Raw genomic sequence first — 55,387 nt, 5'->3', positions numbered from 1 at the left:
CGGCAGGAGTCGGCACGGCGAACAGAGCGAGGGCAAGCGGCACGGCGGCAAGGGCCCCGACGGCAAGCGCGACGGGGACGGCAAGCGCGACGGGGACAGGAAGTACGACGGCAAGAAGCGCGACGGTGAGCGGCGCAACGGCCACGACAGGGCGCGCCACCACGAGAAGCGCTACGAGGGGCGGCATCAGGCGCGGTACGAGAAGCCGGAGCGCCCCGCCGGGCAGGAGAAGGCGCAGCAGGCGCGCGAAGCCCGGGAGAAGTGAGGGGAAGGGGACGGCCGGGGCCGCCACCCCCCACAGGAGAGGCCCCGGCCGTCGTTCATGGGAGGGCCGCACCGGGCCCTCATCCTCTACAGCGCCGGCAGGGCCGAAAGCGTCACAGTGGCGTCACACGCCGTACGGACGACCGCTTCCCGATGACTCTGGACGCAGGGCAGCCGATGCCCGTAACGTGCAGGTCCGCGCCGGTCGGTGCGCTCGTCACGCGTCATGCGGCGGCCCGCCGGGGCCGGCGGACGGGCCGGACGTACTTACTTCGGCGTAGGTGGCACCACGGGATACCGTCGGCGCCATAAGCAGTTCGTTTACCTGCGGTAGCCGGATGACGGCAGCAGACGTAGGCAGCAACGACCGGGCAGCGGATGCTCCGCGTGCGACAGGATGGACCCGTGCAAGGGGACGACACTCAGCCGGACGACAGCCGGTTGACGGTCGCCGTACAGGCGGCACAGGACGGCGACGAGGCGGCCTTCCGTACCGTCTACCGGGCCGTACATCCGCGACTTCTGGGATATGTACGGACCCTGGTGGGCGAAGCGGACGCGGAGGATGTCGCCTCCGAGGCCTGGCTGCAGATCACCCGGGACCTCGCCCGTTTCAGCGGCGACGCCGACCGCTTCCGCGGCTGGGCCGCCCGCATCGCCCGCAACCGCGCCCTGGACCACATCCGCATGCGCGGCCGCCGCCCGGCCATCGGCGGCGACGAGAGCGAACTGACCGACAAGCCCGGCCCGTCCGACACGGTCGACGAGGCCCTGGAGTCGCTCGGCACGGGCCGCGCGTTCCGGCTGATCTCCCAGCTGCCGCAGGACCAGGCCGAGGCGGTCGTGCTGCGCGTGGTCGTCGGGCTCGACGCCAAGAGCGCGGCCGGAGTGCTCGGCAAGCGCCCGGGCGCCGTGCGGACCGCGGCCCACCGCGGACTGCGCCGGCTCGCGGAGCTGATCACCGGGCGGGGGGAGGACGCGGCGCCCGGTGAAGGAGGTGTTCCGCCGGAGCAACCGGAAGGGCTTCCCGACCGTCCTGTAGCAGGGGAGCAGCCGGCCGACGGGCCTGTGGGCGGGGTGCCTCCCCAGGGCCGTGCACGCCGCAGCGGCGGAACGGAACCGTGCGTACCTGGTGTGACGGAAACGGCCGCACGTACGCAGAAGGACATGTGATGGCCGACGACCGGTACAACTGGCTCGACGAGGACGCCGCGGAGCGTTTGCTGCGTGGCGAACGGGTCGATGCCGGACTCGGCCGCGGCGCGGAAGAACTCGACGACCTGCTCGACGCGGCCGCCCGGACGGCCGCCGCCCCCTCTCCCGACGCCGCGCTCCCCGGCGAGGAGGCCGCCGTCGCCGCTTTCCGGCAGGCTTCGGCGGGCAGGTCTACGCGCGACACGGCCACGGCGGCCGGCGCGGCGGAGAGCGCCCCGGAGGACGGGATACCCGTGGTGCGGTCCGTGCCCGGCGGCGGCGCGTCCCGCACCTCCGAACGCACCCGCCTCGGCCGCCCCTTCCGGCGCGGCCTCGCCGTCGCCCTCGCCGGCTGCGCCCTCGGCGGCGTCGCCGTGGCCACCGGCACCGGCGTCCTCCCCACCCCCTTCCGCGGCGGCGAGCCCGGCCCGTCCCCCAGCGTGTCCGCCGCCGTCACCCCCAGCCCGCTGGAAAGCCGGGCCCCCGCACCCGACGCCTCGGACGGCGGCACCCGCGCACCGGACACCGACGCCGACCCCGCGCACCCCGCGACCCCCACTACGCCCGAGCGCCCCGACGGGCGGCCGACACCCGGCCGCGACGGCGGCGACGAGGCCGTGGACATCCCCGTACCGGACCTCACCCCCGGCGGGAAGAACGCGGACGGCAGCGAGCAGGCCAAGCGGCGGGCGGCCGTACTCGCCCTCTGCCGCGACTACGAAGCGGGCCGCGTCGACTCCGGCGACCGCGACCGCGTACGCCGCCTGGAGCGCGCGGCCGGCGGCACCGACCGGCTGCACGCCTTCTGCCGGCGGTACCTCCAGCAGAACGGCCTGACCGGCGGGCTCGGCGGCTCCGGGGACACCACCGGCGGCTCCACCGGCCTCACGGGCGGCACCGGTTCCTCCGACGACGGCACATCGGGCGACGGCGGATCCGGCGGCGGCAGCGGCTCCGGAGGCAGCACCTCGGGCGGCGGCCAGGGCGACGACGACGAAAGCCACCCAGGCTACGCACCGAGCGTCCCCCCGACCCCGGCGCCCGCCTCGGCGACCCCGTCGCCCGAGTCCACGGACGCCACGCGGACGCCCTCCGCCACCCCGTCCCCGACCGGCTGACACCCCTCCTGACCATCGGGTGTGACGTTTTTTGAACCCGTGACGCTGTACGTACTGAAGCCGACTGGTCATCGGCTGCGCGGGCGCCGGGGTTCCCCCCGTACCTACGGCACCGCGCGTCGGCGCGAGCGGGGCACGTTCCCCCGGCCCCGCTCGCGCCCCTTTTTTGCGGCTGAACCTCCCCCAGCTACCGCTGGGAGGTGCCCCCAGCCGCTCTCGCGGAGCCCACTGCTCGCCGTTGGGGTTGCTCAATTGGTGGTTGCGGTGGGGGCGGCTCGGTTGGTTGTAGCGGCTCGGGTGGGTGTCGCTACTTGTATATGACTACCTTCGTTCCCGGGGCAGCCTGTTGGAACAGGGCGGCGATCCTCTTCTTGTCGCGGACGTTCACGCAGCCGTGGGAGGCGCCGGAGTAGCCGTGGGCCGCGAAGTCGGCGGAGTAGTGGATCGCCTGGCCGCCGCTGAAGAACATCGCGTACGGCATCGGCGTGTCGTAGATCGTCGAGACGTGGTGGCGGCTCTTGAAGGTGATGGCGAAGGTGCCCTCGCGGGTGGGCGTGTACTGCGAGCCGAAGCGCACGTCCATCGCCGAGACGGCCCGGCCGTCAACCATCCATGTCAGCGTGTCACTCGTCTTGCTGATGCAGATCACGCGGCCCGTCATGCAGCGCTTGTCCGGTGCCGCGGCCGGCTTGGTGGTCGGTGGATACAGCTCGCTCCGTGTCGGCGTGTGCGTCCGTACGCGCAGGGCGCTCAGCGTCGCCGTGTCCACGGTGCCCGTGCGGGGCAGGCCCTGGGCGCGCTGGAAGTCCGAGACCGCGGCGGCGGTGACCGGGCCGTAATACCCCGTGGGATTCCGGTCGAAGTGCTTCAGCTGGCGCAGGCGCGCCTGCAGCTCGCGCACCTGCTCGCTCCGGGCGCCCTGGGACAGTACCGGCTTCGGTGCGGCGTGCGTCGGGTCCGCCGCACGGGACGAGGGCGGCGTGGTCGGTGCGGCCGGTGCGGTCGGCAGGGCCGTGGCGGTCCGTCCGGCGCCCTTGCCGTCGTCGACCCGTATCCGCATCTCCTTGCAGCCCGTCGTCGACGTCAGGACGGCGGCCAGCACCAGCGTGCCGGTCAGCGTGCGGAACGCTTGTCTGCGATGCATGTCCCACCCCTGTGGTCTCACCCGCCCCTCCTCATGCTTCCCGGCGCTGCGGCCCGCGGAACCTGCGGTCATGCTGTGAGCAAGGTCCCAGGCCGCGCCCCTCCACGGGGCGCACGGGCGCCGCTACAGTCCGTCGCAAACGCTCTTCATTACTGAGTAGTAGTCCAGCATTTTTGAGCAGCAGCACAGCGGGAGGCAGGCACCATGGCGCGCGAGACCGGCAGTGCTCGGCACACCGAGAGCGGTTTGCCCATCGAACCCGTCTACGGGCCGGACGCGCTCGGCGACTGGGACGCCGCGGACAAGCTGGGCGAGCCCGGCGCGTACCCCTACACCCGTGGCGTGTACCCCACGATGTACACCGGACGCCCGTGGACGATGCGCCAGTACGCCGGCTTCGGTACGGCCAAGGAATCCAACGCGCGCTACAAGCAGCTGATCGAGAACGGCACGATGGGCCTCTCGGTCGCCTTCGACCTGCCGACCCAGATGGGCCACGACTCCGACGCGCCGATCGCCTCCGGCGAGGTCGGCAAGGTCGGCGTGGCGATCGACTCCATCGAGGACATGCGGGTGCTGTTCGACGGCATCCCGCTGGACAAGGTCTCCACCTCGATGACCATCAACGCGCCGGGCGCCCTGCTGCTGCTCCTTTACCAACTGGTCGGCGAGGAGCAGGGCGTGGACCCCGCCAAGCTCACCGGCACCATCCAGAACGACGTGCTCAAGGAGTACATCGCCCGCGGCACGTACATCTTCCCGCCCAAGCCGTCGCTGCGCCTGATCGCCGACATCTTCAAGTACTGCAAGGCCGAGATCCCGAAGTGGAACACCATCTCGATCTCCGGCTACCACATGGCCGAGGCCGGCGCCTCGCCCGCGCAGGAGATCGCGTTCACCCTCGCGGACGGCATCGAGTACGTACGCACCGCAGTCGCCGCCGGCATGGACGTCGACGACTTCGCCCCGCGCCTCTCCTTCTTCTTCGTGTCCCGCACGACGATCCTCGAAGAGGTGGCCAAGTTCCGTGCCGCCCGCCGCATCTGGGCCCGCGTCATGAAGGAGGAGTTCGGCGCCAAGAACCCCAAGTCGCTGATGCTGCGCTTCCACACGCAGACCGCCGGCGTGCAGCTGACGGCCCAGCAGCCCGAGGTGAACCTCGTACGCGTGGCCGTGCAGGGCCTGGCCGCCGTCCTCGGCGGCACCCAGTCGCTGCACACCAACTCCTTCGACGAGGCCATCGCGCTGCCGACCGACAAGTCGGCCCGGCTGGCGCTGCGTACGCAGCAGGTCCTCGCGTACGAGACGGACGTCACCGCCACCGTCGACCCGTTCGCCGGGTCCTACGTCGTGGAGAAGATGACCGACGACGTCGAGGCCGCCGCCGTCGAACTGATGGGCAGGGTCGAGGACCTGGGCGGTGCCGTCGCCGCTATCGAGAACGGCTTCCAGAAGAACGAGATCGAGCGCAGCGCGTACCGCATCGCCCAGGAGACCGACTCCGGCGAGCGCGTGGTCGTCGGCGTCAACCGCTACCAGCTCGACGAGGAGGAGCTGTACGAGCCGCACCGCGTCGACCCGGCCATCGAGGCCCAGCAGGCCGAACGCCTGAAGAAGCTGCGCGCCGACCGCGATCGGGCCGCGGTGGACGCCGCGCTGGCCGACCTGAAGAAGGCCGCCGAGGGCACGGACAACGTCCTGTACCCGATGAAGGACGCACTGAAGGCCAGGGCGACGGTCGGCGAGGTCTGCAACACCCTGCGCGAGGTCTGGGGCGCTTACGTCCCGACGGACGCGTTCTGAGCGTCGCGAGCGGCCGGTACGGCTGCGGGGCGCGGGCCCGGTCCGCGCCCTGCGTCACACTGGTGTCATGTCCTCACCCCGCCGTAAGTGTCCCGTCTGCACCAGAGACATCGCCGTGGTCAACGGGCGGTTCGCTCGACACGACCCGCCGGGGCGGCGTACCGGCCTGGAGCTGATCTCGTGTCCGGGGTCGCGGCGGATGGCGCCCATGATGGCGCCGGCGGAGAAGCTGTTCGATCCGGAGGAGCCGCCGTTTCCGGGGCAGCAGCCGTTGTTCTGAGGGCGCTTGCCCGGCTCGTCAGGGCGCCAGGATGTCCAGTTCGGCCATCGCGCCGACGGTGATCTCGCGGGTCAGTTCCTCGGCGCGGGCCGCGTCGCCGGTGCGGATCGCCTCGGCGACCTGGACGTGCAGGGTGACCGCCGCCGGGTCGGGGTCGGTGAACATCACGTGGTGGTGGGTGCGGCCGGTCAGGATCGCCGCCACCACTTCGTGCAGGCGGGCGAACATCTCGTTGCCCGAGGCCGTCAGCAGCGTCTTGTGGAAGTCGGTGTCGTGGACGAGGTACGCCTCCAGCTGCTGGCCGCGTGAGGTGGCCACCATGCCCATCGCGTGCTCGGTGAGCGCCGCGCACTGCTCCGGCGTGGCGTTCCGGGCCGCCAGTCCCGCCGCGACCGGCTCGACGGCGCAGCGCAGGACGGTGAGGGAGCGGAGCTGGCGGGCGCGGTCGGCGCCGGCCAGCCGCCAGCGGATGACCCGCGGGTCGTAGACGTTCCACTCCTCGGTGGGGCGGACGGTCACGCCCACCCGGCGCCGGGATTCGACCAGGTGCATGGACTCCAGGACGCGTACCGCCTCCCGGATGACCGTGCGGGAGACGTCGTAGCGCTGGGCCAGCTCGTCGGTGCGCAGGATCGAGCCCGGCCGGTGCTCGCCGGCTGTGATCTCCGGCCCGAGGGACTCCAGCACCCTCGCATGCAGTCCCTGTCCCGCGTTTTCCATGCGATAAGCCTACGTTCCCGAGTCTCGGGAAGATTAAGTATGACGTTTGCATCACAGACTCTTGAATACGTCGTACCTAATGGGTTTCAGTGGAGCGATGCATTCGAGCCACCCAGGTGGTTCGTCACGCCAAGTCAATGAGGACGAGCGAGCGAGGTAGACCGCGATGAGCACCCCCCATGTCATCGTCGTGATGGGAGTCGCCGGCACCGGCAAGACGACGATCGGACCGCTCGTCGCCGACGCGCTGGACGTGCCGTACGCCGAGGGCGACGACTTCCATCCCCCGGCCAACATCGCCAAGATGTCCGCCGGGCACCCGCTCGACGACGCCGACCGCGAGCCGTGGCTGGACGCCATCGGCGCCTGGGCGCACGACCGGGCCGGCAAGGGCGGCGTGGTCAGCAGCTCCGCGCTCAAGCGGATCTACCGCGACCGTCTCCGGGCCGCCGCGCCCGGCATCGTCTTCCTGCACCTCACCGGCTCGCGCGAGCTGATCGAGGGCCGTATGTCCGAGCGCAAGGGCCACTTCATGCCCACCGCGCTCCTGGACTCCCAGTTCGCCACCCTGCAGCCGCTCGCCGACGACGAGCGGGGTGTGGCGGTGGACGTCTCCGGCACCCCGGAAGAGATCACCGAGCGGGCCGTCGCAGCGCTGCGGCAGCTCGACGAGGACGCCTCCCCGGCCGCCACCGAGCTCTGATCAGGAGCCGCACCCCCGAGCTCTGAACCGGCGCCCTTCCCCGGGGCCCCGGTCCCGAGCCGTACCCCCGAGCTCCGATCACGAGACCGGGCTCCAACCGAAGGACACGCCGTGACCCATCTCAGCGTCGAGATGATGGCAGCGGACGCGGCCGAGCCGATCACTTCGGCAGGCAACGCTCAGCTGGGCATCTCCGTACTCGTCGGCATCGCCGTCATCGTTCTGCTCATCACCCGGTTCAAGCTGCACGCCTTCCTGGCCCTGACCATCGGTTCGCTGGCGCTCGGCGCCGTCGCGGGCGCGCCGCTGGACAAGGCCATCACCAGCTTCACCAGCGGCCTGGGCGACACCGTCGCCGGCGTGGGCGTCCTGATCGCGCTCGGCGCGATCCTGGGCAAGCTGCTCGCCGACTCCGGCGGTGCCGACCAGATCGTCGACACCATCCTCGCCAAGTCCAGCAGACGCATGATGCCGTGGGCGATGGTCCTGATCGCCGCGATCGTCGGCCTGCCGCTCTTCTTCGAGGTCGGCATCGTGCTGCTGATCCCGGTCGTGCTGCTGGTCGCCAAGCGCGGCAACTTCTCCCTCATGCGGATCGGCATCCCGGCGCTGGCCGGTCTCTCCGTCATGCACGGTCTGATCCCGCCGCACCCCGGTCCGCTCGTCGCCATCGACGCGATCAAGGCCAACCTCGGTGTCACCCTCGCCCTCGGCGTGGTCGTCGCGATCCCGACCGCGATCGTGGCGGGCCCGGTCTTCTCCCGCTTCGCCGCCCGCTGGGTGGACATCGCGCCCCCGGAGAAGATGATCCCCCAGCGGCCTTCCGAGGAGCTGGAGAAGCGCCCCAGCTTCGGCGCGACGCTGTCCACCGTGCTGCTGCCGGTCGTCCTGATGCTCGCCAAGGCCCTGGTCGACATCGTCGTCGACGACCCCAAGGACCATGTGCAGCGCGTCTTCGACGTGATCGGCTCCCCGATGATCGCGCTGCTGGTCGCGGTGCTGGTCGGCATGTTCACCCTCGGCAGGGCAGCCGGGTTCAGCGCCGGGCGGCTCTCCTCGACCGTGGAGAAGTCCCTCGCCCCGATCGCCGGCATCCTGCTGATCGTCGGCGCGGGCGGCGGCTTCAAGCAGACCCTGGTCGACGTCGGCGTCGGTGACATGATCCTGGACCTGTCCAAGGACTGGGGCCTGCCCGCGCTGCTGCTCGGCTGGCTGATCGCGGTCGCCATCCGGCTCGCGACCGGCTCCGCGACGGTCGCCACGGTCTCCGCCGCCGGCCTCGTCGCCCCGCTGGCCGCCGACATGAGCACCACCCACGCGGCGCTCATGGTCCTCGCCGTCGGTGCCGGCTCGCTCTTCTTCAGTCACGTCAACGACGCGGGATTCTGGCTGGTGAAGGAGTACTTCGGCATGAACGTCGGCCAGACGGTCAAGACCTGGTCCCTGATGGAGACGATCATCTCCGTCGTGTCGATCATCTGCGTGCTGCTGCTGTCGCTGGTCTTGTAGCGCGGCACGGGGAAATCTCTTCGCGGCAGGGCCGTACGGACGGATAGCGTCCGTACGGCCCTTTTCCGTACGAGAGGCGAGACCATGAGCAGCGACGACGGCGTACCGGTCGACCACGCGCTGGTGCGCGCCGCGGAGGAGGCCGTCGCGGCGTACGCGCAGGGCGACGACCACACCGTGGCGGCGGCAGCCCGGACCGCCGACGGCCGCATCGTCACCGGCCTGAACGTGTACCACTTCACCGGCGGCCCCTGCGCCGAGCTGGTCGTCATGGGGGCCGCGGCCGCGCAGGGCGCGTACGACCTGCGGCAGATCGTGGCGGTCGCCGACGAGGGCCGCGGCGTCATCCCGCCCTGCGGCCGCTGCCGCCAGGTGCTGCTGGACTACTACCCCGACCTCACCGTCGTGGTCGGCTCGGGCGGCGCTGTCCGGGCCCTGCCGGTCCGTGCGCTGCTGCCCGAGGCGTACGTGACGGCCGAGCACGAGGACGTGCCGCCCGCGGCGGGGCCGGGCGGCACGGCGGATCAGTCCTCCGGCAGCCACGCGTAACGTACGTCCGGCTCCCGCTTCTCGTTGTCCCGCACGTCGGTGCGGAACCGCTCGCGGAAACCGTGGCGCCGGTAGAGGCGCTGCGCGGGCCGGTTGACCTGGAAGGTCCACAGCGCCAGGCCGCCGGGGCGGCGCTCCTTCGCCAGCGCGACGGAGCGGTCGCCGAGACCCTGGCCGCGCCGTTCCGGGGCGAGACAGAGCTGGTCCAGCTCGCGCGCGCCGTGCAGCACCATCATCCCGGCGATCTCGCCCCCGGCGTCCGCCACCCAGGTCTCCCGTTCCGGTACGACCACCGTGCGGAACCACGCCCGTACCGCGTCGTCGGTGTGCGGCCGTACGACACCGGGCAGCGCGGCGTCGTACGACCGCAGCCACACCTCGGCCACGCCCGCCGGCCCGGCCCGCCGCAGGACGGCGCGTTCCGTTCCCGTCTCCTCCATGGCGCAGCACTCTCGTGCACGGGCGGGTGCCCGCGCATCCGCATTGACGGAATGCGTCGCCCGTGGCGGCCGCTCAGGCGGCCCGGGCGGTGGCGGCGGCCGGGAAGTGCCGGGTCAGGGCCGCGGCGACCGGGCCCGCTTCGGCGGCGGCCACGGCCACGTAGCCGTCCGGGCGGACCAGGAAGAGGCCGCCGTCGCCGTACGCCTGCCGGACGTGGCCCGAGGCGTCGAGCAGGTCGGGCGCGGGGCCGCCGATCCGGTACGTGCGGACGTGCGCGGCCCACTCGGCGGCCGGCCGCGGCGGCTCGGCGCCGTTCAGGGCGAGCAGGGTGAAGTGCGGGCCCCGGAAGGCGTCGAAGAGGCGGAACGGCGTGCCGTCGGAAGTGGTGCAGGGCGCGTCGGGTGCGCGGTCGCCGGCCCGCAGCGCGTCCGGCGCGAGGCCGGTGCGGTGCTCGCCGGTCAGCGGGGACTCGCGGTAGCCGAGCGTGAGCTGGTGGAGGTCGCGGCCGCGCCGCAGCGAGCGGGAGCGGTGCAGCCGGGTGCTGGTCTCCAGGATCCCGGCCGCGACCGGCAGCCGCTCGGCCTCGTACGTGTCCAGCAGCGCGTCGGGCGCGCCGTGTCGCAGCACCTGGCCGAGCTTCCAGCCGAGGTTGTAGGCGTCCTGGACGCTGGTGTTCAGGCCCTGGCCGCCGGCGGGGGAGTGGATGTGCGCGGCGTCCCCGGCGAGGAAGACCCGGCCCTCGCGGAACCGCTCGACCATGCCGGCGCGGGGCCGGAACACCGAGGTCCACAGCACCTCGCGGATCTGCTCGGGGGCCAGGTGGGTGTGGGCGGCGAGGGTCGCGCGGACGGTCTCGGAGCTGGTGTCCGGCGTGTCGGTGAAGACCGCCGCCATGCTCTGGAAGTGGTCCGTCCCGGCGAGCGGCAGCAGTCCGACGAAGCCGCCGCCCGGCTGCGGGAAGAGGTGCCAGTGGTCCCGGTCCAGGCCGTCGACGCGTACGTCGGCGAGGAGCATGGCGCCGGGCTCCAGGTCGGGCCCGCTCATCGGGGTGCCGAGCTGCCGGCGTACGGCGCTGCGGCCGCCGTCGGCGCCGACCAGGTACGCGGCGCGGACGGTGTGCACCGTGCCGTCGGCGAGCGAGGTCAGCTCCGCGGTGACACCGTCCGCGTCCTGCCGGAACGCCGTCAGCTCCGTACCGAACCGGACGCTCCCGCCCAGCTCCGTCAGGCGGGCGTGGAGCAGCTCGGCGTTGCGCCACTGCGGGACCATCAGCGCGTTGGAGTACGGGGTGCCCGGCGTCGGCGCCACCCGCTCCACCATCTCGGACGTCTCCTTGATCCGGCCGTCCTGCCAGGTGGCCATGGGCGGGTACAGGCCGCCCGCGGCCCGAACGGCCGCCAGCACCCCGAGGTCGTCGAAGACCTCCTGCGTGCGCGGCTGCAGCCCGGTGCCGCGGGCGCCGGGCGAGAGCCCGTCCTGCCGCTCGACGAGCAGCGCGCGCACGCCGCGCCGGGCGAGGTCGACGGCGAGTGCCAGGCCGGTCGGGCCGGCGCCCGCGATCAGTACGTCCACGGTCGTGTCCATGATCCACCCCTGTCCTTAACGCTGTTAAGTGGCTACTTTCGAGCATGGGCTTAACGGTGTTAAGTTGTCAACATGGCAACGCGACTGGACCGGGCACAGGTGGTGGACACCGCGCTGCGGCTGCTGAACGAGGTGGGTCTGGACGGGCTCACCCTGCGCCGCATCGCGAAGGAGCTGAACGTCCAGGCCCCGGCCCTGTACTGGCACTTCAAGAACAAGCAGGAACTGCTCGACGAGCTGGCGACCGAGATCTTCCGGCGGATGGCGGCCGAATTCGCCGGCGGCCCGCCGGGCGGCCACGACGCGGCCTGGCAGGAGATGCTGGAGGTCAGCTGCCGCACGCTGCGCCGGACGCTGCTGGGCTACCGCGACGGCGGCAAGGTCTTCTCCGGCACGCGAATGACCGACGACAGCTACGCCGCGCCGATGGACGCCCTGCTGCGGGAGCTGACGGGCGCGGGGTTCACGCTGCGGGACGCGGCGTACGCCTGGTGGGCCGCGTACAACTTCACGATCGGCCTGGTCATCGAGGAGCAGTCGGTCTTCCCCGAGCCCGGCCCGCCCGAGGAGCGCGGGCCCGAGTCCCGGGACCCCGCATACGACCTCGGCGACCGCGAGCGCCGGCTGGGGGACCGGTATCCGCTCGCGGCCGCCGTGGGCCGGGAATTCTTCGGCAATTTCGACCGGGCCTTCGAGGCCGGTCTGCGCATCGTGATCGCGGGGATCGAGGCGACGGTACGACCCGACGCCCCGTGAGGCTCAGCCCATGACGCTCAGCCCATGAGGGATCGTTTCAGCCGTGGGGTGAGGGGGCGTTCGACGAATCGGTACAGGCACCAGGCCAGGGTGAGCATCAGCCCCACGGTCAGCGGGAACGTCGCCGCGGCCGGCAGCCCGAGGTCCCGGTGCAGCCAGTGCACCACGACCCAGCCCAGGTGCTCGTGTATCAGGTAGAAGGGGTAGGTCAGGGCGCCGGCGACGGTCAGCCAGCGCCAGTTCGCCCACCGCAGCTTGCCCAGCGCCACGGCCGCTATCAGCAGGTAGCCGAGGGTGACGACGGCGATGATGCCCAGCGAGGGCCGGTAGGAGAACGCGTCCGGCATGTCCGCCGGGTGCCAGAGCCGGGAGACCGCGTAGTGCTGGCCGAGCAGCCAGCTGACGGCCACGATCGCCCAGCCGGTGGTGTCGCGGGGGCCGTAGCGGTGGATCAGGTAGAAGCCGATGCCGCCGATGAAGAACGGCGCGTACTCGGGCATGAGGGCGATGTCGAGGAACGAATTGTTCGCCGCCTCGGCGACCACGGAGGCCAGCGTCCAGCCGGCGCAGAACATCACGACCCGGCCGCGGTTGGCGCCCGGCAGGACGACACAGAGCGCGAACAGCGCGTAGAAGCGCAGCTCGGCCCAGAGCGTCCAGCACACGCCGAGCACCCGGTCCACGCCCAGCGGCATCTGCAGCATGGTGAGGTTGGTCAGCGCGTCGGTGGGGGAGACCGCCTCGTACGCCACCCAGGGGAGGGCGAAGACGGCGGTCACCAATATGACCGCCGCCCAGTACGCCGGGAAGAGGCGGGAGACGCGGCTCGCGAAGAACGCGCGGAGCGGCCGCCCCCAGCCGCTCATGCAGATCACGAAGCCGCTGATGACGAAGAAGATCTGCACGCCCAGGCAGCCGTACGCGAAGAAGCCCGAGGCGGTCGGGAACTGAGTGGCGGGCGAACTGCCCCAGGCGTCGCCGATCTCGCCGTCCCGGCCGCCGTAGTGGTAGGCGGCCACCATCAGGGCGGCGAGCAGGCGCAGTCCGTCCAGGGCGCGCAGCCGGGGTGGGCCGACGGCGCGCAGGGGCACGGGCGCTCCCGGCCGCCGGTGGGCGGGGAGCGTGGGGGGAGCCGGTGCGGTCGTCATCCGAACGCGGCCCGCTTCTTGAGCCGGCGCTGCACCGAACGGGCCCGCCGGGCGACCCGCCGCACGGTGGCGTTGCGCGGGATGAACGCCAGCTGGACCGGTACCCCGCCGGGCAGCGCCAGCGCGGTGAGGCGGCGGCGCTTGAAGTAGCGCCAGGTGCCGGTGTCCAGCCGGGTGGCGAGGTAGCGCTCGGCCGCCGGGCGCAGGTCCGGGTAGATCTGGTGCTGCATCGCGTACCCGACCGCCTTCACCAGACCGGTGAGTTCGCGTGCCACCTCGCCCTCTGTGGGCGGCGTCCAGCGGGCCACCGCGGACGCGTCGGTCAACGGCGGCAGCAGCGCGTCGACGATGGTGACCGGGACGCGGTTGCTGTTCTGGTACGGGGACAGCCGCTCCAGCAGCAGGTCGGTGCCGATCCGCGCTGCGGGCAGGCCGTAGAACGCGGTCGCCGTCAGCAGCGCGGTGGAGAAGCAGCCGACGACGAGCGCGGGCTTCATGCGCTGGTACAGCACCTCGGCCAGCTGCGGCGTGTCCTCCACGGTCAGCTCGGCGCCGAGCCGCTCCGCCTCCTCCTCCAGCACCCGGGACCAGCGCGCGGGCGCGGTCGGGTGCGGCTTGAAGACGACCCGGCGGTGGCCCAGGTCCACGGCCCCGCGCAACATCTCGACGTGCAGCTCCTCCTCTTCCTCGGCGGTGAGGATGGAGAGCGCGGAGAGGTACTGGCCCAGCAGCAGCGCGCCGCCCTCGGCCGGTTCGGACACCGCCTCCGTACGCCGCTCCGCCTCCTCGGCCAGCTCCGCCAGCACCGCGAGGAACGGCTCGGTCGGCACGGTCTCGGCCGGCACCCCGAACTCGGTGAGCAGCAGCGGCTTCAGACCGGACACCAGATCCAGGTGGAGCAGGCGCCGGATGCGGGTGCCGACCAGCGGGTCGAGCTTGGAGCGGGTCGGCCCGTAGCTCATCAGGCCGTCTGCATAGACCTCGACCGGCGCGCCCTGGAAGATCTGGCACAGCGCGAGCGCCGGATTGACCTGGATGGACTCGACGATCAGCTCGACGGGGGCGTCGCCCAGCTCCCACAGCAGCCGCAGATGGCGCTCCCACAGGGGCGCGTCGTCGGCGCGCGGGGCCCAGCCGCCGGGGTGGAACGGGGAGATCGTCTCGTTCCAGGACCGCACCTCGTCGAACCGCCCCCGCAGCCGTTCGAAGCCCGGCATCGCGTCCAGCGCCGGAGTGGTCTCGGGAATGGCGGCATTGTTGCTGACCAGCAGAATCCGGCGGCCGGCCGGTTCAAAACGGTCGGCGTCCAGGGCCGCGGCCAGGGTGGCGGCGCCGTACAGGGTGGACGCGAAGAAGATCTGCGTACGCGGCCCGGCGGACCGCGCGGAGAATCCGGCGGCGGACATCAGGCGGCCACCTCCACCGGGACCGGCTTGCGGCGCAGCCGACGGAGCCGGGAAGCGCGCTGTACATCCATGGAATCCAGAGCTTCCTTCAATACGTCCTGCGGCATTCGCTTCAATGCCGCGGCACTCATCGAACGCAATTTACGGGCGACCTGCGGTTCGAAACGCTCGATCGAACCGAGGTGGTGGGAAATGATGGCGCAATACGTCCGGACCGCCTTCGGCAGCAGTACCGCCGCGTCCCGGTCCTTCGCCGTCTCCTCGACGACCTGGTCGAAAGCGCGGATGAAGTCCAGCTGGCGGACGTCGCCGATCTGGGTCAGCGACGAGGCCACGCCGCGCCGGTAGAAGACGCCCAGCATCCCGAGCACCGCCATCGACTGCGCCTCGCGGTGCAGCCGCCAGATCCAGGGGCGGTCCTCCGCGGTGCGCAGCCCGTGCCGGAAATGCAGCACGCCGTCGTCCAGCAGCCGCCGGTGGTACATCCCGGCCCAGGCGAACGCGTAGTCGACCGAGGTGGAGCGGTCGGCGGGCAGGATCAGGTCGCGCGGGTCCATGACGACGTCGCGCCGGCCGTGCGGCACCCGGTGCACGGAGCGTGCCCGCGCGGTGCACTGCACGTGATCGGTGCGGACGAAATCGCAGCCCAGCGCCTCGATCGCGCCGAGCAGTTCCTGGTAGTAGCCGGGGGCGAGCCAGTCGTCCCCGTCCAGGAAGGCGATGTATTCGCCGCGGGCCGCGTCCAGGCCGGTATTGCGGGCGGTGGCCAGGCCGCCGTTCTGCTCGTGCCGCAGCAGCCGGGCGCCCGGCAGTTCACGCTCGGCGCGCTCCAGAATCTGCGGCGTCCCGTCGCGCGAGCAGTCGTCGACGAGGAGGAATTCGAAGTCGTCCCGCGCGTTGGCCGCGAGACTTCTCAGGGTGTCGGGCGCGTATGTCTGCACGTTGTAGAACGGCACGATGACGGAGAGCTTAACCACTCACGTGACGTTAGGTGCGGCTCCGGCATTCGTCTTTACCGCTTGCGTACGTCAGGGTGAACGAAGAATGGCGGAATGGTTAACCACCCTTTCCGGCCTGCCGGTTCGCCGTTCGTCGATGTGCTGTTAACCCTTTGTTGCGGCTCAGTTGGCCCGCGAATCGAAATGCCTTCCTAGCGTCTTCGACGTGCCATCACGTACACCTTCCACGCCACGGGTCGCGGTCCTCGCCGACTCGGACACCCGGTGGAAGTGGGGCGCCCTCACGGCGCACCGCCTCCAGCCCGGCTGCCGGCTCGACGGCTTCCTGCTCCGCGGCCGTGCCACGCCCACCGTCCGGCAGCTCGACGAGGTCGGGGCCCGGGCGGACGCGCTGCGCGAGATCCGCGGGGTCGACTTCGTGCGGTCCGTCGACCGTACCGCCTATGACGTCGTGCTGCTGTCCTGCGTGGGCGGCGCGGTGCAGGCGATGCTGCACGGCCTGGCCCGCGCCTGGGAGGGCAGCGCCCGCCGCCCCGCCGTCGTGACCGGCTACGTCGGCGTGGTCTACGAGAAGCTCGCCGACGGGCTGCTGCTGCGGCACGGCGCCGACGTGGTGCTCGCCAACTCCCGGCACGACGCGGACCGCTTCCGCGCGGTCTACCGGGGCGTGAACGCCGACGACCGCGGCGTCGTGGAGTGCGCGCTGCCCTTCCTCGGCGGCGCCGCGCACGACCGCACGGACGAGGTGCGCACCGTCGTCTTCGCGGTCCAGCCCTCCGTGCCGGACAACCGGAACGACCGCGCGTACCTGCTGCGCCGCGCCGTGGAGCACGCCCGCCGGCATCCGGCGCGCGAGGTGCTCATCAAGCTCCGCAGCAAGCCGGGCGAGCACACCACGCACATCGAGGAGCTGCCGTACCAGAAGCTCGCGGCGAAGGTCCCCGGCGGACTGCCCGCCAACTGCCGCCTGGTCTACGGGAACATGGGCGAGGTCCTGGACCGTACCGACCTGATGGTCACGGTCTCCTCGACCGCCGCGCTGGAGTCCCTGCACCGCGGCGTCCCCACGGCGGTCCTCACCGACCTCGGCATCCGCGAGGCCCTCGGCAACCACCACTTCCTCGGCTCCGGCTGCCTGGCCTCCTGGGACGAGCTGGACGCCGGGTACCTGCCCGAGCCGGACCCGGAGTGGGTCGCGGCGCAGGGCGTGTGCGCCGAAGGAGCGTACGAGAAGGCGTTCGACGCGGCCCGTGCCCGCGTCACCGAGCTGTGCGACGCCGACGGGCTGCCGCCGCTCGCCCCGTACTACACACCCCGCACGGCCCCCGGCTACCTGCCCGGCCTCCTCGCCCGGCACGGCCTGGACCCCAAGGGCGACCCGCTGCCCGGCTACGAGCCCGGCGCGGCCGAGCCGACCGGACTGCGCCGCGTGGCCCGCGACACCGTCCGCGAGGCGGCCCGCGGCGCCTACCGGCACGGCGTCCAGCGCGTCGCCCCCGCCATCCGCCGCTGGGGGCAGCTGTGACCCTCCCCTCGACCGGCCTCCGGAAGGAGCCCGACATGCCGCCGACCGACCGGCCCACCGTCATCGCCGTCATCCCCGCCAGAGGCGGATCCAAGGGCGTCCCCGCCAAGAACCTCGCCGCCGTCGGCGGCGTGCCGCTGGTGGCCCGCGCGGTGCGCGAGTGCCTGGCTGCCCGCCTGATCACCGACGTCGTGGTCTCCACCGACGACGACGCGATCGCCGCCGCCGCGGGCGGCGCGGGCGCGGTGATCGTCCGCCGCCCCGGCGCCATCGCCGGCGACACCGCCACCAGCGAGGCCGCCGTCCTGCACGCCATGGACGCGTACGAGACCGAGCACGGCGCCGCCGTCGACGCGGTCCTCCTCGTCCAGTGCACCAGCCCCTTCATCGTCCGCGAGGACATCGACGGGGTGGCCGCCGCCGTCGTCGAGCAGGGCGCCGACTCCGCGCTGACCGTCGCCCCGTTCCACGGCTTCGTGTGGCGCGACGCGGCCGACGACGCCTCCTCCGGGATCGGCGCCGGCCGGGACGCGCGCACGGCGGACGGGCCGGACGCCACCGTGGCCACCGTCGCCACGACCGAGGGCGGCTACGGCGTCAACCACGACAAGTCCTTCCGGCCGCGCCGCCAGGACCGCCCCCAGGACCTCCTGGAGACCGGCGCCGCCTACGCCATGGACGCGGCCGGCTTCCGCACCGCGAACCACCGGTTCTTCGGCCGTACCGAGCTGGTGCGCACCGACCCGGCCCGCGTGCTGGAGGTCGACGACCCGCACGACCTGGCCCGCGCCCGCGCCCTCGCCCCGCTCCTGGACGCCCCTCCCGCAAGCACTTGCAGGGAGTACCCCCATGCCTCGGCGCTCCCGACGCTGGACGACGTGGACGCGGTCGTACTCGACTTCGACGGCACCCAGACCGACGACCGGGTGCTGATCGACTCCGAAGGACGGGAATTCGTCTCCGTGCACCGCGGCGACGGTCTCGGCATCGGCGCCCTGCGCAAGTCGGAGCAGCTGAAGCTGCTCATCCTGTCCACGGAACAGAACCCGGTCGTCGCCGCGCGGGCCCGGAAACTCCAGATCCCGGTCCTGCACGGCATCGACCGCAAGGACCTCGCGCTCAAGCAGTGGTGCGAGGACCAGGGCATCGCGCCCGAGCGCGTGCTCTACGTCGGCAACGACGCCAACGACCTCCCGTGCTTCGGCCTCGTCGGCTGGCCCGTGGCGGTCGCGAGCGCCCACGACGTCGTACGCGGCGCGGCCCGCGCCGTCACCTCGACTCCCGGGGGCAGCGGGGCGATCCGTGAGATCGCCTCCTGGCTCCTCGGCCCGTCTCTCTGAGGCGTCCCGTCCCGGAACCGACCCGGACACACCCGCCGGACCCGCTCCGGAACAACCGTCCCCGTCTCTCCGAGAGACACCCGACAACGAAGGAACTCTCCACCATGACCAGCAACAACCGCCTCCGCACCCTCGGCAACCGGATCGCCGGCCCCGGCCACCCCGTCTACGTCACCGGTGAGATCGGCATCAACCACAACGGAGACCTGGAGAACGCCTTCGCGCTCATCGACGCCGCCGCCGACGCCGGCTGCGACGCGGTGAAGTTCCAGAAGCGCACCCCCGAGATCTGCACCCCCCGCGACCAGTGGGACATCGAGCGCGACACCCCCTGGGGCCGGATGACCTACATCGACTACCGCCACCGCGTGGAGTTCGACGAGGACGGCTACCGCGCCATCGACGACTACTGCAAGAAGCGCAACATCCAGTGGTTCGCCTCCCCCTGGGACGTGGAGTCCGTCGCCTTCCTGGAGAAGTTCGACGTGCCCTGCTACAAGGTCGCCTCCGCCTCGCTGACCGACGACGAGCTGCTGAAGGCCATGCGCGCCACCGGCCGTACGGTCATCCTCTCCACCGGCATGTCCACCCCGAAGCAGATCCGCCACGCGGTCGAGGTCCTGGGCAGCGACAACATCCTGCTCTGCCACGCCACCAGCACCTACCCGGCCAAGGCCGAGGAGCTGAACCTGCGGATGATCAACACCCTGCAGGACGAGTACCCGAACGTCCCGATCGGCTACTCCGGCCACGAGACCGGCCTGCAGACCACCCTCGCCGCCGTCGCCCTCGGCGCGACCTTCGTCGAGCGCCACATCACCCTCGACCGCGCCATGTGGGGCTCGGACCAGGCCGCCTCCGTCGAGCCCCAGGGCCTGACCCGGCTGGTCCGCGACATCCGCACCATCGAGGAGTCCCTCGGTGACGGCGTCAAGAAGGTCTACGAGAGCGAGCTCGGCCCGATGAAGAAGCTCCGCCGCGTCGCGGGCGTCGTCGCCGAGGCCGAGGCCGCCGACCGCGAGCCCGTCTCGGTCTGAACAGAAAGCGCGACGACACCGTGAGCGCAGCAGACGGGGCCCGGGGCCCTGTCCCCGAGGCCGGGCGTGGGGGCCCGGCCCAGGAGGCGGCGGAAGGCCCTGACTCCCGCAGGGCCGCCCGCCGCACGCGGAGGGGGGAGCCCCGGCAGCACTCGGACGCCACCGGGGCCACCCTCGCCTTCGTCGAGAGCCCCGTGCAGCTGCTCAACGTCCTGGAATGGGCGTACCTGCACCAGGCGACGCAGGCCGGCGAGCTCACCGTCGTCGTGCTCTCCCCGCACGACCCGATGACCCGCGGCCAGCTGCGCCGGATGGCGGAGCTGGCGCGGGACGAGGGCTGCGCGGTCCGCTGGGAGGAGGCGCGCGGCGGCGCTGCCGCCCCCCTGCGGACCATCGGGGGCCTCACCCCGCTGCTGCGCCGGGCCCGCCGCATCGTCATCGGCGACCCGTTCTCGCGCTACGTCCAGCTGCTGCTGACGCTCACCCGGGCGCGGGACCTGGTCGTCGTCGACGACGGCACCGCCACCATGGAGTTCATCTCCCAGCTCGCGCGGGGCGAGCAGCTGGTGCGCTGGCACCGCAGCGGCGGCGGCCGCAGCCCGCGCGACCTGGTCTTCGCGCCGTTCTCCGCGGCGGCGCGCCGCCGGCTCACGCCCGTGCCCGACAGCGACCGCCGCACCGTCGGCGTCTTCTCCTCGATGCCCGTCGAGCCTCCGCCGGGCGTCACCGTCACCGCCAACGAGTTCGCCTGGACCCGGGCCCGCTTCGGCCCGCCCCGGCTCACCCGCGGCACCGACATCGTGGGCACCTCCCTGGTCGAGACCGGTGTCGTCGACCCGGACCACTACCTCGCGGCCGTCCGCGCCCTGGCCCGTACGCACGGCGCCACCCGCTACTTCGCGCACCGCAGGGAGAGCGCCGAGAAGCTGCACGCGCTGGCGGCCGCCACCGGCCTGGAGATCGTCCGGCCCGACCTGCCGCTCGAACTGATCGCCCGGCGCGGGCCCATAGGACGGACGATCCTCAGCTTCCCGTCCACCGTGGTGCACACCCTGCCGCTCGCGCTGGTCGGCACCGGAGTCAAGGTCGCGGTCTGCGACGTGGACCCCGCCTGGCTCACCACCAAGGCCTCGCCGCGCGCGCAGGGCTTCCTCTCCGGCGTCACCGGAACCGCCCGTGACGTGCAGCGACTCACCTTCGCCGGGTCCTGCTGACGGGGCCGGCGACAGGGCCGGTCCGCAAGATCGGGGTTTGGGATTCGACAGTACGTGAAACCCTACGTCATACCCCCTTGATGACCTGTCCATGCGCCGGGCGGCCTAGATTGTCTTCCCCTAACGGGCTGAACTTTTGTTGATCGACGGACAGTTGCCCCGCCCGGCACCGTAACCTTCAGCGGGTGAACCAACTGATGTCCCGCGGACCCGAAGCCGATGCCAGCCCCGCACGGGGAACCCTGCCCGGAGCGCTCACCGAGGAGTTGCGCGCCGAACTCATCGCCTTCCGGCGGGACTTGCACATGCACCCGGAGCTCGGAAACCAGGAGTTCCGCACCACCGCCGCGCTCAAGGCGCGGCTGGAGAAGGCCGGCCTGGCCCCCCGCGTCCTGGACACCGGTACCGGTCTGATCTGCGACATCGGCCGGGAACCGGGTACGACACCGGACGCCGCCCGCCCCATGCTCGCGCTGCGGGCCGACATCGACGCGCTGCCCATCCCGGACACCAAGACCGTCGACTACCGCTCGACGGTGCCCGACCGCGCCCACGCCTGCGGCCACGACGTGCACACCACCGTCGTGCTCGGCGCCGGCCTCGTCCTCGCAGGCCTCGCGGCCCGCGGCCTGCTGCCCGGCCCGGTGCGGCTGCTGTTCCAGCCCGCCGAGGAGGTGCTGCCCGGCGGCGCCACCGACGCCATCGACTCCGGAGTGCTGGAGGGCGTCGGCCGCATCCTCGCCGTGCACTGCGACCCCAAGGTCGACGTGGGCCGGATCGGGCTGCGCACCGGCCCGATCACCTCCGCCTGCGACCGGCTGGAGGTCGCGCTGGAGGGTCCCGGCGGCCACACCGCGCGGCCGCACCTGACCACCGACCTGGTCACCGCGGCGGCCCGGGTCGCCGTCGACGTGCCCGCGCTGCTCGCCCGCCGGGTCGACGCCCGGGCCGGTCTCGCCGTGACCTGGGGCCGCCTGGAGACCGGGCACGCGTGCAACGTCATCCCGCAGCGCGCCGAGCTGTCCGGCACCGTCCGCTGCCTGGACCTGGAGGCCTGGCGGCAGGCCCCGGACCTGGTGTACTCCGCGATCGACGAGGTCGCCACGCTGCACCGCGCCAAGTCCCAGATCACGTACGTGCGCGGGGTGCCGCCGGTGGTCAACGAGCCGCTCACCACGCAGCTGCTGCAGAACGCCATGACGGCCCGGCGCGGCCCGGATTCGGTCGAGGACACCGAGCAGTCCCTCGGCGGCGAGGACTTCTCCTGGTACCTGGAGAAGGTGCCCGGCGCGATGGCCCGGCTGGGCGTGAAGCCGGTCGGCGATCCGGTCGGACGGGACCTGCACCAGGGCGACTTCGACGTCGACGAGGAGGCGGTCCGGGTGGGCGTGGAGCTGTTCACAGCCGCCGCGTTGCTCGACCGTAACGCGCTGTAGACCCAGCCGTAGGACCCGCTTCGCGACGATCCGATAACGGCTTCCAGACACCCCTTTCTCTGGCATCTACGCGCGTTACGATGCGGCGGAATCAGCGCCGTAGGAGGCGCTACGAGTCGAAGGGGACCCCTCGTGCGCCGGGTAACCAAGATCGCTGCCGCGGGCATAGCCTCCGCGGCTCTCGCTCTCTCGCTCACCGCCTGTGGCGAATCCTCCACCGAGGCCGCCGGCAAGGACAAGGGTGTCGGCCTCGCGTTCGACGTCGGCGGCCGGGACGACCACTCGTTCAACGAGGCGGCGGCCCGCGGCACCGACAAGGCCGAGAAGGAGCTGGGCGTGAAGTCCAAGCTCATGACCGCCAAGAACGGCGAGACGGAGGCCGACCGCGAGCAGCGGCTCACCTCCCTCGCCGAGGCCGGCTTCAACCCCGTCATCGGAGTCGGCTTCAACTACGGCAACTCCATCAACAAGGTCGCGGAGAAGTTCCCGAAGACCACCTTCGCGGTCGTGGACGCGCCGTCCACCACCAAGAACGTCTACGGCATCAACTTCACCGAGAACGAGGGCTCCTACCTCGCCGGCGTGGCCGCGGCGCTGAAGACCAAGACCAAGAAGGTCGGCTTCATCGGCGGTGTGAACAACGCGCTGATCCAGAAGTTCCAGGCCGGCTTCGAGCAGGGCGTTAAGGACACCGACCCCAAGGTCAAGGTCACGGCGCAGTACCTCTACGCCAACGACGACAAGGGCTTCAACGACCCGGCCGCCGCCAAGGGCAAGGCCAAGGGCATGCTCGACAGCAACAACGACGTCATCTACACCGCGGCGGGCCAGTCCGGCGCCGGTTCGATCGAGATGGTCGCCGGCACGAAGGGCGCCTGGGCCATCGGCGTGGACTCCGACCAGTACGCGCAGCCGGGCCTGGCCAAGTACAAGGACCACATCCTCACCTCCGTGGTGAAGAACGTCGACGTGGCGGTCTACGACGTGATCAAGAGCGTCGAGGACGGCAAGCCGCTGACCGGCACCGCCCACCTCACGCTCAAGCAGCAGGGCGTCAAGCTGGCCACCTCCGGCGGCTTCATCGACGACATCAAGGGCAAGCTCGACGAGGCGCAGCAGAAGATCGTCAAGGGAGACGTGAAGGTCTCCGAGACGCCCGCCAAGTAAGAGCCAGCCAAGGGCTCCACGAGCCCGGTACGGGGGCGGGGCCGTCCCGGCCGCCCCGCCCCCGCTCCTTCTCTCCGAGGAGAGTGCGCCATCACAGCGTCCAGCAGCCCTCCGGCGGAGCGGGCCCCCGCAGCGGCCCCCGCCGTCGAACTCCGCGGCATCACCAAGCGGTTCCCCGGCGTCGTCGCCAACCACGACATCGACATCACCGTCCGGCGCGGCACCGTGCACGCCCTGGTCGGCGAGAACGGTGCGGGCAAGTCCACCCTGATGAAGATCCTCTACGGCATGCAGAAGCCGGACGAGGGCACCATCACGACCGACGGCGAGCAGGTCTCCTTCGCGAGCCCCGCCGACGCCATCGCCCGCGGCATCGGCATGGTGCACCAGCACTTCATGCTCGCCGACAACCTCACCGTCCTGGAGAACATCGTCCTGGGCGCCGAGAAGCTGCACGGCATCGGCGCGGCGGCCCGCGCGGCCGTCCTGGCGGTCTCTGACCGGTACGGGCTGAACGTACGGCCCGACGTACTGGTCGAGGACCTGGGCGTCGCCGACCGGCAGCGCGTGGAGATCCTCAAGGTCCTCTACCGCGGCGCCCGTACGCTCATCCTCGACGAGCCGACGGCGGTGCTGGTCCCGCAGGAGGTCGATGCGCTCTTCGACAACCTGCGCGAACTGAAGGCCGAGGGCCTGACGGTCATCTTCATCTCGCACAAGCTGGGTGAGGTCCTCTCCGTCGCCGACGACATCACCGTCATCCGGCGCGGCACGACCGTCGCCTCCGTGGCGCCGGCCGGGACCACCCCCAAGCAGCTCGCCGAGCTGATGGTCGGCAGCGAACTGCCCTCGCCGGAGACCCGCGAGTCCACCGTCACCGACACCCCGATGCTGACGGTCGACGGGCTGCACCTGAGCGCCACCGACCCCGACGGCGTCGTACGCGCCGTACTGGACGGCATCGGCTTCACCATCCACAAGGGCGAGGTCCTGGGCGTCGCCGGCGTGGAGGGCAACGGCCAGGCCGAGCTGGTCGAGGCCATCATGGGCATGCGCGACCCGGACGGCGGCACCATCACGCTGGACGGCGCTGACATCAGCCACGCGCCCACCCGCAAGCGGCGCGAGGACGGCATCGGCTACGTCCCCGAGGACCGGCACCGGCACGGCCTGCTGCTGGAGGCCCCGCTCTGGGAGAACCGTATCCTCGGCCACGTCACCGAGAAGCCCAACTCCAAGGGCCGGCTGCTGGACCTGAAGGCGGCCCGCACCGACACCGAGCGGATCGTCGCCGAGTACGACGTGCGCACCCCCGGCATCGAGGTCACCGCGGCCTCGCTCTCCGGCGGAAACCAGCAGAAGCTGATCGTCGGCCGCGAGATGAGCCACCACCCCAAGCTGCTGATCGCGGCGCACCCCACGCGCGGCGTGGACGTCGGCGCGCAGGCGCAGATCTGGGACCAGATCCGCGAGGCCCGGCGCGAGGGCCTGGCCGTGCTGCTGATCTCCGCGGACCTGGACGAGCTGATCGGCCTGTCCGACACCCTGCGGGTGATGTACCGGGGCCGGCTGGTCGCGGACGCCGACCCCGCCACCGTCACCCCCGAGGAGTTGGGCTCGGCCATGACCGGCGCCGCCAGCGGCCACCTGGAGCACGTCGAGGACGCGGAAGGGGGCGAGGGGGAGTGAAGAAGATCGACCGTACGAAGCTGACCCTGGGCATCGCCGCGCCGGCGCTCGCCATCGTCGCTGCCCTGCTCATCACCTCGGTGATCATCCTGGCCACCGGCAAGGACCCGCTCCACGCCTACACCGTGATGGTGGACTTCGGCTCCAAGAGCGACAGCCAGGTCTGGATCATCAACAAGGCGGTGCCGTACTACCTCTCCGCGCTGGCCGTGGCCATCGGCTTCCGGATGAACCTCTTCAACATCGGCGTGGACGGCCAGTACCGCATCGCGGCCTTCTTCGCCGCGGTCGTCGGCGGCGCGCTCACCCTCCCCGGCTTCCTCCAGATCCCGCTGATCATCATCGTGGCGATGCTGGTCGGCTCGGCCTGGGCGGGCATCGCGGGCGTACTGAAGACCACCCGCGGGGTCAGCGAGGTCATCACGACCATCATGCTGAACTCCATCGCGGCCGCCGTGATCGGCTACTTCCTCCAGGACGGCCGGCTCGCGGTGAAGGACGGCAACCTCTTCCACACCCCGGACCTGCCGGCCTCCAGCCACTTCTTCACCATCCCGACCCGGCCCGACCCGCTCGACGGCTTCCTCGTCGTCGCGGCGATCGCCGGCGTCGCGTACTGGTTCGTCCTCGGCCGCACCCGCTTCGGGTTCGACCTGCGGACCGTCGGGCAGTCGGAATCGGCCGCGCAGGCCGGCGGCGTCAGCGTGAAGCGCATGGTCGTCACGTCCATGCTGCTCTCCGGCGCAGCGGCCGGCCTGATCGGCATGCCGACGCTGCTCGGCGTCTCGTACAACTACGGCACCGACTTCCCCGTCGGCATCGGCTTCACCGGCATCGCCATCGCGCTGCTCGGCCGCAACCACCCCCTCGGCATGGCCGCCGGCGCGCTGCTGTGGGGCTTCCTGGAACGCACCGGCACCCAGCTGGAGTTCGAGGACTACGAGCAGGAGATCGTCGGCGTGATGCAGGGCGTCATCGTCCTGTGCGTGGTCATCGCCTACGAGGTCGTACGCCGCTACGGCCTGCGGATCCAGCAGCGCAAGGTCGGCGAGGAACTCGCCGCGCAGGCCCGCAAGACCGACAAGGCGGAGGTGTCCGCGTGAGCCAGAACCTCACGGCCCCGGTCGCGAAGGACCCCGGCGGCAAGGGCGGCAAGCTCACCGCAGCCCGCGCGAAGCTGACCTACCCCAAGGTCCTGCTGATCCTCGCGGGCGCCCTCGTCCTGCTCTCCCTGCTCCGCGTCGTCACCGGCGCCACCGACCTCACCGGTTCAGGGCAGTACACGGCAGCGCTGAATGCCGCCGTGCCGATCGGCCTCGCGGGCCTCGGCGGCCTGTGGGCCGAGCGCTCCGGCGTCATCAACATCGGCCTCGAAGGCATGATGATGCTCGGCGCGTTCTCGGCCGGCTGGGTCGGCTGGGAGTACGGGCCCTGGGCGGCGGCACTGGCCGGCGTCATCGGCGGCGCGCTCGGCGGCCTGATCCACGCGATCGCCACCGTCACCTTCGGCGTCGACCACATCATCTCCGGCGTGGCCGTCAACATCATGGCGCTGGGCCTCACCCAGTTCCTGGCCAAGCTGTGGTTCGGCGCGGAGGGCAGCGCGGCGGCGCAGGCGGGCGGCAACGACAAGCAGTCCCCGCCGATGGACGACATGCCGACCTTCACGGTGCCGGGACTCTCGGACTGGCTGCTCTCCATCGAGAAGCACCACTGGTTCCTCGTCTCCGACCTGGCCGGCATCCTCGGCTCGCTGGTCACCCACGTCTCCTGGCTCACCGTGCTCGCGGCGGTCGTCTTCGCCGCCAGCTTCTTCGTCCTGTGGCGCTCGTCCTTCGGACTGCGGCTGCGGTCCTGCGGCGAGAGCCCGGTCGCGGCCGAGTCGCTGGGCGTCAACGTCTACACGTACAAGTACGCGGCGGTGCTGGTCTCCGGCGCGCTGGCGGGCCTGGGTGGCGCGTTCCTCGCCATCTACGTGCACATCTACCAGGACGGCCAGACCGGCGGCCGCGGCTACATCGGCCTCGCCACCATGATCTTCGGTAACTGGCGGCCCGGCGGCGTCGCCATGGGCGCGGGTCTCTTCGGCTTCATGGACGCCTTCCAGCTGCGCGGCGGCGGCGAGACCGTGCACGCGCTGCTGCTCCTGCTCGCGGTGCTGCTGGTCGGCCTGGCGATCTGGAAGCTGCGCGGCGGCCACCGCGTCCAGGGCGTCGTCAGCATCGTCGTCGCCGTCCTGCTCGCCCTCTGGTACGCCACGACCGACACGGTCCCGCTGGAAATCGTCTCCGTGGCGCCGTACATCGCTACGCTGCTGGTCCTGTCGCTGGCCGCCCAGCGACTGCGGGCACCGAAAGCCATCGGCAAGGCGTACCGAAGGGGTCAGGGCAAGTGACCGACGCACCGCGCAGGACCGGGGCACCGCGCGCGACCGGCGCGCGCCGAGGGGGCCGGGACACGTGACCGACGCTCCCGACTGGGAGAAGCTGCGCGAGCGGGCCCGGGACGCGATGTCCCGGGCCTACGCGCCCTACTCCGGCTACCCCGTCGGTGCGGCGGCCCTCGTGGACGACGGCCGCACCGTCACCGGCTGCAACGTGGAGAACGCCTCCTACGGCCTCGGCCTGTGCGCCGAATGCGGCCTGGTCTCCGAGCTGTTCGCGACCGGCGGCGGCCGGCTCACCGCGTTCGCGTGCGTGGACCGGTACGGCAAGGTCCTGATCCCCTGCGGCCGCTGCCGCCAGCTGCTGTTCGAGCACGGGGGCCCGGACCTGCTGGTCGACACAGAGGCCGGGATCCGGCCGTTGAACGACCTCCTTCCGGACGCGTTCGGGCCGGAACACCTGACCCGCTGAACCGTTCCCCGCACCCTTTCTATGCGTGTAGACATAGGGGAGCACCCGTGGAAAGGAACGCTCGATGGACGCCATCTCCGTCATCCGCGCCAAGCGCGACCGCGCCGAACTGACCGACGACCAGATCGACTGGATCATCGACGCGTACACCCGCGGCGAGGTCGCCCACGAGCAGATGTCGTCCCTCGCCATGGCGATCCTCCTCAACGGCATGAACCGCAAGGAGATCGCCCGCTGGACCGCCGCGATGATCAACAGCGGTGAGCGGATGGACTTCTCCTCCCTCGCCCGCCCCACCGCCGACAAGCACTCCACCGGCGGCGTCGGCGACAAGATCACCCTCCCGCTGGCCCCGCTGGTCGCCGCCTGCGGCGCCGCCGTGCCCCAGCTCTCCGGCCGCGGCCTCGGCCACACCGGCGGCACCCTGGACAAGCTGGAGGCCATCCCCGGCTGGCGCGCCGACCTCACCAACGACGAACTGCTCGCCATCCTCGGCGACGTCGGCTCCGTCATCTGCGCGGCGGGCGCAGGGCTCGCCCCCGCCGACAAGAAGCTCTACGCGCTCCGCGACGTCACCGGCACCGTCGAGGCGATCCCCCTGATCGCCTCCTCCATCATGTCCAAGAAGATCGCCGAGGGCACCGGCTCCCTCGTCCTGGACGTCAAGGTCGGCTCCGGCGCCTTCATGAAGAACCTCGACGACGCCCGCGAACTCGCCTCGACGATGGTCGAACTCGGCACCGACCACGGCGTACGCACCTCAGCGCTCCTCACCAACATGGCCACCCCCCTCGGCCTGACCGCGGGCAACGCCCTGGAGGTACGCGAGTCCGTCGAGGTCCTGGCCGGCGGCGGCCCCGCCGACGTCGTCGAACTGACCCTCGCGCTCGCCCGCGAGATGCTCACCGCGGCCGGCCTCCCCGACGCCGACCCGGCCAAGGCGCTCGCCGACGGCTCCGCGATGGACCACTGGCGCCGCATGATCCAGGCGCAGGGCGGCGACCCCGACGCGGCCCTCCCGGTCGCCCGCGAGCAGCACGTCGTGAACGCCGCCACCTCCGGCGTCCTCACCACCCTCGACGCCTACGCCGTGGGCCTGGCCGCCTGGCGCCTCGGCGCGGGGCGCGCCCGCAAGGAGGACCCGGTACAGGCCGGCGCCGGCGTCGAACTCCACGCCAAGCCCGGCGACGAGGTGCGCGCCGGCGAGCCCCTGCTCACCCTGCACACCGACACCCCGGAGAAGTTCGCCGCCGCCATCGAGGCCCTCGACGGCGGCGTACTGATCGCCTCACCCGGCACGGACTTCGTTCCGGACCCGATCGTCCTGGACCGCATCGCGTAACGCTCCGCGCGCCGCAGCAAGGCGGGCGTGCCCCACGAGGGGGCGCCCGCCGCGCGCTTCCCGCCCTCCGGTGTTCTCCTGGCCGCATGGCCCAAAAGAACCAGCACAGCGGGAAGAGCGGACGGAAGAGCCAGGACGGCCTCGGCAGGGGCGACAAGGTCACCTGGAAATCCCACGGCGGCGAGGCCGTCGGCGAGGTGGAAAAGAAGATCACCCACCGCACCGAGGAAGCCGGCCGCACGGTCGACGCCTCCCCGGACGACCCCCAGTACAAGGTCCGCAGCGAAAAGTCCGGCGGCTCGGCCGTCCACAAGCCGGAAGCCCTGAAGAAGAAGGGCAAGTGACGCCGTGGCGAAGGACGATGGCGACGACGACCGCGACGCGACCTGGCGCGACTTCCGGGACGCGGTGAACATGACCCCCTCCGAGCTGGAGAAATGGCTCAAGACGGACGAGTCCGAGGACGCCGGGCAGCACAAGGGCGGCGGCGAGTCCGTTGGCCACGAGTCCGGCCGGAAGATCGTCGCCATCCTCCGGGCCGAGCGCGCCGACCACTCCGACGCCGACTACGCCCACATGCGCAAGGTCACCGGCTACGTCCACCGCCACGCGGCCCAGCGCCCCAAGGGCGACATCAAGGACTCCACCTGGCGCCACTCCCTGATGAACTGGGGACACGACCCGCTGAAGAAGTAGCCACGCGAGCAGAAACGTGCCACCTGACCTGCGGTTTCCTCATTCGGGTGAACGAGATCGGTGGACCGGTTCGGGTCCTGTTCGGCATGCTGGGATCGGTGACGCACCGATAGAGGAGACCGCCATGAGCGCACTCCCCGTCGACCCGACCCCGGGTCAGCACTGGGACGAGCTGCTCCGCTTCTGGGAAGAATCGGACTGGCCTGAGGGCAGCAAGGTGGAGATCATTGATGGGATCATCGTTGTGTCACCACCGCTTGCCGCGCCCCACAACCGAATCGCCGAGATGGTCCACCGGATCATGTATTCGGTGCTTCCTGCGGAGTGGGGAGCGTACGAGACTCTCGGCGTCTCACACCCCCCCGTACGGCCGTCTTCACATCCCGGACCTCGTCGTGATCCCGCATGCGGCAGTGGATGAGACGGAGGGAGGCCAGGCGGTTCCGCTGACAGCCGCCGAGCTGGTCATGGAAGTCACCTCGCTGTCCAACGCGAGTTACGACCGGATCAACAAGGCGGCGGCATACGCGCAGGCCCAGGTACCCCTGTACCTCCTCATCGACCGCTTCGCTCCCCCCGGACCGACCGTCACGCTCTTCGGGGAGCCGGAGGGTGACGTCTACCGGGAGCTCCAGAAGGTGAAGTTCGGCGAGTCCATCCGACTCCCGGAACCGTTCGATCTCACAATCGACACCAGCCTCTTCCCCTACGGCGGGAATTGACATGACGAAGGGGCCGTCCCGCCAGGACAGGTGGCGGGGCGGCCCCTCCGGGCTTTGTGGCCGCGTTACGCGGCCTTCTGCATCTGGAGGACGCGGCGCTCCGCGACCGCCTTGCGCGTGGCGTACAGGGTGACCGCCGCCGCCGCGACCATCGCCAGCAGGCCGAGGGCGACCGTGGCCGCCCAGCCGCCGGCGTGGAACGCCACCGCGCCGAGCGCACCGCCCGCGCTGGAACCGATGTAGTACGCGCTCTGGTACAGCGCCGAGGCCTGCGCACGGGCCGTCTTCGCCGTACGGCTGACCGCAGAGGACGCCACCGCGTGGCCCGCGAAGAAGCCGGCGGTGATCAGTACCAGGCCGAGGACCACCAGGATCAGCACGTCCGCCAGCGACAGCAGCAGGCCCGCCGCCGTCGTGCCGACGGCCAGGTACAGCGCCCCGCGCCGCCCCGTCCGGCCGACCAGGCGCCCGGCCGCGGCCGAGGAGACCGTGCCGACGAGGTAGACCAGGAAGACCGAGCCCGCGATGCCCTGCGGCAGCGAGAACGGCTCGCCGACGAGGCGGTAGCCGATCACCGTGTAGACCGCGCCGAAGACCGTCATGAAGAGCGCGCCGATGGCGTACAGACGGCAGAGCAGCGGGTCGGAGAGGTGCCCCAGGATGGTCCTGCCGAGCGCCTTGGGGCCGACGGCCTTCGGGACGAAGTGCCGCGCCTTCGGCACCATCAGCCGGAAGACCACCGCGCAGATCACGGCCATCGCGCCGACCGCGGCCAGCGCCGCGCGCCAGCCCCAGGCCTGGGCGACCCAGCCGGTCACGATCCGGCCCGACATGCCGCCGATGCTGTTGCCAGCGACGAACAGCCCCACCGCGGCGACCAGCGCCTTGGCCCGTACCTCCTCGGCCAGGAAGGCCATCGCCGAGGCCGGCACGCCGGCCAGCGCCACGCCCTGGACTGCACGCAGGGCGATCAGTACGCCGAGCGAGGGCGCGAACGGCACCAGCATCGCCACCACGGCGGCGACGCTCAGCGACACCGTCATCATCGTGCGGCGGCCGAACCGCTCCGAACAGGCGCTCAGCGGCAGCACCGCGAGGGCCAGGCCGAAGGTCGCCGCGGACACGGTCCAGCTGGCCTGGTCCGGCGTCACCCCGAGGTCGTCGGAGATGGCGGGGAGCAGCGCCTGCGTGGAGTAGAGGAGGGCGAAGGTCGAGATGCCGGACGCGAAGAGCGCGAAGCTCATCCGGCGGTAGCCGGGGCCCCCGGGCCGCAGCTTGCCGGCCTCGGGGTCGGCAGCGGGCGCGGCGGAATCGACGGTGGTGGACGACTGGGCAGGGGCGTCCGCGCGGGTGGTGGCGGACGCCCTGGTATCAGCGGAGGGCATGACCCGAACGTACGACCGTCGCAGTTCATGCGTCCAATGCATCGAAACGCCATAATCGATTCCATGTCGCATGACCACAGCTCACAGCGTCCTCTGTTGCAGCTCCGCAACAGAAAAGACACCCCGGATTCGTCCTGGGCGGCGGTGCTGGCACCTCGCCTCGCCCAGTTCGAGGCGGTGGCCCGGCACGAGCACGTGACCCGCGCCGCATACGAGCTGGGCATGCCGCAGCCGACCCTCAGCCGCGCCGTCGTCCGCCTGGAGGAGGAGCTGGGCGTCGCGCTCTTCGCCCGGCACGGCCGCACCCTGTCCCTCAGCCCGGCGGGCCGCGCGTTCCTCGCCTCCGTGGAGCGCGCGCTGAGCGACATCGAGCGCGCCGCCGAGTCGGTACGCGCCGACGCCGACCCGACCGCCGGGAAGGTCGCCTTCGGCTTCCTGCACACCCTCGGCTCCGAGACCGTACCGGGCCTGCTGCGCACCTTCCGCGCCGACCACCCCAAGGTCCGCTTCCAGCTCGTGCAGACCTACGGCGAGGCCATGCTCGACCGGCTGCGCGCGGGGGACCTGGACCTCTGCCTGACCTCGCCGGTCCCGGACGCGCCCGAGCTGGTCGCCCGCCGCCTGGACGAGCAGAAGCTCCGCCTGGTCGTGCCCGACGACCATCCGCTCGCCGTCCGCAAGCGCATCCGGCTCGCCGAGGCCGCCGACGAACTGTTCGTCACCCTCGAACCCGGCTTCGGTCTGCGCCGCATCACCGACGCCCTGTGCGCCGAGGCGGGCTTCACCCCGAAGGTCGCCTTCGAGGGCGAGGAGGCCGAGACGCTCCGCGGCCTGGTCGCGGCGGGCCTCGGCGTCGCCCTGCTCCCGCCCCCGCCGGTCCCGCGCCCCGGCGTCGTCGAACTGACCGTCACCGCGCCCCGCGCCGTCCGCGAGATCGGCGTCGCCTGGCTCGACGGCCACGTGGACACCCCGCCCGTGGCCGCCTTCAAAAAATTCCTTCTGAGCCGCAGGGGACAACTGCTGAACTGAGGGCGGGGAGGGGTGGCGGAACCGGCTCATCTCCCCAGCGTCGCCCCGAAACCCGCCGCCAGCGGCATCCGCAGGCCCAGCGGTGGGGGTGCGGCCATGGCGTCCTGGACGGGGCGGGAGTAGCCGCGGTGGAAGAGGGAGCCGAGGACGAAGTCGTTGGTGAGGGAGCGGAGTTCGGCGCGGTGCTGGTGCAGTCCGTGGCCGTCGGAGTGGACCTCGAAGCGGCAGGTGTCGCGGTTGATCTTCTTGGCGCGCTCGGCGTAGCGGAAGGAGAGGTCGGGGGCGATGCGCGCGTCGTTGGTGCCGTGCACCAGCAGGACGCGCCGGCCCACCAGTTGCTTCACCGGGTCGGCCGGCGCTGCGGCCGGGAGCCAGGGGGCGATGCCCAGGACGGAGTTGACCGCCGGGTGGCCGGCGGCGAGCAGCGCGGCCCGGGCGCCCGTGCCCGTACCGACCAGGCAGACCGGGACGTCGCCGTACCGGCGGACGACTTCGGTCACCGCCCACTCCGCGTCCGCCGCCGGGTGGGCCGCCTCGCCGTTCCAGCCGCGGCAGCGGAAGTGCAGGACATGGGTGGTCAGCCCCTGTCCGCGGCCGGCCCGCGCCAGCGCCGTCGCCAGTGAGCGCGCCGCCAGCGCGGCCGCCGGCGAGATCCGCGCGGTGCTCGTCTCGCAGCCCTCGGGCAGTAATACGGCGACCGCGTTCACCGCGCCGTCCGCCGTCCCCGTACCCGAGCCCAGTCGTTTCCCCAGCCGGGCCGTGCGCCCGGACACCGATCGGCCATCCATGGGCAGAACGATGGCAGAACGGGGGTCGGTGGCCCACCCCGTGTACGGGTCACTGTTCCGTATCGGTGCTGGACGGCGGTGCGGCGGCGGTGCCCGCGGTCGTACGGGCGTGCCGAGGAAGCCCGTACGGGGCGGCCGGGACGGGTGGGAGACGCGGCCGGATCGCTAGTGCGTTCTACGCGCGTAGGGGCTACAGTGCGGCAATGACGAGCGAGACCACCAACCTCCCGACCGCAGAGCAGATCCGCCGCGCGCCGAAGGTGCTCCTCCACGATCACCTCGACGGCGGTCTGCGCCCCGCCACGATCGTCGACCTCGCCCGCGAGACCGGGTACGACGGCCTTCCCGAGACGGACCCGGAAAAGCTCGGCATCTGGTTCCGCGAGGCCGCCGACTCCGGCTCGCTGGAGCGCTACCTGGAGACCTTCGCGCACACCTGCGCCGTCATGCAGACCCGCGACGCGCTGGCCAGGGTGGCCGCGGAGTGCGCCGAGGACCTGGCCGCCGACGGCGTCGTCTACGCCGAGGTCCGGTACGCCCCCGAACAGCACCTGGAGAAGGGGCTGAGCCTCGAAGAGGTCGTCGAGGCGGTCAACGAGGGCTTCCGGGAGGGCGAACGGCGGGCGCGCGCCAACGGCCACCGCATCCGCGTCGGCGCGCTGCTCACCGCGATGCGGCACGCGGCCCGCGCCCTGGAGATCGCCGAACTGGCCAACCACTACCGCGACCTGGGCGTCGTCGGCTTCGACATCGCGGGCGCCGAGGCGGGCTACCCGCCCACCCGCCACCTGGACGCGTTCGAGTACCTCAAGCGCGAGAACAACCACTTCACGATCCACGCGGGCGAGGCGTTCGGGCTGCCGTCGATCTGGCAGGCGCTCCAGTGGTGCGGCGCCGACCGGCTGGGCCACGGCGTGCGGATCATCGACGACATCCAGGTCGACGATGACGGCGAGGTGAAGCTGGGCCGGCTGGCGTCGTACGTGCGGGACAAGCGCATCCCGTTGGAGATGTGCCCGACCTCGAACCTCCAGACGGGCGCGGCCACTTCCTATGCCGAGCATCCGATCGGGCTGCTGCGCCGGCTGCAGTTCCGGCTGACGGTCAATACGGACAATCGCTTGATGAGCGGCACGAGCATGTCGCGCGAATTCGAGCACCTGGTGGAGACGTTCCGGTACACGTTCGACGACATGCAGTGGTTCACCGTCAATGGAATGAAGAGCGCCTTCCTTCCTTTTGATGAACGTCTGGCCATGATCAACGACGTGATCAAGCCCGGTTACGCCGAACTGAAGTCGGAATGGCTCTTCCCGAAGGGGCGCGCGGACTCGGCGTGAGCAGGGCATCCTGACGCTCGGTGAGGCGCTGGGGCGGAGGACGCCGCGCTGCTCGTACGGCGGCGAACCGGGCATGTGGGATGTTTGCGGCCTCGGCGATCATGTCTTTAGCGTCGGGTGCCGACAAACCCCCGTCACGAGGACAAAAGTTGATGAAGCAGGGAACCGTCAAGATCATCGGTGCCGCGGCCCTCGGTGCCGCCATCGCCGCCACCGCGGCCGGGACTGCCTCCGCCGCCACCGCGGCCGAGCCGGTCACCGGTGCCGCCAGCGGTGCGCTGCAGAGCGTCACCGGCAAGGCCGCGCCGGCCTCCGACGAAGGCGGCCAGACCAACGCCAAGGGCAACCTCCTCGGCGGCCTGCCGACCGGCGGCGTCACCAAGGCCGTGGGCGGCGGCCTCCCGCTCGGCGGCTGAGACACCGCGTACCAGCGCGCCCCGGTCCGTACGGATGCGTACGGACCGGGGCGCGCTGTGTGCCGGTGGGCGCCGGGCGGTCGGCCGGCGCTCCCGGCCGGGCCCGCCGCGGCGCGCGGCTCACCAGGCTTCGCTGTACTTCTTCTCCGACGGGAGGAAGATCCACAGGGCCAGGTAGACCAGGAACTGGGGACCGGGCAGCAGACACGACAGCACGAAAATCACGCGCATCGTCGTCGGTGTCGTGCCGAAGCGCCGGGCCAGACCCGCGCAGACTCCGGCGATCATCCTGTTGTTGCGGGGGCGGACCAGTGCGGCGGCCATGGGACTCGACTCCTCCGTAGGTTTCCGGGCCGCTTCCGGTGCGACCCGATGCCTCCACGCTAGGTGCGCGAGCCGGAAAGCACGTCGGCCTGCCGAGCGATCCCGACCCTGGCGATCGTCGGGGTACGCCCCCGCCGCGGGTCATCCCGGCGGCGTAGCCGGGCCCTGACCACAGGGACGACCACCAGGTGCGCCAGGGCGATCCCGAGCGTGTTCAGCAGCACCACGTCGATGTCCGGCACCCGCCCCGGCACCGTGCTCTGGAGCAGCCCGACGGCGAAGGCGATCATCGCGCCCGTGAAGACGGTACGGGTGAAGGAGCCCAGCGCCGAGGCGGTGAGCCGGCCGCCCGCCATCGGGAGCAGTACTCCCAGGGGGGCCATCAGGAGGACCGCGCCGCCCAGCTGGTGCGCGGCTTCCCAGGGGCCCAGCGCCAGCGCGCCGCGGATCGTCTCCAGCGGCCGGAGGTTCGCCTCGGGCACCCAGGGCACCGCCCGTGGTCGCAGCGTCAGCGAGTAGACGACCGACAGATGCGCCAGAAGAAGCACGAAGCCCGCGGCGCGCATACGGAAACCGGCCGTCGTGCCGGGGCCATGATGCTGCACACCCGCCCAGACGCCGTGACCGGCGGCGGCGGTTCCGTGCGGACCGTCACAGCGGGGCTGCGGGCGCCGGGCGGGGGCTCAGCCCTTCTCCGCGGCCGGCTCGCTGCTCCAGGCGGCGTTCCGGGCGGTGTCCGGGTGGCGGAGGACGGCGTCGGAGCAGTCGTAGTGGCGCGGCGCCGCGTCGTCCGGGCCGCCGAGCACCGCGGCCCGCTTCCCGTCCACCGGCATGCGCGTCCCGTACGTGCACACCAGCTGTGCGAGCGCGAACGACGGCAGGTCCTCCGGGCGGGTGTTCAGCCGCAGCGCGTCCTCGGGATCGCCGTCCCGCGGCCCGGACACCGCCAGGTCCTCCGGTACGGCCGTCTCGAAGCCCGCCAGGGCCTCGCCGGGCGCCGGCTGCTGCCGCAGCTCGGTCAGGAGCGTACGGGCCATCTGAGGCCGGTCCTCGGCCGTACCGGCCTTCGGCAGCGACACGGTCCGCTCCACCGGCACCAGCCCCGAGCTGCACACCAGGTAGATCCGGACCGGCACCCCGACCGGCACCTCCGGCACGCCGGCCGCCTCCTGCGCCTTGCAGCTCACCCGTGAGGGCGCGCCGCCCGCGTCCACCGGTACCGACGTACCGCGGATGCCGCAGCCCGCGACGGCGGTGAGCAGGGCGAGCGCCGCGGCGGTCCGCCAGGCCGCCCGGCCCGTGGCCCGCCTCATCGCTCGCCCTCCGCCGCCGGGCCGTCGCCGTCGCTCCCGCCGCTCCGCTGCCGCGGCTCGGCGGTCGCCCCGGGGCCGGAGCCGTTCTCGGCGTCGGGGCCGCCGTCGCCGCCCTCCGCGAGCCGTGAGGCGTCCCGCGGGAGGCGCAGCGTGAAGACCGCGCCGCCCTCGTGGGAATTGGCCGCCGTGATCTCGCCGCCGTGGATGTGCGCGTTCTCCATGGCGATGGAGAGGCCCAGGCCCGAGCCCTCGGACCGGGGGCGGGACGCGCTCGCCTTGTAGAAGCGGTCGAAGACGTGCGGCAGCACCTCTTCGGGGATGCCGGGGCCGTGGTCCCGTACGCGGATGAGCAGCCGGTCGCCGTCGGCGCCGGATTCCGTACGGATGGAGACCCGTACCGGCGAGCCGCCGTGCTTGAGGGCGTTGCCGATGAGGTTGGCCAGGATCACGTCGAGGCGGCGCGGGTCGAGCCGCGCCATGATGCCGCGCTCGGCGTCCAGCTCCACCGCGTCGAGCCAGGCGCGCGCGTCGATGCACGCGGTCACCTGGTCCGCGACGTCCACGTCGTCCAGGACCAGCCGGGCCGTCCCCGCGTCGAAACGGGTGACCTCCATCAGGTTCTCCACCAGGTCGTTCAGCCGCCGGGTCTCGCTGACCACCAGCTGCACCGCGGGCGCGATCATCGGGTCCAGCGCGTCGGCCTCGTCCTCCAGGACCTCCGTCACGGCCGTGATCGCGGTCAGCGGGGTGCGCAGCTCGTGCGACATGTCCGCGACGAACCGCCGCGAGGACGCCTCCCGCGTGCTCAGCTCCTCCACCCGCTGCTGGAGCCGCTCGGCGGTCCGGTTGAACGTACGGGAGAGATCGGCCAGCTCGTCCGTGCCGGTCACCCGCAGCCGGGTGTCCAGCTTGCCCTCGCCCAGCTCGCGCGCGGCGGTGCCGAGCCGCTGCACCGGGCGCAGCACGGTCGTCGCGGCGGCCTGCGCCAGCAGCGCCGAGCCGACCAGCGCCAGCAGCGTGGCCACGCCCAGCGACCAGGCGAGCGAGTTCAGGTCCTGCCGCTCGGTGGCCAGCGACTTGAGCATGTACCCCGTCGGGCCGCCGCCGTTCAGCCGCGCACCCGCCACGAAGTACGGGTCGTCCTCGATCTCCTGCCGCTGCCAGTACAGGTGGTACGGCGCCTCGTTCGACGCGTCCACGGGGCGCCGCTGCTCCACGGCCTTCTGGAGCGTCTTCGGCACCGTCTTCAGGTTCAGCAGGCCAGGGTCGGTGGTGGCGGTGCAGGTCCGGCCCGCGCCGTCCTCGGCGAGCAGCAGCACGTCGTAGTTCTGCGGCCCGGCGGCCATCCGGCGCGCGGCGTCCCGCAGTTCCCCGCAGGCCGGGTGGAGCGGCAGCGACCGCGTACGCTCCGCCAGCTGGGTACGGAAGTCCTTCAGCGCGGCGTTCTGCGTACGGTCCAGCACGGTGTTGCGGTTGAGCCAGTAGGCGATGCCGGAGGCGGAGACCGCCGCGGTCAGCGCCACCAGCGCGAAGACCACCACCAGCCGGAGCCGCAGGCTGGTCCAGCGCAGCAGGCCTGACGCCACGCCGCGCAGCCGGCCCGTGGCCGGTTCGCTCACTGCGGGGTGTCCAGCCGGTAACCGACCCCGCGGACCGTGCGGATCAGCGTCGGCGAGGACGGCACGTCCTCCACCTTGGCCCGCAGCCGCTGCACACAGGCGTCCACCAGGCGCGAGTCACCCAGGTAGTCGTGCTCCCACACCAGACGGAGCAGCTGCTGTCTGGACAGCGCCTGACCGGGCCGGCGGCTCAGCTCCAGCAGCAACCGCAGCTCGGTCGGCGTGAGTTGCAGGTCCTCGCCGTTCTTGGTGACGGTCATCGCCGAACGGTCGATGACCAGCGAGCCGAACGTCGCCGAGTCGCTCGACTCGCGCTCGCCGCGCCGCAGGACCGCCCGGATCCGGGCGTCCAGCACCCGCCCCTGCACCGGCTTGACGACATAGTCGTCCGCACCGGACTCCAGTCCGACGACCACATCGATGTCGTCGTTGCGCGCGGTCAGCAGGATGATGGGCAGTTGGTCCGTACGGCGGATCCGCCGGCACACCTCGAAACCGTCGATCCCCGGCAGCATCACGTCCAGGACGATCAGGTCGGGGCGCTGCTCACGCAGCAGTTTCAGGCCGTCCTCGCCCGTCGCCGCGGTCACCACACGGTGACCCTGGCGGGACAGCGAGAGTTCGAGGGCCGTGCGGATGGCGTCGTCGTCCTCGATCAGCAACAGGAAAGGCACGTGCGCCATTCTGGCGCATGGCGCGGCCGGACTTCGACCGGCGGCGGCCGTCCGCCCCTCTCCGCACCCGTCCCACCCGCCCCGGCGTACGCCGCGAGCAGGCGCTGTGAACCTCACGCGGCCCCCTGTGACAGGGCTGTGACAGTCGGCGGACAACGCGATGAAACTGCCGCGGCAGAGTTTCTGGCACCGGGTGAGAACGGCCCGGGAAAGCAGATGAACCAGCCGGCTCAACCGACGGGGGGCGCGAGATGAACACACTGCACAGCACCGCCAACAGCGCAGTAATCACGCGTCTCCACGATGTCGTGCGAGCCGGGGAGAAGTCCGGTGCCGGTGGGGGTACCTCCCTGCTCGAGCGCAGTCGAGAGCTTGGGGGAGGGCGGGGGTGCGCTCGCGGCACCGGGCGTCAGCGTCAGGCCGCGTTCTTCGTGACGCCGGTCGAGGCCGTTGACACCGTCGTGGGAACCGCGGCTCCGGCCGCGGACGGGGGAACCGACGGGGGACGCACGTACGGGGAGGCCACGGAGGAGCGGAGCGCCGCGCCGTCGGCGGTGGACAGCGAAGCTGAGTTCACCGCCTACGTCCAGGAGCGCCGCGCCTCCCTGTACGCCACCGCCTACCACCTGACCGGCGACCGTCACGAGGCCGAGGACCTGCTGCAGAGCGCGCTGTTCTCGACCTACCGGGCGTGGGACCGGATCAGCGACAAGGGGGCGGTCGGTGGGTACCTGCGCCGCACGATGACCAACCTGCACATCAGTGCCTGGCGTCGGCGGAAGCTGAACGAGTACCCCACCGAGGAACTGCCGGAGACGGCCGGTGACCACGACGCGATGCGCGGCACCGAGCTGCGTGCCGTGCTGTGGCAGGCGCTGGTCAAGCTGCCCGAGACGCAGCGCACGATGCTCGTCCTGCGCTACTACGAGGGCCGGACGGACCCGGAGATCGCCGACATACTGAACATCAGTGTCGGCACGGTGAAGTCGAGCATCTGGCGTTCGCTGCGGCGGCTGCGCGAGGACGACGTCCTCAGCTTCGGCCGCGACCAGGAGGAATCCTTCGGCGAGCTGGTGGCCTGAGGGCGGGGACCCACGGGGGAAGCGGTCCGGGGGGACCGCGGTACGGGGGGACACGGGGGAAACGCAGGGGGGAACGGGGAAGAGGAAGCGGGAACCGGCAGACGGGGGGTCTGCCGGTTCCCGCTTCTTCGTGTCTGTGCGGGTGAACGCGCTTTCGCGTCAGCTCCGTACGGGGTCGGAGGCGCCGGCGCCCGCCGACGCTATGCGGGTCAGCGCCTCGGCCTTCGCGCAGGCGTACGCGCCCAGCGCTGTCTGCCGGGCCACCACCGTCCGCTCGGCGCGCAGCAGCCGCAGCCCCCGGCGCACCAGGAACCCGGCGGGCTTGCGGCCCTCGCGCAGGTCGCGCAGCAGCCGCCGCCGGAAGGTCGTGGCCGGTCTGCCGCGCAGGCACAGCGCGTCGGCCAGCACGCCGGCGGTCCGGCAGGCCGCGACGATCTCCGCGGCGAAGATGCCCTCGGCGATGAACAGCGGCGCGCCCGCCAGTTCCAGCTTCTCCTCGCCGGTCCGGGCGCTGGCGGCGAGGTCGTACACGGGGACGGCCGTGCGGCCCGTACGGCACAGCTCCTCGATCGCGGTGACCGCGGTGGCCGCGTCCCAGGACAGTGGCGAGTCCCAGTCGGTGCCGCCGTCCGGAAGCAGCGGCAGGGAGGCGTCCGTGGCCTCCTTGTAGAAGTCGTCGAGGCGCAGCACGGGAAGGCCGGTGCGGGCGGCGAGGGAGGACTTTCCGGAGCCGGAGGGGCCGGTCAGCAGGATGACGCGGGCGGGCGGCGCGCTGGGGAGAAAGCTCACGGGCACTCATTGTCCCGCATTCGCCCGTGTGAGCTACCCCGGCCGTACAAGGTGGAATGTGGACACATCAGTCAACTACGCTGCGCATCCGACCCATTACAGACAATCGGCTCACCGGTGGCGGTGCGGCGGTCGGCGCCGCCGCGACGGACTCCACAGGCAGGTGCTCATGGCCTCTCACGCACGTCTTCCCCAGCAGAGCCGTACGGCGCGCGGGCTGCTGCGCGCCGGGCTCGCGGTGTCCATGGCGGGCGCCGCGCTGGCCACCGGCGCCTCGACCGCCACGGCCGCCGACGGGAAGTCGGATCCCGCGAGCCTGGAGGACATCCGGGCGGCCACCGGCGCCACGGTCGGCGCGCTCCAGCAGGCCACCAGCAGCGGTCTCGGCACGGTCAAGAACCTCCACCTCAACCCCCTCTCCGGCACCGGCAGCGACCCGACGGACAACGCCGTCGGCACCCAGATCGCCGACTTCAAGCCGATCAGCACCGCGGGTCTGACCGCGCCGCTGTCCAGCGGCGCGGCGCTGGGCCAGCTGCCCGTCGTGGGCGCGGTGACGCAGGCCCTGCCCGGGTAGGCCCCGGATGTACGACAGGGGCGCCCGCGGCCGTCCGTACGGCTCGCGGGCGCCCCTGTGGCGCGTCCTGCGGCGGGCTCAGACGCCCATCGGGTGCCAGACCGTCTTGGTCTCCAGGAAGGCCAGCATGCGGCCGGTGCCGGGGTCGGCGGCCCAGTCCACAGACTGTGGACGGCGTACGCGCTTGAGGTTGTCGGCGGCCGCCGTCTCCAGCGCGGTCGCCTCCTCCGCGTCGCCCGCCACGCCCGCGAGGTCGATCGCGTTGACGTCCTGGTGCGCGGCCAGCGGGCCGGCGATCTCCGCCGTACGGCCCGAGAGCACGTTCACCACGCCGCCGGGCAGGTCGGAGGTGGCCAGCACCTCGCCCAGGGACAGCGCGGGGAGCGGGGCCTGCTCGCTCGCCACGACCACGACGGTGTTGCCGGTGACGATCGCGGGCGCGATCACCGACACCAGCCCGAGGAACGAGGACTCCTGCGGGGCCAGCACGGCCACCACGCCGGTCGGTTCGGGCGTGGAGAGGTTGAAGTACGGGCCCGCGACCGGGTTCGCGCCGCCCGCGACCTGCGCGATCTTGTCGGACCACCCGGCGTACCAGACCCAGCGGTCGATCGCCGCGTCCACCTGCGCCGCCGCCTTGGACTTCGACAGCCCCTCGGCGTCGGCGACCTCGGAGACGAACTGCTCCCGGCGGCCCTCCAGCATCTCCGCGATGCGGTAGAGGATCTGCCCGCGGTTGTACGCGGTGGTGCCCGACCAGCCGCCGAACGCCTTGCGGGCGGCGACCACCGCGTCGCGCGCGTCCTTGCGGGAGGACAGCGGGGCGTTGGCCAGCCAGTTCCCCTTGGAGTCCATCACCTCGTACACCCGCCCGCTCTCGGACCGGGGGAACTTGCCCCCGACGTACAGCTTGTAGGTCTTGAAGACGCTCAGCCGATCAGACATTCAGGTACGCCTCCAGACCGTGCCGGCCGCCCTCGCGGCCGAAGCCCGACTCCTTGTAGCCGCCGAACGGGGAGGCCGGGTCGAACTTGTTGAACGTGTTGGACCAGACGACGCCGGCGCGCAGCTTGCCCGCCATCCACAGGCTGCGGGAGCCCTTCTCGGTCCAGATGCCCGCCGACAGGCCGTACGGCGTGTTGTTCGCCTTGGCCACGGCCTCCTCCGGCGTACGGAAGGTCAGCACGGACAGCACCGGGCCGAAGATCTCCTCGCGGGCGATGCGGTGCGCCTGCGTCACGCCGGTGAACAGGGTCGGCGCGAACCAGTACCCCTCGCCGGGCAGTTCGCAGGCCGGCGCCCAGCGCTCGGCGCCCTCGGCCTCGCCCGCCTCGGCCAGCGCCTTGATCCGGGCCAGCTGCTCGGCGGAGTTGATCGCGCCGATGTCGGTGTTCTTGTCCAGCGGGTCGCCGACCCGCAGCGTCTGCATGCGCCGCTTGAGCGCGTCCAGCACCTCGTCCTGGACCGACTCCTGCACCAGCAGCCGGGAGCCCGCGCAGCAGACGTGGCCCTGGTTGAAGAAGATGCCGTTGACGATGCCCTCGACGGCCTGGTCGATCGGCGCGTCGTCGAAGACGATGTTCGCGGCCTTGCCGCCCAGCTCCAGGGTGAGCTTCTTGTCCGTGCCCGCGACCGTACGGGCGATGGCCTTGCCGACCTCGGTGGAGCCGGTGAAGGCGACCTTGTTCACGTCCGGGTGCGCGACCAGCTCGGCGCCGGTCGAGCCGTCGCCGGTCAGGATGTTGACGACGCCCTTGGGCAGGCCCGCCTGGCGGCAGATGTCCGCGAAGAACAGCGCGGAGAGCGGGGTGGTCTCGGCGGGCTTCAGGACGACCGTGTTGCCGCAGGCCAGCGCCGGGGCGATCTTCCACGCCAGCATCAGCAGCGGGAAGTTCCAGGGGATGACCTGGCCTGCCACGCCCAGCGGCTTCGGGTCCGGGCCGAGGCCCGCGTGGCCGAGCTTGTCCGCCCAGCCCGCGTAGTAGAAGAAGTGCGCGGCGACCAGCGGCAGATCGGAGTCGCGGGACTCCTTGATCGGCTTGCCGTTGTCCAGCGACTCCAGCACCGCCAGCTCGCGCGAGCGCTCCTGGATCAGCCGCGCGATGCGGAAGAGGTACTTGGCGCGCTCGGCACCGGGCAGCGCCGACCACTTCTCGAACGCCTTGCGGGCGGCCTTCACGGCGCGCTCGACGTCGGCGGTGCCGGCCTGCGCGACCTCGGAGAGGATCTCCTCGTTCGCGGGCGAGACGGTCTTGAAGACCTTGCCGTCGGCCGCCTCGGCGAACTCGCCGTCGATGAACAGCCCGTAGCCCGGCGCGATGTCGACGACCGCGCGCGACTCCGGCGCGGGTGCGTACTCGAAAGTCATGGCGATCAGTCCACCGTCACGTAGTCGGGGCCGGAGTACCGGCCGCTGCCGAGCTTCTGGCGCTGCATCAGCAGGTCGTTGAGGAGGCTGGACGCGCCGAACCGGAACCAGTCCGCGGTCAGCCACGCCTCGCCGAGCGTCTCGTTGACCATGACCAGGTACTTGACCGCGTCCTTGGTCGTGCGGATGCCGCCGGCCGGCTTCACGCCGACCTGCACCCCGAGCTGCGCGTGGAAGTCGCGGACGGCCTCCAGCATCAGCAGGGTCACCGGGGGAGTGGCGTTGACGCCGACCTTGCCGGTGGAGGTCTTGATGAAGTCGGCGCCCGCGAGCATCGCGAGCCAGGAGACCCGGCGCACGTTGTCGTACGTCTGCAGCTCGCCGGTCTCGAAGATGACCTTCAGGTGCGCGGCGCTGCCGTCCGGGCGGACGCAGGCCTCCTTGACGGCCTTGATCTCCTCGAAGACCTCCAGGTAGCGGCCGGAGAGGAACGCGCCCCGGTCGATCACCATGTCGATCTCGTCGGCGCCTGCCGCGACCGCGTCCCGGGTGTCGGCGAGCTTCACCGGCAGCGCGGCGCGGCCGGCGGGGAACGCGGTGGCCACGGAGGCGACATGGATGCCCGAGGCGCCGAGCGCGTCCTTGGCCGTCGCCACCATGTCCGGGTAGACGCAGATCGCGGCGACCTGCGGCACGGTGCGGTCGGTGGGGTCGGGGTTGACGCCCTTGGCGCACAGGGCCCGGACCTTGCCCGGGGTGTCCGCTCCTTCGAGCGTCGTCAGGTCGATCATCGAGACGGCGAGGTCGATGGCGTACGCCTTCGCCGTGTTCTTGATCGAGCGGGTGCCGAGCGCGGCGGCGCGGGCTTGCAGCCCGACGGCGTCTACGCCCGGGAGGCCGTGCAGGAAACGGCGCAGCGCCCGGTCGTCGGCGGTCACGTCCGCCATCGACGCCAGACGGCCCGCGGCTTCCTTGCCGTATGCGGGAACAGTGGTGGGCATGGTCACGAGGGGAGCATATCTACGCGCGTAGCGGTGTGTCACCCCTCCAGGTGGTACCGGGGAATTCCGGGCGGATTCCGTGCCCCGGGCCGGGGGGGGGGCGGACCGGGCGGCCGGCCATCGATGCCGGACCGCAACGTCCGGATGCCGGACTCTCGGGCACAATCGCCGGTATGACGAGCCCGGACAACTCCTCCAGCCGGCCCGCGCAGACCTACGCGGACCGCACCTACCGGTCGCCCGCGGCCCTGGTCGGCGGCGTCCTGCTGCTCGCGCTCCTCGCCTGGCTGGGCAGCGACGCGCTGATCAACGGCACTCCGCGCACCCGCCTGCTGGCGGTCTCCGGGCTGCTCTTCGGCGTGCCGCTGATCATCGCCTACACCCTGCGGCCCGTGGTGCGCGCCAACGCGGAGCGGCTGACCGTACGGAACCCCTTCCGCACGATCACGCTGCCCTGGGCATCGGTCGAGGACCTGCGCGCATCCTTCTCCTGCGAGGTCTTCGCGGACGACAAGAAGTACCAGCTGTGGTCGATCCCGGTCTCGCTGCGCCAGCGCAAGCGCGCCAACCGGATGTCCGCCAAGGCGGCGGGGGCCGCCGCGCGCGGCGCCGAACCGGTGGAGGTGCGGCGCGCGGCGGCGGACCGCTCGCTGGAAGAGCTGCGCGAGCTGCAGGAGCGTCATGCGGCGCGCGAGGAGGCGCAGGGCGCCGTCGCCGTGCGCTGGGCGTACGAGATCATCGCGCCGCTCGTGGTGGGCGCGGTGGCGCTGGTGGTGCTGTTCGCGCTCTGACCGCCCGGTACCCGTCCCGGGGCCCCGGGACGGGCGGTACGGCCCGGCACGTGCGCGGTCCGGGGCCGCTTCATCGCTTCTCACGGTTTTCGGGCTTCGCGGTGAGGTTTCATCGCGGACCACCGAGACCATGATCAGTCCCCCTGAGCGCCAGGGGGCCCTGGGCGCTCAGGGGTTTTCTGTGTCCAGCGAAGCCGCTCAGTCGTCCGCCGCCGCGAGTCGTTCGCCGCGTAGCTCAGCAACGTTCAGCGCATCCGTAAGGCATTCAGCCGTCCGGCGCAGCGCGTACCAACTCTCGTCGGCGGTCAGCCGGGGACCGTCGAGCATGGCGCGCACAAGCCCCAGGACTACGGCGCCCGACTCGATCAAGTCGTCTTCGAGTGCATCGCTCATGGCTGCGACTGCTCCGCCGCGCTGACAGAACCCGCCGTGTCCGTCGGCATTCTGCGGCATACGGCGAAGTTCACCGGTGACAATGCCGGGGCCGAATCCTGGATCGGGTGCTCCGCAAGTGATCATGCCGTCGCCCCTTGAAGGTCGTAGGGGTAATAAAGCCCCATGGTCGCGAGCGTTGCCGCCGTTCGCCGTTCCCGCTGAAGCCTGTGTTCGCGCTGCCGCTCCAATTCCACGAGATACGGCCGGACAAGGGCGGAGTCCTCGCCTTGAAGCACCTCGCCCACGGTACGGGCGGTGGCGTCTCGCAAGGGTTCGTCCACGGTCCCGCCGTGGACGTTCATGAACAGCGGACGACGTACCGACTGTGTCGGCGCGGGGGTGGTCGGCGCTGCCCGGCGCCTGCCCTGGGGCGGCAGGAAATACGTGAGAAGCGCAGCGATAAGGTTTCGCACAGCCGAAGCTCCGTTCTTCGGTCAGCCCCAGGCGTCGACCCTTGCCCGGTCGCCCTGGGGTGTTTTCGTGGTGGCCAAGCCTATGCGATCGCAGGTAGCGGTAGGTAGTGGTTGGTAGTAGTGCTAGGTAATGCGTAGTCGTGAGTAGCGGCTTACGGTCGGAGGGTGGACAAGATCAACCCCGACTCAACCGACTACGTGTATGAGCAACTGGCCGCAATCCTTGAGCGGAAGATCCGCAGCGGTGAATACCCGCCCGGTTCACGGCTCCCTGGCGAGCTTGCGATGACCCATGACTACGGCGTTGGTCCGGGCACTGTCCGTCGGGCGCTGAGCATCCTTCGAGACGCTGGGCTTGTGGTCACCCGTCCGGCGCGGGGAACGTTCGTCGCGAACCCGCTGCCGCCGGTCGCCGGCTAGAACTATGGGCACCGTTCATGCCCTTACCTGCGTGAACGTTTCAGACATACACCCGTCCGCGCTTACGGAGGGGCGGGCCCGGAGGCCCGCCCCCGGCGTCAGAGCCCCGCGGCCGCCGACAGGTCGGACTTCACCGCGGCGAGCGCCGCTTCGGCCGTACGGCGTGCCTCCGGGAGCGCCTCCCGGGATGCGACCGGTACGACGGTCTCCAGGTAGCACTTCAGCTTCGGCTCGGTGCCGCTCGGCCGGACGACGACCCGGCCCGCCGCGACCTCGCCGGCCCCGGACAGGGTGTACCGGAGGCCGTCGGTCGGGGGCAGCGACGCCGAGCCCTGGGACAGGTCCTCGGCCGAGGTCACCGTGAGCCCGCCGAGCGAGGCCGGCGGCTGCTCGCGCAGCCGGCGCATCGCGTCGGAGATGACCGACAGGTCCTCCACCCGCACGGAGAGCTGGTCGGTGGCGTGCAGCCCGTGCTCCACGGCCAGGTCGTCCAGCAGGTCGGTCAGCGTGCGCCCGTCCCGCTTGAGCACGGCCGCCAGCTCGGTGATCAGCAGCGCTGCCGTGATGCCGTCCTTGTCGCGCACCCCGGCCGGGTCGACCGCGTAGCCGAGCGCCTCTTCGTACGCGTACCGCAGGCCGTCCACCCGGGCCAGCCACTTGAAGCCGGTCAGCGTCTCCGTGTACGGCAGGCCGGCCGCCGCGGCGATCCGGGAGAGCAGCGAGGACGAGACGATCGTGGTGGCGACGGTGCCCTGCGCGCCCGAGCCCACCAGGTGCGCGGCCAGCAGCGCGCCGACCTCGTCGCCGCGCAGCATCCGCCAGCCCGCCGCGGTCTCCGGCGCGGGCACGGCGACCGCGCAGCGGTCCGCGTCCGGGTCGTTGGCGATCACGATGTCGGGCTGTGCCGCACGGGCCGCCTCGAAGGCCAGGTCCATCGCGCCCGGCTCCTCGGGGTTGGGGAACGCGACGGTCGGGAAGTCCGGGTCCGGCTCGGCCTGCTCGGGCACGACCACCGGCGCCGGGAACCCGGCCCGCTCGAACGCGCCGACGAGCACGTCCCGGCCGACGCCGTGCATCGGCGTGTAGACGACGCGGGTGCCGCGGGGCGAACCGGGTGTCAGGACGGCCTCCGTACGGGCCAGGTAGGCCGCGAGGACGTCCTCGCCGAGCACGTCCCAGCCGCCGTCCGGGCGGGCCACGTCGGCCAGCGAGTCGACCGCGTCGATCCGCGCGGCGATCTCGCCGTCCGCGGGCGGCACGATCTGCGAGCCGTCACCGAGGTAGACCTTGTAGCCGTTGTCGCGGGGCGGATTGTGGCTGGCGGTGACCTCCACGCCGGCCACCGCGCCCAGGTGCCGGATCGCGAAGGCGAGCACGGGGGTGGGCAGCGGACGCGGCAGCAGCGCGGCCTTCAGGCCCGCACCGGTCATGACGGCGGCGGTGTCCCGGGCGAAGTCCGCGCTCTTGTGGCGCGCGTCGTAACCGATGACGACCAGGCCGTCGGTGTGGCCCTGGTCCTTGAGGTACGCGGCCAGTCCGGCCGCCGCGCGGATGACGACGGCGCGGTTCATCCGCATCGGGCCCGCGCCCAGCTCGCCGCGGAGTCCCGCGGTGCCGAACTGCAGGGTGCCGGCGAACCGGTCCGCCAGCTCGTCGGTGTCCTCGGTCTCGATGAGCTTCGCCAGCTCTTCGCGGGTCTCGGGGTCGGGGTCCTCGGCCAGCCAGGCCTTCGCCCGGCCGGTCAGCTCCGCGGGGACGGTTGCCACGTGATGCTCCTGCCTGTGGGGTGCGTGAGGGGTGCCTGTGGGTGCGGTGCGCGTGCGGTACGGACCGGGCTCGGGTGAGGGGCACGGGAGGCCGTGCCGGGCGCGCACGGCGCCGGCGAACCTGGCGCCGCGCGCACGGTGCCCTACGGACGGACCGGCGTACGCCCTGGTTCCCGCGTACGCCCCGCCTCGTCACCCCTACCCCGCGTCCGGCCCGGACGGCGGGAACCGGCCGCCGGCCGGTTCCGTACCGGGCCGCGTCAGATCTTGCTGAGCACCTGGCCGAGCAGGCTGCCCATGCGGGTCGCGGAGTCGCGGCCGGCCTGGAGCACCTCTTCGTGGTTGAGCGGCTCGCCGGTCATGCCCGCCGCGAGGTTGGTCACCAGCGACAGGCCCAGCACCTCGGCACCCGCCTCACGTGCGGCGATGGCCTCCAGGACGGTGGACATGCCGACCAGGTCGGCGCCGAGCGTACGGATCATCCGGATCTCGGCGGGGGTCTCGTAGTGCGGCCCGGGGAACTGGGCGTAGACGCCCTCCTCCAGGGTCGGGTCGACCTCCTTGCACAGCGCGCGCAGCCGCGGCGAGTACAGGTCGGTCAGGTCGACGAAGTTCGCGCCGACGATGGGGGAGGTGGCGGTGAGGTTCAGGTGGTCGCTGATGAGGACCGGCTGGCCGGGACGCATGCCCTCGCGCAGACCGCCGCACCCGTTGGTGAGCACGACCGTCTTGCAGCCGGCGGCCACGGCGGTACGGACGCCGTGGGAGACGGCCGCCACTCCGCGACCCTCGTAGTAATGCGTCCGGCCGAGGAAGACCAGTGCGCGCTTGTCGCCGATGAGGTACGAGCGGACCTTGCCGCCGTGCCCCTCCACGGCCGGGGGCGGGAAGCCCGGCAGCTCGGTGACGAGGAATTCGTGCTCGGGCTCGCCCAGCGCCTCGGCGGCCGGAGCCCAGCCGGAGCCCATGACCAGGGCAACGTCGTGGGTCTCGGCGCCGGTCAGCTCGCGCAGGCGGTCGGCGGCGTCGGTGGCGGCGGTACGGGGGTCGCTCGCCAGGTCCGGGGTAACAGATGCGTTCACGCGGACGAGGGTAGCCGGTAATCGCCTACGCGCGTAGATGTGTCTCATCACGGACGTGCGACGGTGCGTTTCGTCTTTTCCTACGAACCGGCGGTGGTGAGCCCGCGCCGCCGGGCCCCGCGCGCCCTCAGCAGGGCCGTTTCCGCAGCTCCATCACATAGTCGTGCGGGGCGCCCGCCGACTCGGCCGCGTCCGCGATCTCGCCGAGGTACCGGGCGGAGGGCAGCCCGCCCTCGTAGCCGTTCAGGACGTACAGCCAGGCCGCCTCGTCGCCGTCCAGCGTGTGCACCCTGACCCGCATCCGGCGGTATATGTCCATGCCGACGCCCTCCCACCGGTCCATCGACTCCTCGTCCATCGGAGCGATGTCGTACAGCGCGACGAAGACCTGGGAACGCGGTGCCTCCACCAGTGTGGCGAGCGCTCCCTCCCAGCCCATCTGCTCTCCGCCGAACGTGAGCCGCCAGCCGTTCAGCCAGCCGGTGCCGCGCAGTGGTGAGTGGGGGGCGCGGCGGGACATCAGCCGCGCGTCGAGGTTGCCGGCGTAGGCGGCGTAGAGCGACATGGATCAGAGGGTACGGGAGGGCGGGCCGGGTCCCGTGGATCCACCGGGGCCACCGCGTCCGGCCTGCGCTCCCGCGGACGGCGGGTCCGTACGGCGGCCCCCGCGCTGAACGCGGGAGGCACGTGCGGGACAATGAGTACGTACTGCATCTCCCGGGGGGCGACCCCCGGACCCCCGGCCGGAACCGCGCCGGTTGGGCCGGAATACGAGAGCGCGAGGCGTAATCCCTTGACCCGGATCGTGATCATCGGTGGCGGACCTGGCGGCTACGAGGCGGCGCTGGTGGGCGCCCAGCTCGGCGCGGAGGTGACCGTCGTCGACTGCGACGGCCTCGGCGGAGCATCGGTGCTCACCGACTGCGTGCCCTCGAAGACTCTCATCGCGACGGCCGAGGTGATGACCACTTTCGACTCGTCGTACGAAGAACTGGGCATCATCGTCGAGGACGACACCCCGCACATCGACCGCCCCGCGCGCGTAGTGGGCGTCGACCTCGGCAAGGTCAACCGCCGTGTGAAGCGCCTCGCGCTCGCCCAGTCGCACGACATCACCGCCTCCGTCACCCGCGCCGGCGGCCGGGTCATGCGCGGCCGCGGCCGGCTGGAGCCGGGCCAGGCCGTGGACGGCTCCCGCCAGGTCACCGTCACCGCCGCCGACGGCAGCGAGGAGACGCTGACCGCCGACGCCGTACTGGTCGCCACCGGCGCGCACCCCCGCGAGATCCCCGACGCGCAGCCCGACGGCGAGCGCATCTTGAACTGGACGCAGGTCTACGACCTCGACGAGCTCCCCGAGGAGCTCATCGTGGTCGGCTCCGGCGTCACCGGTGCCGAGTTCGCCGGCGCCTACCAGGCCCTCGGCTCCCGCGTCACCCTCGTCTCCTCCCGCGACCGCGTGCTCCCGGGCGAGGACCCGGACGCCGCCGCCGTCCTGGAGGACGTCTTCCGCCGCCGCGGCATGAACGTCATGTCCCGCTCCCGCGCCGCCTCCGCCAAGCGCGTCGGCGACCGTGTCGAGGTGACCCTCTCGGACGGCCGTACGATCACCGGCACGCACTGCCTGATGGCCGTCGGCTCGATCCCGAACACCGAGGGCGTCGGCCTGGAAGAGGCCGGCGTCAAGCTCAAGGACTCCGGGCACATCTGGACCGACAAGGTCTCCCGCACCTCGGCCCCCGGCGTGTACGCGGCCGGCGACTGCACCGGCGTCTTCGCGCTCGCCTCGGTCGCGGCCATGCAGGGCCGGATCGCGATGTACCACTTCCTCGGCGACGCGGTGGCCCCGCTGAACCTGAAGACCGTCTCCGCGAACGTCTTCACCGACCCGGAGATCGCCACTGTCGGTTACAGCCAGGCCGACGTCGACAACGGAAAAATCGATGCCCGCGTCGTGAAACTGCCCCTGCTGCGCAATCCGCGTGCAAAGATGCAGGGCATCCGCGACGGCTTCGTCAAGCTGTTCTGCCGCCCCGGCACGGGCATCGTCGTGGGTGGTGTGGTCGTATCACCGCGCGCGAGCGAACTCATTCATCCGATATCGATCGCGGTGGACAACAACCTGACGGTGGAGCAGATCGCCAGCGCCTTCACCGTCTACCCCTCGCTCTCCGGCTCGATAGCCGAGGTCGCGCGGCAACTGCACACCCGCAAGTCCGCCGGGGAGTGAGCCCGGCGGCACGCCGGGGGCGGGTTCGCACGAACGACCGCCCTATATCACTCGCGGGTGTTGCAGACGAACAACTTCCGATAATTGGTGCAACCTGCTGAAAACAGACGGTCGTTGGCGTTACTGTCAGTTTCGTGTTCGCTGCAGAACGTCGCCAATTGATCCTTGAAATGGTGCGAGCGAACGGAGCGGTTTCGCTCCGTGAGCTCGCCCGCGTCGTCCAGACCTCAGAAGTGACCGTACGGCGGGACGTGCGGGCACTGGAGGCGGAAGGACTGCTCGACCGCCGGCACGGCGGTGCGGTGCTGCCGGGTGGCTTCACCCGCGAATCCGGCTTCCCGCAGAAATCCCATCTAGCAACCGCGGAGAAGACGGCCATCGCCGATCTCGCCGCGAGCTTCGTCGAAGAGGGCGAGGCCATTGTCGTCGGCGCGGGGACGACCACACAGGAGCTGGCCCGCCGGCTCGCCCGGGTCCCGGGTCTGACCGTCGTGACCAACTCCCTGTTGGTCGCCCAGGCCCTGGCGCACGCCAACCGCGTCGAGGTCGTCATGACCGGCGGCACGCTCCGGGGCTCCAACTACGCGCTGGTCGGCAGCGGTGCCGAGCAGTCCCTCCAGGGGCTGCGGGTGTCCCGTGCCTTCCTGTCGGGCAGCGGTCTGACCGCAGAGCGCGGACTCTCCACCTCCAACATGCTCTCCGCCAGCGTCGACCGGGCGCTGGTGCAGGCGGCGGCGGAGGTGGTGGTCCTCGCCGACCACACCAAACTCGGTACGGACACCATGTTCCAGACGGTGCCGACCGACGTCATCACACGCCTGGTGACGGACGAACCGCCCGGCCACGACGACCGTGCCGCGACCGAACTGCAGGCCCTGGCCGATCAGGGCGTGCAGATCACGGTCGCCGGCGGGGCCGCGGCGGCGGCCGCCCAGGGCCAGGGGAGTGCGGAAGGTACCCCGGCGGCGGACCGCCGGGGTCCGAGAAGGGAGGTACCACTGCCGGGACAGCGGCGCAGCCATTCCCCCGCCGGCGCCGGGCCGCAGCTGCGCTCGGCCGCGCTCGCCCCCGATCCGCAGTCGGGCCGGGTCGCCGACCTGGCGCCACGACGGCGCTGAGCGCTGAGAACCGCGGGGTCTCAGCCGCTCGGCACGTGCTTCCGTACGACTACGTCGCTCACCGGCCGGCCTTCAGGCCGGTCAGGGTGAGTGTCAGCAGCCGGTCGGCCAGTTCCGGGTCGTCCGGGGACTCCTCCGCGGCCAGCGCGATGCCGTTGGTCAGCTGCATCAGGTCTCGGATGTCCACATCGGGACGTACGGCACCGGACTGCTGGGCCCGGGTGAGCAGTACGCCGCCCGCCTCGCGCATCGGCCGGCTGCATCTGGCCAGCCCGGAGTTCTCGTCGGCCGGCGCCGCCATCAGCGCGCGCGACAGCCCGCGGTAGGTGCTGGCGTGCGTGATGATCGCGCGCAGCCACTCCACCAGCGCGGCACAGGGCTGCGGCGCGTCGCCCAGCTCCCGTGCGCGGGCCAGCAGGGCCTCCACCTCGCACTGGAACACGGCACCCATCAGCGCGGTCCGGTCCGGGAAGTGGCGGTAGAGCGTGCCGATGCCGACACCGGCCCGGCGCGCGATGTCCTCCAGCGAGGTGTCCGTGCCGCGCTCGGTGAAGGCCGTCCGGGCCTCCGCCAGCAGCCGCTCGTAGTTCCGGCGCGCGTCGGCCCGCATGGGGCGTGCGGAATCGGTGTGCGCCGTCTCGGTGGCCATCGCCGTCCTTCCTGTACCTGCCCTTCCGTAGGCAGGACTCGCCTCAACGGTATCGGGTGGCCGAACAGCCGGCCCGGTCCGTGGCCGAAGCCCGTACGGCCGAGGGGCGCCCGGCTCGGTCGGCCGGGCGCCCCTCGGTCAGCTGCGTACGGGCGACGCCGTGGTCGCCTCCCCGCTCCTCCGGATCAGTCCTTGATCTCGCAGATGACGGCGCCGGCGGTGAGGGAGGCGCCGACCTCGGCGGTCAGGCCCTTGACGGTGCCGGAGCGGTGGGCGTTCAGCGGCTGTTCCATCTTCATGGCTTCGAGGACGACGACGAGGTCGCCTTCCTTGACCTCCTGGCCCTCTTCCACCGCGATCTTGACGATGGTGCCCTGCATGGGGGAGGCGAGGGAGTCGCCGGAGGCGGCGGAGCCGGACTTCTTTGATGCCTTGCGCTTGGGCTTGGCGCCGCCGGCGACCGCGGCGCGCGCCAGCGGCATGCCGAGCGAGGAGGGCAGGGAGACCTCCAGACGCTTGCCGCCGACCTCGACGACCACGGTCTCGCGGGTGTCGGCCTCGGCCTCATCGGCGCCCGGCGCGGCGAACGGCTTGATGTCGTTGACGAACTCGGTCTCGATCCAGCGGGTGTGGACCTGGAACGGGTCGGTGGAGCCGGTCAGCTCCGGCGCGAAGGCGGGGTCCTTGACCACCGTGCGGTGGAAGGGGATGGCGGTGGCCATGCCCTCGACGGTGAACTCCGCCAGGGCGCGGGCCGCGCGCTGCAGGGCCTGCTGGCGGGTGGCGCCGGTGACGATGAGCTTGGCGAGGAGGGAGTCCCAGGCGGGGCCGATGACGGAGCCGGACTCCACCCCCGCGTCGAGGCGGACGCCGGGGCCGGCGGGGGCGTCGAAGGTGGTGACGGTGCCGGGCGCGGGCAGGAAGTTGCGGCCCGGGTCCTCGCCGTTGATGCGGAACTCAAAGGAGTGGCCGCGCACCGGCGGGTCGTCGTAGCCCAGCTCCTCGCCGTCGGCGATGCGGAACATCTCCCGGACCAGGTCCAGGCCGGTGACCTCCTCGGTGACCGGGTGCTCGACCTGCAAGCGGGTGTTGACCTCCAGGAAGGAGATGGTGCCGTCCTGGCCGACCAGGAACTCACACGTCCCGGCGCCCTCGTAGCCGGCCTCCTTCAAGATGG

Annotated in this window: 56 protein-coding genes (1 of these 56 cut by a window edge); 32 read left to right on the top strand and 24 right to left on the bottom strand. The window is 71.8% G+C overall.

Translation table 11 applies throughout. From position 1 onward, the window contains the following. The 3 genes from ACIGQF_RS24085 to ACIGQF_RS24075 all read left to right on the top strand — a co-directional run. A protein-coding gene (locus tag ACIGQF_RS24085; protein WP_399713761.1) for a hypothetical protein crosses the window boundary here: on the top strand, positions 1 to 265 show its end. It extends 560 nt beyond the left edge of the window; 265 of the gene's 825 nt are visible here — the last part of the coding sequence; its start codon lies off the left edge, out of view; the stop codon is at positions 263 to 265. Positions 266 to 669: 404 nt separating this feature from the next. Next, entirely contained in the window at positions 670 to 1,437 is a 768-nt protein-coding gene (locus tag ACIGQF_RS24080; protein WP_399713758.1) for an RNA polymerase sigma factor, read from the top strand. After that, positions 1,437 to 2,576: a hypothetical protein gene (locus ACIGQF_RS24075; protein WP_399713756.1), complete on the top strand. Its 1,140-nt coding sequence runs from the start codon at positions 1,437 to 1,439 to the stop codon at positions 2,574 to 2,576. Before ACIGQF_RS24080 ends, ACIGQF_RS24075 begins: the two co-directional genes overlap by 1 nt. Positions 2,577 to 2,883: 307 nt before the next feature. Here ACIGQF_RS24075 and ACIGQF_RS24070 read toward each other — a convergent pair whose 3' ends face one another. Continuing rightward, a complete protein-coding gene (locus ACIGQF_RS24070) occupies positions 2,884 to 3,720 on the bottom strand; it encodes a peptidoglycan-binding protein (RefSeq protein ID WP_399713754.1) in 837 nt (278 codons plus the stop codon). Positions 3,721 to 3,924: 204 nt separating this feature from the next. On the opposite strand from ACIGQF_RS24070, the gene ACIGQF_RS24065 reads away from it, so the two are divergent. Continuing rightward, positions 3,925 to 5,523 (top strand): methylmalonyl-CoA mutase, encoded by a 1,599-nt coding sequence (locus ACIGQF_RS24065; protein ID WP_399713751.1) that lies wholly within the window; start codon positions 3,925 to 3,927, stop codon positions 5,521 to 5,523. Between the two features lie 67 nt (positions 5,524 to 5,590). After that, a complete protein-coding gene (locus tag ACIGQF_RS24060) occupies positions 5,591 to 5,803 on the top strand; it encodes a hypothetical protein (RefSeq protein WP_052863805.1) in 213 nt (70 codons plus the stop codon). A gap of 18 nt (positions 5,804 to 5,821) precedes the next feature. Here the strand turns inward: ACIGQF_RS24060 and ACIGQF_RS24055 are convergent, their stop codons facing one another. Beyond that, a complete protein-coding gene (locus ACIGQF_RS24055; protein WP_399713747.1) occupies positions 5,822 to 6,523 on the bottom strand; it encodes a FadR/GntR family transcriptional regulator in 702 nt (233 codons plus the stop codon). Between the two features lie 166 nt (positions 6,524 to 6,689). Between ACIGQF_RS24055 and ACIGQF_RS24050 the strand changes: the two genes are divergently transcribed. The 3 genes from ACIGQF_RS24050 to ACIGQF_RS24040 all read left to right on the top strand — a co-directional run bounded on the left by ACIGQF_RS24050 (position 6,690) and on the right by ACIGQF_RS24040 (position 9,284). Continuing rightward, complete coding sequence (locus tag ACIGQF_RS24050) at positions 6,690 to 7,226, top strand: gluconokinase (protein WP_361559752.1); 537 nt, start codon at positions 6,690 to 6,692, stop codon at positions 7,224 to 7,226. 111 nt (positions 7,227 to 7,337) lie between these two features. Next, the gene (locus ACIGQF_RS24045) at positions 7,338 to 8,735 is read left to right on the top strand and encodes a gluconate:H+ symporter (protein ID WP_399713743.1); all 1,398 of its coding nucleotides are present in this window, start codon (positions 7,338 to 7,340) and stop codon (positions 8,733 to 8,735) included. Positions 8,736 to 8,819: 84 nt separating this feature from the next. Next, positions 8,820 to 9,284 (top strand): cytidine deaminase family protein, encoded by a 465-nt coding sequence (locus tag ACIGQF_RS24040; protein WP_399713740.1) that lies wholly within the window; start codon positions 8,820 to 8,822, stop codon positions 9,282 to 9,284. On the opposite strand, the gene ACIGQF_RS24035 is transcribed toward ACIGQF_RS24040, so the two are convergent. Together ACIGQF_RS24035 and ACIGQF_RS24030 are read right to left on the bottom strand one after the other, a co-directional pair. Beyond that, entirely contained in the window at positions 9,260 to 9,724 is a 465-nt protein-coding gene (locus tag ACIGQF_RS24035) for a GNAT family N-acetyltransferase (RefSeq protein ID WP_399713738.1), read from the bottom strand. The genes ACIGQF_RS24040 and ACIGQF_RS24035 overlap by 25 nt on opposite strands. Positions 9,725 to 9,797: 73 nt before the next feature. After that, on the bottom strand, positions 9,798 to 11,309 hold the full coding sequence (locus ACIGQF_RS24030) for an FAD-dependent monooxygenase (protein WP_399713735.1): 1,512 nt from the start codon (positions 11,307 to 11,309) through the stop codon (positions 9,798 to 9,800). 72 nt (positions 11,310 to 11,381) lie between these two features. Between ACIGQF_RS24030 and ACIGQF_RS24025 the strand changes: the two genes are divergently transcribed. Next, positions 11,382 to 12,065, top strand: a complete 684-nt coding sequence (locus ACIGQF_RS24025; protein WP_399713733.1) for a TetR/AcrR family transcriptional regulator C-terminal domain-containing protein — start codon at positions 11,382 to 11,384, stop codon at positions 12,063 to 12,065. A 17-nt stretch (positions 12,066 to 12,082) separates the two neighbouring features. Here ACIGQF_RS24025 and ACIGQF_RS24020 read toward each other — a convergent pair whose 3' ends face one another. The 3 genes from ACIGQF_RS24020 to ACIGQF_RS24010 are packed head-to-tail and all read right to left on the bottom strand — an operon-like array spanning position 12,083 to position 15,596. Then, a complete protein-coding gene (locus tag ACIGQF_RS24020) occupies positions 12,083 to 13,213 on the bottom strand; it encodes an acyltransferase family protein (protein WP_399713730.1) in 1,131 nt (376 codons plus the stop codon). Further along, on the bottom strand, positions 13,210 to 14,619 hold the full coding sequence (locus ACIGQF_RS24015) for a polysialyltransferase family glycosyltransferase (protein ID WP_399713728.1): 1,410 nt from the start codon (positions 14,617 to 14,619) through the stop codon (positions 13,210 to 13,212). Before ACIGQF_RS24015 ends, ACIGQF_RS24020 begins: the two co-directional genes overlap by 4 nt. Continuing rightward, a complete protein-coding gene (locus ACIGQF_RS24010) occupies positions 14,619 to 15,596 on the bottom strand; it encodes a glycosyltransferase family 2 protein (RefSeq protein WP_399713725.1) in 978 nt (325 codons plus the stop codon). Before ACIGQF_RS24010 ends, ACIGQF_RS24015 begins: the two co-directional genes overlap by 1 nt. Positions 15,597 to 15,783: 187 nt before the next feature. Here ACIGQF_RS24010 and ACIGQF_RS24005 point away from each other — a divergent pair, with 187 nt between their 5' ends. From ACIGQF_RS24005 to ACIGQF_RS23940, 14 genes are all read left to right on the top strand, one after another. After that, entirely contained in the window at positions 15,784 to 17,103 is a 1,320-nt protein-coding gene (locus ACIGQF_RS24005; protein WP_399713722.1) for a DUF6716 putative glycosyltransferase, read from the top strand. Between the two features lie 35 nt (positions 17,104 to 17,138). After that, positions 17,139 to 18,443, top strand: a complete 1,305-nt coding sequence (locus tag ACIGQF_RS24000; protein ID WP_399713720.1) for a cytidylyltransferase domain-containing protein — start codon at positions 17,139 to 17,141, stop codon at positions 18,441 to 18,443. A gap of 104 nt (positions 18,444 to 18,547) precedes the next feature. Continuing rightward, positions 18,548 to 19,480, top strand: coding sequence for an N-acetylneuraminate synthase family protein (locus tag ACIGQF_RS23995; RefSeq protein ID WP_052863819.1), 933 nt, complete (start codon positions 18,548 to 18,550; stop codon positions 19,478 to 19,480). 20 nt (positions 19,481 to 19,500) lie between these two features. After that, positions 19,501 to 20,694, top strand: coding sequence for a hypothetical protein (locus ACIGQF_RS23990; protein ID WP_399713717.1), 1,194 nt, complete (start codon positions 19,501 to 19,503; stop codon positions 20,692 to 20,694). A gap of 197 nt (positions 20,695 to 20,891) precedes the next feature. Continuing rightward, a complete protein-coding gene (locus tag ACIGQF_RS23985; RefSeq protein WP_399714415.1) occupies positions 20,892 to 22,130 on the top strand; it encodes an amidohydrolase in 1,239 nt (412 codons plus the stop codon). 132 nt (positions 22,131 to 22,262) lie between these two features. Continuing rightward, positions 22,263 to 23,297: a BMP family protein gene (locus tag ACIGQF_RS23980; RefSeq protein ID WP_399713714.1), complete on the top strand. Its 1,035-nt coding sequence runs from the start codon at positions 22,263 to 22,265 to the stop codon at positions 23,295 to 23,297. 90 nt (positions 23,298 to 23,387) lie between these two features. Next, positions 23,388 to 24,986, top strand: coding sequence for an ABC transporter ATP-binding protein (locus ACIGQF_RS23975; protein ID WP_399714413.1), 1,599 nt, complete (start codon positions 23,388 to 23,390; stop codon positions 24,984 to 24,986). After that, positions 24,983 to 26,089, top strand: a complete 1,107-nt coding sequence (locus tag ACIGQF_RS23970) for an ABC transporter permease (protein WP_399713712.1) — start codon at positions 24,983 to 24,985, stop codon at positions 26,087 to 26,089. The genes ACIGQF_RS23975 and ACIGQF_RS23970 overlap by 4 nt, the downstream gene beginning before the upstream one ends. After that, the gene (locus ACIGQF_RS23965) at positions 26,086 to 27,381 is read left to right on the top strand and encodes an ABC transporter permease (RefSeq protein WP_399713709.1); all 1,296 of its coding nucleotides are present in this window, start codon (positions 26,086 to 26,088) and stop codon (positions 27,379 to 27,381) included. The genes ACIGQF_RS23970 and ACIGQF_RS23965 overlap by 4 nt, the downstream gene beginning before the upstream one ends. Positions 27,382 to 27,496: 115 nt before the next feature. After that, positions 27,497 to 27,841 carry a cytidine deaminase gene (locus tag ACIGQF_RS23960; RefSeq protein WP_361559946.1) on the top strand — a complete coding sequence of 115 codons (345 nt, stop codon included), beginning with the start codon at positions 27,497 to 27,499 and terminating at the stop codon, positions 27,839 to 27,841. A 64-nt stretch (positions 27,842 to 27,905) separates the two neighbouring features. Next, complete coding sequence (locus tag ACIGQF_RS23955; RefSeq protein ID WP_399713706.1) at positions 27,906 to 29,183, top strand: thymidine phosphorylase; 1,278 nt, start codon at positions 27,906 to 27,908, stop codon at positions 29,181 to 29,183. A gap of 86 nt (positions 29,184 to 29,269) precedes the next feature. Beyond that, a complete protein-coding gene (locus ACIGQF_RS23950; protein WP_399713703.1) occupies positions 29,270 to 29,527 on the top strand; it encodes a DUF2945 domain-containing protein in 258 nt (85 codons plus the stop codon). 4 nt (positions 29,528 to 29,531) lie between these two features. After that, positions 29,532 to 29,879, top strand: a complete 348-nt coding sequence (locus ACIGQF_RS23945; RefSeq protein WP_399713701.1) for a DUF3140 domain-containing protein — start codon at positions 29,532 to 29,534, stop codon at positions 29,877 to 29,879. 413 nt (positions 29,880 to 30,292) lie between these two features. Continuing rightward, positions 30,293 to 30,601 (top strand): Uma2 family endonuclease, encoded by a 309-nt coding sequence (locus tag ACIGQF_RS23940; protein WP_399713699.1) that lies wholly within the window; start codon positions 30,293 to 30,295, stop codon positions 30,599 to 30,601. Between the two features lie 65 nt (positions 30,602 to 30,666). Here ACIGQF_RS23940 and ACIGQF_RS23935 read toward each other — a convergent pair whose 3' ends face one another. Continuing rightward, on the bottom strand, positions 30,667 to 31,986 hold the full coding sequence (locus ACIGQF_RS23935; RefSeq protein WP_399713697.1) for an MFS transporter: 1,320 nt from the start codon (positions 31,984 to 31,986) through the stop codon (positions 30,667 to 30,669). Between the two features lie 63 nt (positions 31,987 to 32,049). On the opposite strand from ACIGQF_RS23935, the gene ACIGQF_RS23930 reads away from it, so the two are divergent. Then, complete coding sequence (locus ACIGQF_RS23930; RefSeq protein WP_399713694.1) at positions 32,050 to 33,015, top strand: LysR substrate-binding domain-containing protein; 966 nt, start codon at positions 32,050 to 32,052, stop codon at positions 33,013 to 33,015. Positions 33,016 to 33,041: 26 nt separating this feature from the next. Here the strand turns inward: ACIGQF_RS23930 and ACIGQF_RS23925 are convergent, their stop codons facing one another. Further along, positions 33,042 to 33,803 carry an alpha/beta hydrolase gene (locus ACIGQF_RS23925; RefSeq protein WP_399713691.1) on the bottom strand — a complete coding sequence of 254 codons (762 nt, stop codon included), beginning with the start codon at positions 33,801 to 33,803 and terminating at the stop codon, positions 33,042 to 33,044. A gap of 203 nt (positions 33,804 to 34,006) precedes the next feature. Between ACIGQF_RS23925 and ACIGQF_RS23920 the strand changes: the two genes are divergently transcribed. Next, complete coding sequence (locus tag ACIGQF_RS23920) at positions 34,007 to 35,143, top strand: adenosine deaminase (RefSeq protein ID WP_399713688.1); 1,137 nt, start codon at positions 34,007 to 34,009, stop codon at positions 35,141 to 35,143. Positions 35,144 to 35,295: 152 nt separating this feature from the next. Then, entirely contained in the window at positions 35,296 to 35,559 is a 264-nt protein-coding gene (locus tag ACIGQF_RS23915) for a hypothetical protein (protein WP_361559815.1), read from the top strand. Positions 35,560 to 35,679: 120 nt separating this feature from the next. Here the strand turns inward: ACIGQF_RS23915 and ACIGQF_RS23910 are convergent, their stop codons facing one another. From ACIGQF_RS23910 to afsQ1, 5 genes are all read right to left on the bottom strand, one after another. Next, positions 35,680 to 35,883, bottom strand: a complete 204-nt coding sequence (locus ACIGQF_RS23910; RefSeq protein WP_361559818.1) for a PspC domain-containing protein — start codon at positions 35,881 to 35,883, stop codon at positions 35,680 to 35,682. 59 nt (positions 35,884 to 35,942) lie between these two features. Beyond that, complete coding sequence (locus ACIGQF_RS23905; RefSeq protein ID WP_399713683.1) at positions 35,943 to 36,449, bottom strand: VanZ family protein; 507 nt, start codon at positions 36,447 to 36,449, stop codon at positions 35,943 to 35,945. 117 nt (positions 36,450 to 36,566) lie between these two features. Beyond that, positions 36,567 to 37,196 (bottom strand): hypothetical protein, encoded by a 630-nt coding sequence (locus ACIGQF_RS23900; RefSeq protein WP_399713681.1) that lies wholly within the window; start codon positions 37,194 to 37,196, stop codon positions 36,567 to 36,569. After that, entirely contained in the window at positions 37,193 to 38,815 is a 1,623-nt protein-coding gene (locus ACIGQF_RS23895) for an ATP-binding protein (RefSeq protein ID WP_399713678.1), read from the bottom strand. Before ACIGQF_RS23895 ends, ACIGQF_RS23900 begins: the two co-directional genes overlap by 4 nt. Next, positions 38,812 to 39,489, bottom strand: a complete 678-nt coding sequence (gene afsQ1, locus ACIGQF_RS23890) for a two-component system response regulator AfsQ1 (protein ID WP_131124765.1) — start codon at positions 39,487 to 39,489, stop codon at positions 38,812 to 38,814. Before afsQ1 ends, ACIGQF_RS23895 begins: the two co-directional genes overlap by 4 nt. A 251-nt stretch (positions 39,490 to 39,740) precedes the next feature. On the opposite strand from afsQ1, the gene ACIGQF_RS23885 reads away from it, so the two are divergent. After that, positions 39,741 to 40,571: a SigE family RNA polymerase sigma factor gene (locus tag ACIGQF_RS23885; protein WP_399713675.1), complete on the top strand. Its 831-nt coding sequence runs from the start codon at positions 39,741 to 39,743 to the stop codon at positions 40,569 to 40,571. Positions 40,572 to 40,730: 159 nt separating this feature from the next. Here the strand turns inward: ACIGQF_RS23885 and ACIGQF_RS23880 are convergent, their stop codons facing one another. Then, positions 40,731 to 41,360 carry a uridine kinase gene (locus ACIGQF_RS23880; RefSeq protein WP_399713673.1) on the bottom strand — a complete coding sequence of 210 codons (630 nt, stop codon included), beginning with the start codon at positions 41,358 to 41,360 and terminating at the stop codon, positions 40,731 to 40,733. 169 nt (positions 41,361 to 41,529) lie between these two features. Here ACIGQF_RS23880 and ACIGQF_RS23875 point away from each other — a divergent pair, with 169 nt between their 5' ends. Then, positions 41,530 to 41,937, top strand: coding sequence for a hypothetical protein (locus ACIGQF_RS23875; RefSeq protein ID WP_361559834.1), 408 nt, complete (start codon positions 41,530 to 41,532; stop codon positions 41,935 to 41,937). Positions 41,938 to 42,015: 78 nt separating this feature from the next. Here ACIGQF_RS23875 and ACIGQF_RS23870 read toward each other — a convergent pair whose 3' ends face one another. Genes ACIGQF_RS23870 through deoC form a run of 3 tightly spaced genes read right to left on the bottom strand, consistent with a single transcriptional unit; the run spans position 42,016 to position 45,306 of the window. Beyond that, positions 42,016 to 42,882 (bottom strand): aldehyde dehydrogenase family protein, encoded by an 867-nt coding sequence (locus tag ACIGQF_RS23870; RefSeq protein WP_399713670.1) that lies wholly within the window; start codon positions 42,880 to 42,882, stop codon positions 42,016 to 42,018. After that, positions 42,875 to 44,305: an aldehyde dehydrogenase family protein gene (locus tag ACIGQF_RS23865; RefSeq protein ID WP_399713666.1), complete on the bottom strand. Its 1,431-nt coding sequence runs from the start codon at positions 44,303 to 44,305 to the stop codon at positions 42,875 to 42,877. The genes ACIGQF_RS23870 and ACIGQF_RS23865 overlap by 8 nt, the downstream gene beginning before the upstream one ends. A 5-nt stretch (positions 44,306 to 44,310) precedes the next feature. Then, positions 44,311 to 45,306 carry a deoxyribose-phosphate aldolase gene (gene deoC / locus ACIGQF_RS23860; RefSeq protein ID WP_399713663.1) on the bottom strand — a complete coding sequence of 332 codons (996 nt, stop codon included), beginning with the start codon at positions 45,304 to 45,306 and terminating at the stop codon, positions 44,311 to 44,313. Between the two features lie 173 nt (positions 45,307 to 45,479). Between deoC and ACIGQF_RS23855 the strand changes: the two genes are divergently transcribed. After that, the gene (locus ACIGQF_RS23855) at positions 45,480 to 46,097 is read left to right on the top strand and encodes a PH domain-containing protein (protein ID WP_399713660.1); all 618 of its coding nucleotides are present in this window, start codon (positions 45,480 to 45,482) and stop codon (positions 46,095 to 46,097) included. Positions 46,098 to 46,295: 198 nt separating this feature from the next. On the opposite strand, the gene ACIGQF_RS23850 is transcribed toward ACIGQF_RS23855, so the two are convergent. Then, positions 46,296 to 46,490, bottom strand: coding sequence for a hypothetical protein (locus tag ACIGQF_RS23850; protein WP_399713658.1), 195 nt, complete (start codon positions 46,488 to 46,490; stop codon positions 46,296 to 46,298). 620 nt (positions 46,491 to 47,110) lie between these two features. Here ACIGQF_RS23850 and ACIGQF_RS23845 point away from each other — a divergent pair. After that, on the top strand, positions 47,111 to 47,365 hold the full coding sequence (locus ACIGQF_RS23845; protein ID WP_399713655.1) for a GntR family transcriptional regulator: 255 nt from the start codon (positions 47,111 to 47,113) through the stop codon (positions 47,363 to 47,365). Positions 47,366 to 47,463: 98 nt separating this feature from the next. Here ACIGQF_RS23845 and ACIGQF_RS23840 read toward each other — a convergent pair whose 3' ends face one another. From ACIGQF_RS23840 to ACIGQF_RS23830, 3 genes are all read right to left on the bottom strand, one after another. Beyond that, complete coding sequence (locus ACIGQF_RS23840; protein ID WP_399713653.1) at positions 47,464 to 49,131, bottom strand: phospho-sugar mutase; 1,668 nt, start codon at positions 49,129 to 49,131, stop codon at positions 47,464 to 47,466. A 260-nt stretch (positions 49,132 to 49,391) separates the two neighbouring features. After that, complete coding sequence (locus ACIGQF_RS23835) at positions 49,392 to 50,213, bottom strand: purine-nucleoside phosphorylase (RefSeq protein ID WP_361559849.1); 822 nt, start codon at positions 50,211 to 50,213, stop codon at positions 49,392 to 49,394. Positions 50,214 to 50,340: 127 nt separating this feature from the next. Then, positions 50,341 to 50,778 carry a gamma-glutamylcyclotransferase gene (locus ACIGQF_RS23830; protein WP_030254019.1) on the bottom strand — a complete coding sequence of 146 codons (438 nt, stop codon included), beginning with the start codon at positions 50,776 to 50,778 and terminating at the stop codon, positions 50,341 to 50,343. Between the two features lie 228 nt (positions 50,779 to 51,006). On the opposite strand from ACIGQF_RS23830, the gene ACIGQF_RS23825 reads away from it, so the two are divergent. Further along, positions 51,007 to 52,443: an NAD(P)H-quinone dehydrogenase gene (locus tag ACIGQF_RS23825; protein ID WP_361559852.1), complete on the top strand. Its 1,437-nt coding sequence runs from the start codon at positions 51,007 to 51,009 to the stop codon at positions 52,441 to 52,443. 134 nt (positions 52,444 to 52,577) lie between these two features. Next, a complete protein-coding gene (locus ACIGQF_RS23820) occupies positions 52,578 to 53,561 on the top strand; it encodes a DeoR/GlpR family DNA-binding transcription regulator (RefSeq protein ID WP_399713648.1) in 984 nt (327 codons plus the stop codon). A 58-nt stretch (positions 53,562 to 53,619) separates the two neighbouring features. Here the strand turns inward: ACIGQF_RS23820 and ACIGQF_RS23815 are convergent, their stop codons facing one another. Together ACIGQF_RS23815 and ACIGQF_RS23810 are read right to left on the bottom strand one after the other, a co-directional pair. After that, positions 53,620 to 54,210 carry a TetR/AcrR family transcriptional regulator gene (locus ACIGQF_RS23815; protein ID WP_399713645.1) on the bottom strand — a complete coding sequence of 197 codons (591 nt, stop codon included), beginning with the start codon at positions 54,208 to 54,210 and terminating at the stop codon, positions 53,620 to 53,622. Positions 54,211 to 54,395: 185 nt separating this feature from the next. Continuing rightward, on the bottom strand, positions 54,396 to 55,387 hold a 992-nt coding region (locus tag ACIGQF_RS23810; RefSeq protein ID WP_399713642.1), incomplete at its 5' end, for a biotin/lipoyl-containing protein.

Source organism: Streptomyces sp. NPDC053560, assembly GCF_044544605.1.
Classification (GTDB): Bacteria; Actinomycetota; Actinomycetes; order Streptomycetales; family Streptomycetaceae; genus Streptomyces.
The sequence above is the reverse complement of the archived record's forward strand: the minus strand, read 5'-3'. Positions and strand labels throughout refer to the sequence as shown.

What these genes read in the sequence shown, in the direction of transcription:
- ACIGQF_RS24015 (WP_399713728.1), bottom strand. Translation starts at nt 14,619, where the DNA reads ATGTCCGCCGCCGGATTCTCCGCGCGGTCCGCCGGGCCGCGTACGCAG.
- ACIGQF_RS24060 (WP_052863805.1), top strand. Translation starts at nt 5,591, where the DNA reads ATGTCCTCACCCCGCCGTAAGTGTCCCGTCTGCACCAGAGACATCGCC.
- ACIGQF_RS23855 (WP_399713660.1), top strand. Translation starts at nt 45,480, where the DNA reads ATGACGAGCCCGGACAACTCCTCCAGCCGGCCCGCGCAGACCTACGCG.
- ACIGQF_RS23985 (WP_399714415.1), top strand. Translation starts at nt 20,892, where the DNA reads ATGTCCCGCGGACCCGAAGCCGATGCCAGCCCCGCACGGGGAACCCTG.
- ACIGQF_RS23885 (WP_399713675.1), top strand. Translation starts at nt 39,741, where the DNA reads ATGAACACACTGCACAGCACCGCCAACAGCGCAGTAATCACGCGTCTC.
- ACIGQF_RS24030 (WP_399713735.1), bottom strand. Translation starts at nt 11,309, where the DNA reads ATGGACACGACCGTGGACGTACTGATCGCGGGCGCCGGCCCGACCGGC.
- deoC (WP_399713663.1), bottom strand. Translation starts at nt 45,306, where the DNA reads ATGCCCACCACTGTTCCCGCATACGGCAAGGAAGCCGCGGGCCGTCTG.
- ACIGQF_RS24040 (WP_399713740.1), top strand. Translation starts at nt 8,820, where the DNA reads ATGAGCAGCGACGACGGCGTACCGGTCGACCACGCGCTGGTGCGCGCC.
- ACIGQF_RS24035 (WP_399713738.1), bottom strand. Translation starts at nt 9,724, where the DNA reads ATGGAGGAGACGGGAACGGAACGCGCCGTCCTGCGGCGGGCCGGGCCG.
- ACIGQF_RS23950 (WP_399713703.1), top strand. Translation starts at nt 29,270, where the DNA reads ATGGCCCAAAAGAACCAGCACAGCGGGAAGAGCGGACGGAAGAGCCAG.
- ACIGQF_RS23850 (WP_399713658.1), bottom strand. Translation starts at nt 46,490, where the DNA reads ATGAGCGATGCACTCGAAGACGACTTGATCGAGTCGGGCGCCGTAGTC.
- ACIGQF_RS23900 (WP_399713681.1), bottom strand. Translation starts at nt 37,196, where the DNA reads ATGAGGCGGGCCACGGGCCGGGCGGCCTGGCGGACCGCCGCGGCGCTC.
- ACIGQF_RS23960 (WP_361559946.1), top strand. Translation starts at nt 27,497, where the DNA reads ATGTCCCGGGCCTACGCGCCCTACTCCGGCTACCCCGTCGGTGCGGCG.
- ACIGQF_RS23910 (WP_361559818.1), bottom strand. Translation starts at nt 35,883, where the DNA reads ATGGCCGCCGCACTGGTCCGCCCCCGCAACAACAGGATGATCGCCGGA.
- ACIGQF_RS23995 (WP_052863819.1), top strand. Translation starts at nt 18,548, where the DNA reads ATGACCAGCAACAACCGCCTCCGCACCCTCGGCAACCGGATCGCCGGC.
- ACIGQF_RS23875 (WP_361559834.1), top strand. Translation starts at nt 41,530, where the DNA reads ATGGCCTCTCACGCACGTCTTCCCCAGCAGAGCCGTACGGCGCGCGGG.
- ACIGQF_RS23870 (WP_399713670.1), bottom strand. Translation starts at nt 42,882, where the DNA reads ATGTCTGATCGGCTGAGCGTCTTCAAGACCTACAAGCTGTACGTCGGG.
- ACIGQF_RS24075 (WP_399713756.1), top strand. Translation starts at nt 1,437, where the DNA reads ATGGCCGACGACCGGTACAACTGGCTCGACGAGGACGCCGCGGAGCGT.
- ACIGQF_RS24025 (WP_399713733.1), top strand. Translation starts at nt 11,382, where the DNA reads ATGGCAACGCGACTGGACCGGGCACAGGTGGTGGACACCGCGCTGCGG.
- ACIGQF_RS24070 (WP_399713754.1), bottom strand. Translation starts at nt 3,720, where the DNA reads ATGCATCGCAGACAAGCGTTCCGCACGCTGACCGGCACGCTGGTGCTG.
- ACIGQF_RS23915 (WP_361559815.1), top strand. Translation starts at nt 35,296, where the DNA reads ATGAAGCAGGGAACCGTCAAGATCATCGGTGCCGCGGCCCTCGGTGCC.
- ACIGQF_RS24065 (WP_399713751.1), top strand. Translation starts at nt 3,925, where the DNA reads ATGGCGCGCGAGACCGGCAGTGCTCGGCACACCGAGAGCGGTTTGCCC.
- ACIGQF_RS23955 (WP_399713706.1), top strand. Translation starts at nt 27,906, where the DNA reads ATGGACGCCATCTCCGTCATCCGCGCCAAGCGCGACCGCGCCGAACTG.
- ACIGQF_RS24000 (WP_399713720.1), top strand. Translation starts at nt 17,139, where the DNA reads ATGCCGCCGACCGACCGGCCCACCGTCATCGCCGTCATCCCCGCCAGA.
- ACIGQF_RS24020 (WP_399713730.1), bottom strand. Translation starts at nt 13,213, where the DNA reads ATGACGACCGCACCGGCTCCCCCCACGCTCCCCGCCCACCGGCGGCCG.
- ACIGQF_RS23920 (WP_399713688.1), top strand. Translation starts at nt 34,007, where the DNA reads ATGACGAGCGAGACCACCAACCTCCCGACCGCAGAGCAGATCCGCCGC.
- ACIGQF_RS24050 (WP_361559752.1), top strand. Translation starts at nt 6,690, where the DNA reads ATGAGCACCCCCCATGTCATCGTCGTGATGGGAGTCGCCGGCACCGGC.
- ACIGQF_RS23930 (WP_399713694.1), top strand. Translation starts at nt 32,050, where the DNA reads ATGTCGCATGACCACAGCTCACAGCGTCCTCTGTTGCAGCTCCGCAAC.
- ACIGQF_RS23925 (WP_399713691.1), bottom strand. Translation starts at nt 33,803, where the DNA reads ATGGATGGCCGATCGGTGTCCGGGCGCACGGCCCGGCTGGGGAAACGA.
- ACIGQF_RS23935 (WP_399713697.1), bottom strand. Translation starts at nt 31,986, where the DNA reads ATGCCCTCCGCTGATACCAGGGCGTCCGCCACCACCCGCGCGGACGCC.
- ACIGQF_RS24055 (WP_399713747.1), bottom strand. Translation starts at nt 6,523, where the DNA reads ATGGAAAACGCGGGACAGGGACTGCATGCGAGGGTGCTGGAGTCCCTC.
- ACIGQF_RS23905 (WP_399713683.1), bottom strand. Translation starts at nt 36,449, where the DNA reads ATGCGCGCCGCGGGCTTCGTGCTTCTTCTGGCGCATCTGTCGGTCGTC.
- ACIGQF_RS23865 (WP_399713666.1), bottom strand. Translation starts at nt 44,305, where the DNA reads ATGACTTTCGAGTACGCACCCGCGCCGGAGTCGCGCGCGGTCGTCGAC.
- ACIGQF_RS23830 (WP_030254019.1), bottom strand. Translation starts at nt 50,778, where the DNA reads ATGTCGCTCTACGCCGCCTACGCCGGCAACCTCGACGCGCGGCTGATG.
- ACIGQF_RS23815 (WP_399713645.1), bottom strand. Translation starts at nt 54,210, where the DNA reads ATGGCCACCGAGACGGCGCACACCGATTCCGCACGCCCCATGCGGGCC.